Annotated in this window: 44 protein-coding genes (2 of these 44 only partly in view); 26 read left to right on the top strand and 18 right to left on the bottom strand. The window is 71.3% G+C overall.

All coding sequences use genetic code 11. From position 1 onward, the window contains the following. A protein-coding gene (locus WMF11_RS31500) for a type VI secretion system Vgr family protein (protein ID WP_437973374.1) crosses the window boundary here: on the bottom strand, nucleotides 1-742 show its 5' end (the start). The gene continues 1,169 nt to the left of window position 1, outside the view; the window shows 742 of its 1,911 coding nt (coding positions 1-742); its start codon is at nucleotides 740-742; its stop codon lies beyond the left edge, outside the window. Between the two features lie 256 nt (nucleotides 743-998). Here WMF11_RS31500 and WMF11_RS31495 point away from each other — a divergent pair, with 256 nt between their 5' ends. Beyond that, nucleotides 999-3,152, top strand: coding sequence for a DUF2169 family type VI secretion system accessory protein (locus tag WMF11_RS31495; RefSeq protein WP_437973373.1), 2,154 nt, complete (start codon nucleotides 999-1,001; stop codon nucleotides 3,150-3,152). Between the two features lie 401 nt (nucleotides 3,153-3,553). Here WMF11_RS31495 and WMF11_RS31490 read toward each other — a convergent pair whose 3' ends face one another. Both WMF11_RS31490 and WMF11_RS31485 read right to left on the bottom strand, forming a co-directional pair. Beyond that, nucleotides 3,554-4,933: a cytochrome P450 gene (locus tag WMF11_RS31490; RefSeq protein WP_437973372.1), complete on the bottom strand. Its 1,380-nt coding sequence runs from the start codon at nucleotides 4,931-4,933 to the stop codon at nucleotides 3,554-3,556. A 67-nt stretch (nucleotides 4,934-5,000) separates the two neighbouring features. Then, nucleotides 5,001-6,458 carry a hypothetical protein gene (locus WMF11_RS31485; protein ID WP_437973371.1) on the bottom strand — a complete coding sequence of 486 codons (1,458 nt, stop codon included), beginning with the start codon at nucleotides 6,456-6,458 and terminating at the stop codon, nucleotides 5,001-5,003. Nucleotides 6,459-6,506: 48 nt separating this feature from the next. On the opposite strand from WMF11_RS31485, the gene WMF11_RS31480 reads away from it, so the two are divergent. Further along, complete coding sequence (locus WMF11_RS31480) at nucleotides 6,507-7,094, top strand: hypothetical protein (RefSeq protein WP_437973370.1); 588 nt, start codon at nucleotides 6,507-6,509, stop codon at nucleotides 7,092-7,094. Nucleotides 7,095-7,193: 99 nt separating this feature from the next. Then, nucleotides 7,194-7,385, top strand: coding sequence for a hypothetical protein (locus WMF11_RS31475; RefSeq protein ID WP_437973369.1), 192 nt, complete (start codon nucleotides 7,194-7,196; stop codon nucleotides 7,383-7,385). A gap of 27 nt (nucleotides 7,386-7,412) precedes the next feature. On the opposite strand, the gene WMF11_RS31470 is transcribed toward WMF11_RS31475, so the two are convergent. Beyond that, the gene (locus WMF11_RS31470; RefSeq protein WP_437973368.1) at nucleotides 7,413-7,967 is read right to left on the bottom strand and encodes a hypothetical protein; all 555 of its coding nucleotides are present in this window, start codon (nucleotides 7,965-7,967) and stop codon (nucleotides 7,413-7,415) included. Nucleotides 7,968-8,248: 281 nt separating this feature from the next. Here WMF11_RS31470 and WMF11_RS31465 point away from each other — a divergent pair, with 281 nt between their 5' ends. Next, nucleotides 8,249-8,866: a hypothetical protein gene (locus tag WMF11_RS31465; protein WP_437902917.1), complete on the top strand. Its 618-nt coding sequence runs from the start codon at nucleotides 8,249-8,251 to the stop codon at nucleotides 8,864-8,866. Between the two features lie 266 nt (nucleotides 8,867-9,132). Beyond that, nucleotides 9,133-13,209 carry a protein kinase domain-containing protein gene (locus tag WMF11_RS31460; protein WP_437973367.1) on the top strand — a complete coding sequence of 1,359 codons (4,077 nt, stop codon included), beginning with the start codon at nucleotides 9,133-9,135 and terminating at the stop codon, nucleotides 13,207-13,209. An 18-nt stretch (nucleotides 13,210-13,227) separates the two neighbouring features. Here WMF11_RS31460 and WMF11_RS31455 read toward each other — a convergent pair whose 3' ends face one another. The 4 genes from WMF11_RS31455 to WMF11_RS31440 all read right to left on the bottom strand — a co-directional run bounded on the left by WMF11_RS31455 (nucleotide 13,228) and on the right by WMF11_RS31440 (nucleotide 19,826). After that, nucleotides 13,228-14,658, bottom strand: coding sequence for a B12-binding domain-containing radical SAM protein (locus tag WMF11_RS31455; protein ID WP_437973366.1), 1,431 nt, complete (start codon nucleotides 14,656-14,658; stop codon nucleotides 13,228-13,230). A 234-nt stretch (nucleotides 14,659-14,892) separates the two neighbouring features. Continuing rightward, nucleotides 14,893-16,917 carry a CocE/NonD family hydrolase gene (locus WMF11_RS31450; RefSeq protein ID WP_437973365.1) on the bottom strand — a complete coding sequence of 675 codons (2,025 nt, stop codon included), beginning with the start codon at nucleotides 16,915-16,917 and terminating at the stop codon, nucleotides 14,893-14,895. 126 nt (nucleotides 16,918-17,043) lie between these two features. Then, nucleotides 17,044-18,366 (bottom strand): restriction endonuclease subunit S, encoded by a 1,323-nt coding sequence (locus WMF11_RS31445; protein WP_437973364.1) that lies wholly within the window; start codon nucleotides 18,364-18,366, stop codon nucleotides 17,044-17,046. Further along, the gene (locus tag WMF11_RS31440; protein ID WP_437973363.1) at nucleotides 18,363-19,826 is read right to left on the bottom strand and encodes an N-6 DNA methylase; all 1,464 of its coding nucleotides are present in this window, start codon (nucleotides 19,824-19,826) and stop codon (nucleotides 18,363-18,365) included. Before WMF11_RS31440 ends, WMF11_RS31445 begins: the two co-directional genes overlap by 4 nt. Before the next feature lie 143 nt (nucleotides 19,827-19,969). On the opposite strand from WMF11_RS31440, the gene WMF11_RS31435 reads away from it, so the two are divergent. From WMF11_RS31435 to WMF11_RS31425, 3 genes are read left to right on the top strand one after another with little or no spacing between them, the layout of a single operon-like run. Next, a complete protein-coding gene (locus WMF11_RS31435; protein WP_437973362.1) occupies nucleotides 19,970-20,710 on the top strand; it encodes a hypothetical protein in 741 nt (246 codons plus the stop codon). Then, nucleotides 20,707-21,621, top strand: a complete 915-nt coding sequence (locus tag WMF11_RS31430) for a DUF4159 domain-containing protein (RefSeq protein WP_437973361.1) — start codon at nucleotides 20,707-20,709, stop codon at nucleotides 21,619-21,621. The genes WMF11_RS31435 and WMF11_RS31430 overlap by 4 nt, the downstream gene beginning before the upstream one ends. Nucleotides 21,622-21,627: 6 nt before the next feature. After that, a complete protein-coding gene (locus WMF11_RS31425) occupies nucleotides 21,628-22,050 on the top strand; it encodes a hypothetical protein (protein ID WP_437973360.1) in 423 nt (140 codons plus the stop codon). Between the two features lie 34 nt (nucleotides 22,051-22,084). Here the strand turns inward: WMF11_RS31425 and WMF11_RS31420 are convergent, their stop codons facing one another. Beyond that, the gene (locus tag WMF11_RS31420) at nucleotides 22,085-23,398 is read right to left on the bottom strand and encodes a PAS domain-containing protein (RefSeq protein ID WP_437979362.1); all 1,314 of its coding nucleotides are present in this window, start codon (nucleotides 23,396-23,398) and stop codon (nucleotides 22,085-22,087) included. A gap of 247 nt (nucleotides 23,399-23,645) precedes the next feature. On the opposite strand from WMF11_RS31420, the gene WMF11_RS31415 reads away from it, so the two are divergent. Further along, nucleotides 23,646-26,030, top strand: a complete 2,385-nt coding sequence (locus tag WMF11_RS31415; RefSeq protein WP_437973359.1) for a glutamine amidotransferase — start codon at nucleotides 23,646-23,648, stop codon at nucleotides 26,028-26,030. Nucleotides 26,031-26,063: 33 nt separating this feature from the next. Here the strand turns inward: WMF11_RS31415 and WMF11_RS31410 are convergent, their stop codons facing one another. From WMF11_RS31410 to WMF11_RS31390, 5 genes are all read right to left on the bottom strand, one after another. Beyond that, nucleotides 26,064-27,197 (bottom strand): SMP-30/gluconolactonase/LRE family protein, encoded by a 1,134-nt coding sequence (locus WMF11_RS31410; RefSeq protein ID WP_437973358.1) that lies wholly within the window; start codon nucleotides 27,195-27,197, stop codon nucleotides 26,064-26,066. Nucleotides 27,198-27,842: 645 nt separating this feature from the next. Next, a complete protein-coding gene (locus WMF11_RS31405) occupies nucleotides 27,843-29,393 on the bottom strand; it encodes a hypothetical protein (RefSeq protein ID WP_437973357.1) in 1,551 nt (516 codons plus the stop codon). Nucleotides 29,394-29,516: 123 nt separating this feature from the next. Next, nucleotides 29,517-30,599 (bottom strand): ABC transporter substrate-binding protein, encoded by a 1,083-nt coding sequence (locus tag WMF11_RS31400; RefSeq protein ID WP_437902906.1) that lies wholly within the window; start codon nucleotides 30,597-30,599, stop codon nucleotides 29,517-29,519. Further along, nucleotides 30,599-31,381, bottom strand: a complete 783-nt coding sequence (locus WMF11_RS31395; RefSeq protein WP_437973356.1) for an ABC transporter permease — start codon at nucleotides 31,379-31,381, stop codon at nucleotides 30,599-30,601. The genes WMF11_RS31400 and WMF11_RS31395 overlap by 1 nt, the downstream gene beginning before the upstream one ends. A gap of 173 nt (nucleotides 31,382-31,554) precedes the next feature. Continuing rightward, nucleotides 31,555-31,686, bottom strand: coding sequence for a hypothetical protein (locus tag WMF11_RS31390; RefSeq protein ID WP_269454198.1), 132 nt, complete (start codon nucleotides 31,684-31,686; stop codon nucleotides 31,555-31,557). Nucleotides 31,687-32,165: 479 nt separating this feature from the next. On the opposite strand from WMF11_RS31390, the gene WMF11_RS31385 reads away from it, so the two are divergent. The 6 genes from WMF11_RS31385 to WMF11_RS31360 all read left to right on the top strand — a co-directional run bounded on the left by WMF11_RS31385 (nucleotide 32,166) and on the right by WMF11_RS31360 (nucleotide 38,339). Then, nucleotides 32,166-32,807: an HAD family hydrolase gene (locus tag WMF11_RS31385; RefSeq protein WP_437542424.1), complete on the top strand. Its 642-nt coding sequence runs from the start codon at nucleotides 32,166-32,168 to the stop codon at nucleotides 32,805-32,807. Between the two features lie 158 nt (nucleotides 32,808-32,965). After that, the gene (locus WMF11_RS31380; protein WP_437973355.1) at nucleotides 32,966-33,934 is read left to right on the top strand and encodes a hypothetical protein; all 969 of its coding nucleotides are present in this window, start codon (nucleotides 32,966-32,968) and stop codon (nucleotides 33,932-33,934) included. A 258-nt stretch (nucleotides 33,935-34,192) separates the two neighbouring features. Further along, the gene (locus WMF11_RS31375; RefSeq protein ID WP_437708658.1) at nucleotides 34,193-34,720 is read left to right on the top strand and encodes an RNA polymerase sigma factor; all 528 of its coding nucleotides are present in this window, start codon (nucleotides 34,193-34,195) and stop codon (nucleotides 34,718-34,720) included. Next, entirely contained in the window at nucleotides 34,717-35,490 is a 774-nt protein-coding gene (locus WMF11_RS31370; RefSeq protein WP_437973354.1) for a hypothetical protein, read from the top strand. Before WMF11_RS31375 ends, WMF11_RS31370 begins: the two co-directional genes overlap by 4 nt. Before the next feature lie 10 nt (nucleotides 35,491-35,500). After that, nucleotides 35,501-36,772, top strand: a complete 1,272-nt coding sequence (locus WMF11_RS31365) for a glycosyl hydrolase family 8 (protein WP_437542420.1) — start codon at nucleotides 35,501-35,503, stop codon at nucleotides 36,770-36,772. Nucleotides 36,773-37,196: 424 nt separating this feature from the next. Further along, the gene (locus tag WMF11_RS31360) at nucleotides 37,197-38,339 is read left to right on the top strand and encodes a purple acid phosphatase family protein (RefSeq protein ID WP_437973353.1); all 1,143 of its coding nucleotides are present in this window, start codon (nucleotides 37,197-37,199) and stop codon (nucleotides 38,337-38,339) included. Nucleotides 38,340-38,378: 39 nt separating this feature from the next. On the opposite strand, the gene plsY is transcribed toward WMF11_RS31360, so the two are convergent. After that, nucleotides 38,379-39,026, bottom strand: a complete 648-nt coding sequence (plsY, locus tag WMF11_RS31355) for a glycerol-3-phosphate 1-O-acyltransferase PlsY (RefSeq protein ID WP_437902901.1) — start codon at nucleotides 39,024-39,026, stop codon at nucleotides 38,379-38,381. Nucleotides 39,027-39,206: 180 nt separating this feature from the next. Here plsY and WMF11_RS31350 point away from each other — a divergent pair, with 180 nt between their 5' ends. The 10 genes from WMF11_RS31350 to WMF11_RS31305 all read left to right on the top strand — a co-directional run bounded on the left by WMF11_RS31350 (nucleotide 39,207) and on the right by WMF11_RS31305 (nucleotide 52,783). Next, nucleotides 39,207-40,484, top strand: coding sequence for a patatin-like phospholipase family protein (locus WMF11_RS31350; protein ID WP_437542416.1), 1,278 nt, complete (start codon nucleotides 39,207-39,209; stop codon nucleotides 40,482-40,484). 141 nt (nucleotides 40,485-40,625) lie between these two features. After that, nucleotides 40,626-42,803, top strand: a complete 2,178-nt coding sequence (locus WMF11_RS31345; RefSeq protein WP_437973352.1) for an SUMF1/EgtB/PvdO family nonheme iron enzyme — start codon at nucleotides 40,626-40,628, stop codon at nucleotides 42,801-42,803. Between the two features lie 283 nt (nucleotides 42,804-43,086). After that, nucleotides 43,087-43,752 (top strand): STAS domain-containing protein, encoded by a 666-nt coding sequence (locus WMF11_RS31340; protein WP_437973351.1) that lies wholly within the window; start codon nucleotides 43,087-43,089, stop codon nucleotides 43,750-43,752. A 77-nt stretch (nucleotides 43,753-43,829) separates the two neighbouring features. Then, nucleotides 43,830-45,017 (top strand): oxygenase MpaB family protein, encoded by a 1,188-nt coding sequence (locus tag WMF11_RS31335; protein WP_437979361.1) that lies wholly within the window; start codon nucleotides 43,830-43,832, stop codon nucleotides 45,015-45,017. A 122-nt stretch (nucleotides 45,018-45,139) separates the two neighbouring features. Further along, nucleotides 45,140-46,042 carry a hypothetical protein gene (locus tag WMF11_RS31330; RefSeq protein WP_437973350.1) on the top strand — a complete coding sequence of 301 codons (903 nt, stop codon included), beginning with the start codon at nucleotides 45,140-45,142 and terminating at the stop codon, nucleotides 46,040-46,042. Nucleotides 46,043-46,232: 190 nt separating this feature from the next. Next, nucleotides 46,233-46,742 carry a hypothetical protein gene (locus WMF11_RS31325; protein WP_437973349.1) on the top strand — a complete coding sequence of 170 codons (510 nt, stop codon included), beginning with the start codon at nucleotides 46,233-46,235 and terminating at the stop codon, nucleotides 46,740-46,742. Between the two features lie 452 nt (nucleotides 46,743-47,194). Further along, the gene (locus WMF11_RS31320) at nucleotides 47,195-47,635 is read left to right on the top strand and encodes a hypothetical protein (protein ID WP_437973348.1); all 441 of its coding nucleotides are present in this window, start codon (nucleotides 47,195-47,197) and stop codon (nucleotides 47,633-47,635) included. A gap of 270 nt (nucleotides 47,636-47,905) precedes the next feature. Continuing rightward, nucleotides 47,906-49,771, top strand: coding sequence for a TonB-dependent receptor domain-containing protein (locus tag WMF11_RS31315; protein ID WP_437973347.1), 1,866 nt, complete (start codon nucleotides 47,906-47,908; stop codon nucleotides 49,769-49,771). Nucleotides 49,772-49,787: 16 nt separating this feature from the next. Continuing rightward, nucleotides 49,788-51,053 (top strand): hypothetical protein, encoded by a 1,266-nt coding sequence (locus WMF11_RS31310; protein ID WP_437973346.1) that lies wholly within the window; start codon nucleotides 49,788-49,790, stop codon nucleotides 51,051-51,053. Between the two features lie 353 nt (nucleotides 51,054-51,406). After that, on the top strand, nucleotides 51,407-52,783 hold the full coding sequence (locus WMF11_RS31305) for a hypothetical protein (RefSeq protein ID WP_437973345.1): 1,377 nt from the start codon (nucleotides 51,407-51,409) through the stop codon (nucleotides 52,781-52,783). A gap of 59 nt (nucleotides 52,784-52,842) precedes the next feature. On the opposite strand, the gene WMF11_RS31300 is transcribed toward WMF11_RS31305, so the two are convergent. Both WMF11_RS31300 and WMF11_RS31295 read right to left on the bottom strand, forming a co-directional pair. Continuing rightward, the gene (locus tag WMF11_RS31300; RefSeq protein WP_437973344.1) at nucleotides 52,843-53,574 is read right to left on the bottom strand and encodes an alpha/beta fold hydrolase; all 732 of its coding nucleotides are present in this window, start codon (nucleotides 53,572-53,574) and stop codon (nucleotides 52,843-52,845) included. A 6-nt stretch (nucleotides 53,575-53,580) separates the two neighbouring features. Beyond that, nucleotides 53,581-54,612, bottom strand: coding sequence for an alpha/beta hydrolase fold domain-containing protein (locus WMF11_RS31295; RefSeq protein WP_437973343.1), 1,032 nt, complete (start codon nucleotides 54,610-54,612; stop codon nucleotides 53,581-53,583). A gap of 211 nt (nucleotides 54,613-54,823) precedes the next feature. On the opposite strand from WMF11_RS31295, the gene pgm reads away from it, so the two are divergent. After that, nucleotides 54,824-56,470: a phosphoglucomutase (alpha-D-glucose-1,6-bisphosphate-dependent) gene (gene pgm / locus WMF11_RS31290; RefSeq protein WP_437973342.1), complete on the top strand. Its 1,647-nt coding sequence runs from the start codon at nucleotides 54,824-54,826 to the stop codon at nucleotides 56,468-56,470. A 109-nt stretch (nucleotides 56,471-56,579) separates the two neighbouring features. On the opposite strand, the gene WMF11_RS31285 is transcribed toward pgm, so the two are convergent. After that, nucleotides 56,580-57,671, bottom strand: partial view of a DNA polymerase II gene (locus WMF11_RS31285; RefSeq protein WP_437973341.1) — the 3' portion only. The gene runs 1,245 nt beyond the window's last position; 1,092 of the gene's 2,337 nt are visible here — the last part of the coding sequence; its start codon lies off the right edge, out of view — the gene reads right to left on this strand; its stop codon occupies nucleotides 56,580-56,582.

Raw genomic sequence — 57,671 nt, 5'->3', positions numbered from 1 at the left:
CCAGGAGCTTGTAGTTCGCGGGCCTCCGGTGGTCGTGGTCGCGCACCGTGTACTTGCCGGGTCGCAGGCGGCGGCCGACGACGACCTTGGTGACGTGCTCGCGGTCGGCGTCGGTCGGGTGATCGCGGTAAGTGATGGGCACGCGGGCGACGTTCGCCTGGGGGCGGTCGTCGAGGACGAGCTGGCTCTCTCCGCCGTTGTCGAAGTAGAAGCTCACCCCGGCGTCCTCCAGCATGCGGCTGATGAAGGTGTAGTCGCTCTCGCCGTACTGGACGCGGTACTTGCGCTTCTTGTACTCGCCGGCAAGCCGCCGCGTGGGGGAGATGCCCCACTCGCCGAGGAGCTGCAGCACGATGTCGACCTCCGACTTGTGCTGGAACATGCGGTAGTTGCGGCGCTGGGTGGCGAGCCAGAGCCGCGGGACCAGGGTCAGCTCGTAGGTGGAGAGGTAGCGCTCCTCGACGGCCACCTGCTGGAGGTGACTGCACAGTCCGGACCAGACGCGGGTCTGATTCCCGTGCGCGGTGAAGGTCATGGGCTGGCCGATGACGGCTTCGAAGTCGATATCGGGGTCGTCCGATACGGCGACGATCTGGACCTCGAAGAGCGAGGAAATCCGCTCGGTGACCTGGAAGCGACGCACATCGAGCATGTCGCCCGACGCGATCTGCGCCTCGACTCGGTAGACCCCCGAGCTCAGTCCGGTTCCCTTGTTTCGCATGCTCGGGTGCGTGTCGGCCATGGGCATTCCTAGCCCGGTCTACCCTGCGCTTGTAGAGCGGACAGCCGATGCTATCCGGCAGCCATCCCTGTCCGCAAGTGGGGCCCGCGCGCATTGTACGCTCAGGGCTCCGCCGGTGCGGCCGTTCAGACGGTCGAACGCCCACACATTGACGCCTCGTGTTGATGGTTGCAGTATCGCCGGCGGAGTGAAGGTCGTCTCCCTTTCGCAGCTCCCCGTTGGCCTGGTCGTGTGGCAACCCCATCCAGGCGCCTGGATGCAGACGTTCGTCTGTAAAAGCACGTTCAAGCTGTACCCCGGTGTGTGTGCCCTCGCGGCCGAGCAGGAGCCGCTCCACCTATCCGACCGCCACTGGCGCGACGACGCGTGCTGGAGTCTCTATGCGGCCTCCGACGTCGTCCCCCACCGCGCCCGGGCGGACGTCGTCCTCGTTGGCCACGCCTTCTCGCCCAACGGCACGGCAGTCCGATCCCTCACTGCCCGCGTGATCGTGAATGACATCGACAAGGCCATCGAGGTCTACGGAGCTCGCAGCTTCACGCAGCACGGCGTCCTGAATCAGAGCTCGCGCTTCACCAGGATGCCGCTGCTCTGGGAGTACGCGGGCGGCGGCCCCGGCACCTCCAACCCCGTCGGCATGCCCCCCCATGCTCGCGACATCCACGGGCGACGCAACCTCCCCAACCTCCAGCGTCCGGGCGTTGTCGTCATCGGGCCGGACGACGTCATCGAGCCGGTGGGATTTGGACCCGTTGCCTCCGGATGGCCCACCCGCCGGCAGAAGCTGGGGCGCTACGCGGCCACGTTCCCCGGCAACGACTGGCACCGCCAGCCCCTGCCCCCGGACCTCGACGTCAGCTACTTCAACGCCGCGCCGGTCGACCAGCAGACCACCGCGCTCCGCAATGACGAGCGGCTCGTCCTCGAGCATCTCCACCCCGAGCACCCGCACCTCGTCACGAGCCTCCCGGGGCTCCACCCCCGCGCCTACGTCGACCGCCCCGGCGAGCCCTTGCAGGGCGTCGCCATGTGGCCCGATCTGCTCTGGATCAACACCGACCGCTGCATCTGCACGGTGACCTGGCGCGGCCAGGTCCCGCTCCGAGAGCCGGAAGAGGCCGGGCAGATCCTGGTCGCGCTGGAGGAGCCTTATCAGACCCTCGTAAGTAACGACAGCGAGGGCGTGCCCAGCAGTTCTGGAGTGGGGCTCGCGAGCGGCCGGGCCGGCGGCGGCGCGATGAGCGAGATCGGGCTCCAAGCGCCCTACGACAAGGCGCACGATGGCGATAGCGCCGTGCACAACGAGGATGACCCTGAGGCCTGCACCCTGCCGTTGGACGTGAATCAGGATCTCGCCGTCTCCCGGCTGGCCCTACCGTTCGCCACAGTGCCCGCGGGCCAACCTGCTCCCCCGTCGAGCCCGGCGCAGCGCCTCGCAGTCCCCCCCTTCGTGCAGTCCGCGCCGCCGGCGGCCGCGGTACCCCCGTCGAGTCGGGCACAGCACCTCGAGGCCGCGGCCGCTGCGTTCGTTCAGGCCGCGCCACGAGCAGCCGCGGTACCCACTCCGGCAGCCGCGGCGCAGCCGCCCGCCGATGCGCCCGCTGCCACCAGCGCGGCTTCACTGGTCGCCGCGAAACCCGCGTTGCCATTCGTGCAGGGCGAGCGAGCTGAGACTGCGCTACGTCACCAAGCAGAGTCTTCGCCGCGAGGGGCGGAGCCAGCAAAGGCTCCTGACGAGGTGCTGCGTCCGCCGCTTGTCGCGATCCCTCCAGCGCTGCCGCCTGCGCTGCACGCGCCGCCTGCGCCTGAGCGCGATGCGAGGTCTCCACCCCTGACGGCAAAGGAGCCTGCCCCTCCTGCCATGCTCGGCCCACTGGCGAGGCCAGACATGGGGGCGATGGAGCCCTCGGCAGAGGAGGCGCCCGAGCCTGACACCCAGGCGAAAAAGCCTGATCCGCTCCCCGCGCCGGAGGAGCCCGCACCGCCTCTCGCGGCCTACCCCATCGAGCGTTGCGCAGTCATTGCGGCCAAGCTCGCGCAGCGGCCGGCGGACTGCGACGCCATCCTCAAAGCGGAGAAGCTCACGCCGAAGAATTGGCAGTCGCTGCACGAACAGTGGCTTGACGAGATCCAGGACGAGATCGCGCGCCGGAAGAAGAAGCTCCTGTCAGCGTACGACGCGGCCTACGTGGCGGCACTCGAGAAGGAGCGCGGGCCGATCACAGCGGGCGAGTACGCACAGCTTGTGATCTCGGCCGAGCAGGGGCAGGGCCAGGCGGCACTGGCCGATCTGGGCCTGCCGGATGAGTCGATGATGCGGATCCGGCGGGTGTGGCTGGAGAGGATCGTGAAAGACAAGAAGGCGGCGGCAGCGGTGCGGGCTGCAATGCGGAAGGCGGACGAAGCTTGAAGGCGGGCGCGCTGAGCGGCGGGAACTTCTAAGATAGGCACAACCGCATGGGCCTGGGCCCTCCGGCTCGACCGGAGCCCATCGTACCCATCAAGAGCACGTTATGCCTCTCCGCGGAGGGGCTGCGATCCGTCGTCACGCTCCCCCGAAATCTCGACGAAAGTGACGGAACGCGACGGTTCGCCACCGCAAATTGCGCTTGGCCGTCTCGACCAGGAGCACGCGATGGTCTACTTTCAGGTCATCTGGAGCGGGTTGCGTGAGCCCATGCGGCCGGCTCTGGAGGCGTTGGTCATGGAACGGCAGATCGAAGGGCGAAACGGCCCGATGAGCGCTGCTATACAATCGCGCCATCGACCGCGCGACAGACCGCTTGTCACGATGTCGCACGACGCGGCGCTTCAGCCGTCGAATCGGACGCGCGTGCTCCCCGAGGGGCGGAGCACCGGGAGGTAGCGCGAGGCGGGGAATCCGCCTTGGAGCCTGGGGCCCGAGGCCGGGAGCTCCCGCCCGAGCGCGACGAGGAACTGGACGATCTCCATCCAGGCGAGGTGATAGCCGAGGCAGAAGTGCGCGCCGCCGCCGAACTGGGCGATCTCGAGCGGCGAGAGCGCCTCCTTGCGGCCGAGCCAGCGCTCGGGGCGGTAGCTGTCCGGATCGGGGTAGAGCTCCGGATCGCGGGAGAGCAGGACCAGCGGGATCGCCACGTGGGTCCCCGCGGGGACGGCGCGGCCGTCGAGCTCGAAATCGGCGACGGCGCGGCGGGCGTCGTGCGCCACCGGCGGATGGAGGCGGAGCGCCTCGCGGAACACGGCCTCGGCGTAGGGGAAGCGGCGGAGATCCGCGGGCGAGCGCGGGAGATCCGCCGCGCTCGACGCCTCCTCGCGGAGCGCGCGCCAGGCCGCGGGGCTCTCGGCGAGGTGGGCGACGCACCAGGCCATGACCGAGGCCGAGGTCTCGTGGCCGGCGAGGAGGAGCAGGCGGAGGTTGCCCACGAGATCCTGCTCCGAGAGCGGCTCGCCCTGCTCGTCGCGGGCCGTGAGCAGCGCCGGCAGGAGGCCCTTCGCGTCGCCGCGGGCGCGCACGCCGGCGAGGATCCGGCCGATGCGCTCGTCGAGCCAGGCGCGGGCGCGGAGCCCGCGGCGCCGCGGCGAGCCCGGCACGTCGAAGGGCAGGCCGAGGATCACGAGCATCAGATCCTCGTAATAGTGGCGCCACTCGGGCAGCTCGTCGTCCTCGACGCCGGTGATCTTGAACATCACCTCCAGGGCCAGCTCGCGGGTCTCGCGCAGCAGCTGGACGTCGCGACGGCCGAGCCACGAGCGGACCTTGCGCTCGACGCTGGTCGCGACGATCGCGCCCACCTCCGCGGCGTCGAGGCCCTTTGGCGAGAAGGGCCCGTTCATCGCGGTCCGGAGGCGGCGGTGCGAGGCGCCGTCGTGGGCCATCAGCGTCTGACCGAAGAGGTAGCCGACGCCGCCCTCGGTCAGGTACGAGGAGTCGACGGCCTTGCTCTTGAAGAGCGAGAAGGCCTCGTTCGATGCGTAGACGAGCTGCCAGGCGTCGACGCCGGGAGCCCAGAAGAAGAGGGAGCCGAAGCGGCGCTGGCCCTCGCGGAGCAGGCCGAGCTCGTCGACGGCGATCGCCGGCATGTGGCCCACGACCGGGAAGCGGCCGGGGAGGATGGGGAATCCGTGCCGGGTCTCGATGCGGCGGGCGAGGGGGTTGCGGCCCTGAAGGAGCGGGAGATCGGCGAAGGAAGCGGGGAGGGCGGTGGTCATGGCGCGTGCGACCTCCACTTGTATCATCACGCCGGCGCGACCTGGGCGCCCGGCGAGAGGCCCGCTGTCATCTCCGGATCTCGGACACGAGGACGAGCCGCCCGCCGTCGTATCGGGCGCACACATGGTAGTCGGGGTCGGTGCCGGGGCCCTGCTCGAGCACGCCCGCGATCACGCCGAGCAGGTTCAGCCATGGGCCGCCGGCGGCGATCAGATAGGCAGACCAGCCTGCCTCCTGGAACGCGGTGACGACCTTCTTCGGGTCGTCGAAGCCCTTCCCCGGACCGCCGACCGCAGCGCGGAGCGCCGGCAAGAGCTCCGTGACCGCCGCATCGCCGGCGGCGCATCGCTCGGCGGCGAACGCCCTCTCGACGCCGGCGCGCGAGGCGTCCGTCAGGGCCCACGACGCGACGAAGCGGCTCCGCTTGCCCTGCACGGTGACCCCGAGGGTGCCATCGCTGGCGAGCCTGCGCGCCGGCGCGGCGAGCCAGAGGTTCTGCCGGGCCTCGGCGAAGCTCTGGGCGGCGATCCCCGGGATCACCCTTGGATCGACGTGGCCTCCGGAGAGCGCCCTCGCGATCTTGCCGTAGCCGTCCGTCGCGCCCAGCTCGCCCATCCGCTCGGGATCGAGGCACACCGACACCACGGGGCTCGCGTCGAACCTGGAGCACCGGCCCTCCGGGCCCCCGACCTCTTCGCCGAACGCGACGAGCTCCTTCAGGGCGGCCGGATCGCCGCCGGACCCGAAGAGCGACATCACGACGTCGAGCCGGAGGTCGGCGCCGTCCGCGTAGATCGCGACGGCGGCGATCCCGCCCTGCGCCACGCCGAGCGGCGCCCGGGCGCCGAAGCCGGCGCAGCGCGCTGCGCCCGGGCACGCGTCCAGCGGGGCGCCGCCCGCGAGGACGTCCACCACGCCCGCCAGGGCGCGCCGCGGGTCCGCCCCGCTCACGAGCGGAACGAGGAGCCGCACCCGCGTCACGTCCCCCGCGTGCCCGAGGACGACCTTCTCGAGCGCCTTGCCCGAGGCCCCCTTGGCCATGGCGTCGACGACGGCGCGCGCGCTCTTCTCGGACGCGGGCACCACGGCGCCCAGGATCGGCCTTCGCGGATCGACGCCGGCCTTCGCGAGCGTCACGTCCGGCGGATCCTGGCTGCCGAGCGCGCGGTTCGCCTCGATCAGGAGCTCGGCGATCTGGGGCACGTACTGGACGGCGACGTCGAGGGCGTCGTTGCGAAGCGAGGCGTAGATCGCGGCGCCCGGCGGAAGGCGCGCGATCTGCTCGGCCGACGCGGGCGGCGGCTCGGGCGCGGCTCCCCCGGGCGCGGCCGGGTCGCTCGCCGCCGCTTGCGCCGGCGCCGCTGCGGAGGCGCTCGCCGCTGCGCCAGGCCGCGCCGGCTGCGCGGCGGCGCTCGACGGGCTCGCGCCGGTCGAGCCTTGTCGCGCGGCGCAGGCCGCGCTCCCCGCCCCGAGCGCGATCCCTGCGCCGAGGAGGACGATGGGGAGGAGCTCTCGAAAGGGCATGAGCGGGCTTCATGCCCTCGTGGTCGCCGCGCCACAAGCCATGAGGTCATGCGCCCGGCGCGAGGACGACTGGAGCTCGTCGCTCGTCGTCCGCCGGAGCCGATGGATCCCGAGGTCGCGGACCTCTCCGGAGAGGACACCGCCAGCGCCGAGGCGGCGATGCTCTCCAGCTCGTCCACCCAGGGCTTCGGCTGGGTATGGTCGACCCTGCTCGGCGCGGGCACCGTCAACGCGAACGGCTCGTATTCCTACAATTCGGCCGGCGGTACCAACACGATCACCAACACGAGCACGGGCGTCTATTCCGTCGATTTCCCGAACCTCGCCGGCGCGGGCGGCAACGTGCAAGTCACGAGCTACGGCAGCGGCAGCGACCGCTGCAAGGTGGCGTCGTGGGGCACCGGCGCCCTCGCCACCACGCTCCGCGTGCACGTCCGCTGCCACACGGCGGGCGGCGCCCCGGTGAACACGTATTTCGTCGCCCTCTCTTCGCGCGAGAACAACAGCTATTGTGGCGCGTACCTCTGGAACGTCAGCCTCAGCTATCACCTCGGCATGCCGAGCACCGGCCGCGTGGGCGGCTTCGCGTGGGCGAGCGACCCGGTGTCGTCGTCGTACACCCCGCCCGCGAGCTAAACGGGTCTGTACAGCACGCTGCATCCTTGCTACTTCGGCCCGGGCATCAGCGCGGGGCACAACGCGCCCGTCGGCTCGCATTTCGTCCGGTATCCGAACATGCTGTCGTACAACTCGACCGCGATGGTGACGGCCTACGGCTACGGCAATCAGTATTGCAAGGTCTCGTACTGGACCGGCGTCGGCTCGGACACCCAGGTGAACGTGCAGTGCTACGACTATCTCGGCAACCCGGTCGACAGCCAGTTCACGAATACGTATCTCGGCGCCGAGATGTTCACGCCCTGCTGAGCGAGCGCTGAACCCGGGGGGCCGAGATCACTCGCCCGTGTCGAACTCGCACGCGGCGACCTCGGGCGCACACTCGCCCTCCACCTCGGCGGCCACAGAGGCGAGGCAGTCGTTGCACTCGGCGCTCCGCCCCTCGCCGGCGCCGCACGCGCCATAGCAGGGCAACTCCTCCACCAGGCCGCAGGCAGCGCAGAGACAGTCCATGAGCACCTCGTAAATCTCGGCCGACGCCTCGCACAGGTCCGCCGGATCGTCGGTGTCGTAAGGGGGCAACGAGCAGGTCGCGCACTCGGCGCCGCCACCGGCTCCGACCTCGCTGCCCGCGCCAGCGCCCGCCTCGCCTCCCGTCGAGCTGCCGCCTGCGCTGCCGCCGGCCTCGCCTCCCGTCGAGCCGCCGACGGTCCCGCCTCCCGTCGAGCCGCCGACGGTCCCGCTACCCGTCGAGTCGCCGACGGTCCCGCCGCCTCCGCCCGCCAGATGGTAGCTTTCGTCCAGCCCCGCCAGCGCGGTACACCCGCCGGCCGCCGCAAGCCCGAACAGCGCCATCGCCAGGGACGCATTCACACGCTTCGAGCCCGCCATGGCGCCGGAGCATCACTCGCTTACGCCTCCGGCGTCAAGTGACCGTACGGCTGGTTCGACCTGGGGCCGTGGTTCGATGCACGCACGACACACGAGCTCTTCAAGTCTGTTACAATCGTAGTAATCGCATGTTCATGGACGCCGGCACGAAGGACCGCCGCGCCCGAACTCGGCCTGATCGCCCTGCCGCGCGCTGCCACGTCGTGGCTCGCCATGGCACAGAAAACCAGCGTGTTTCTCTCGTGCCGGAGCGGGCATGTCCCGTGCTCGACGCGGCGGCCATGACACCCAAGTGCTTTCTCTGGTTGGCTCGTGGTTCCTTCCTCGCGTGGGCGACGCTGGGCGGCGCGGCGTGCGGCGAAGAGGACCATGGACCTGCGAGCGCGGAATCCACCAGCACCAGCGGAGCGGGCGCGAGCGGCAGCGCCGGCGCTGGCGGCTCCGGGGGTGGGGGCGGCAGCGCCGCGAGCGCCGGCGGCTCCGGGGGCGGCGGCGGCAGCGCCGCGAGCGGCGGGGCCGGCGGCTCCGGGGGTGGCGGCGGCAGCGCCGCCAGCGGCGGGGCCGGCGGCTCCGGGGGCGGGAGCAGCCATGGCCTGGCGTGCCGCGAGTCGAGCTTTCCGGCGTTCAGCAAGGCCTGCGAACAGGCGAGCGACTGCGTCGTGCTGCCGCACGTCACGACCTGCTGCGGAGATATCCTGTTCGTGGGCGTGGACGCGGACGACAAGGAAGCGTTCGAGGCCGCCGAGGCGGTGTGCCTCGCAGGCTGGCCGCTGTGCGATTGCGCGCCGCGTCCTCCGCTCGCGGAGGACGGCCGGCGGCTCGAGAGAGAGAGCGAGCAGGCGGTTGCGGCGCGCTGCGACGAGGGCGCCTGCACGTCGGAGATCAGAGATTTGCCCTAGCTCGACCTTCGTTCGCGGCGACACGGTGTCAGAGACAGGCCTCATGGACCCTGGCCCGGTCGGCAGAACCGACGGCCCGGTCGCGAGCCGAAGGGGCGGCCCCTGAAACACGCGCTCTCCGCCTGGAACGCGGCGCACATCCCCCAAGCTTCGCTCGCGTTCCCTGGCGCTCGCCTGGAGTCAGCTAGAATCGAGGGCGCTCGCCCCCACCCATCTGCCTCTATCCCAGGCTCGGCCATGATACGCTCGGCGCCGGGAGCCGTGGAGTGAGCGTTCGCGCGGGGGAGATCGTCGATGGCCGGTTCGAGATCGGCCGTGTGCTCGGCGCGGGCGGCATGGGCCAAGTCTACCTGGCGCGCGACCTGACGAGCGGCGAGCCGGTCGCGGTGAAGGTGCTCCTCGGCGCGAGCGCGAGCGATCTCTCTCGCTTCGACCGCGAGGCGGAGGTGCTGGCGTCACTCCAGATCCCGGGGGTCGTGCGGTACATCGCGAACGGCGCGACGGCCGCGGGGTGCCCCTACCTCGCGATGGAGTGGCTCGACGGCGAGACGCTCGCTGACCGGCTCGATCGCGGGCCGCTCGGCATCGCCGAGAGCGTGACGCTCGCGCGGCGCGTGGCCGATGCCCTCGCCGCCGTCCATCGGCGCGGCGTCGTGCACCGCGACCTCAAGCCGGGCAACCTGCTGCTCGTCGGCGGCGAGGTCACGCGCGTGACGCTGCTCGACTTCGGGATCGCGCGCGCCGCGGGGCTCGCGCCAAGGCAGCTGACGATCACCGGGGCGATCGTCGGAACCCCCGCGTACATGGCGCCGGAGCAGGCGCGCGGGCTGCGGTCGATCGACGCGCGCGCCGACGTCTTCGCGCTGGGGTGCGTGCTCTACGAGTGCATCGCGGGCCGCCCGGCGTTCTTCGCCACCGATGTGCTCTCGCTGCTGATGAAGGTCCTCCTTGAGGAGCCGCCTCGGCTCCAGGAGGTCCGTGCCGGGGTTCCCGGCTGGATCGACGGCCTCGTCGCCCATCTGCTCGCGAAGGAGCCCGACGAGCGCCCGCCGGATGCAGGCGCCGTCGCCGCGGCGCTCGCAGCGCAGGAGGATCTCGCGCTCTCGCGAAGCCTGAGGGGTGTGGGGATGCCGGCGATGGCCGCTGCAGCGCCCGGGAGCGCCACGCTCACAATGGACGCCGGTCCGCCGGGCGCTCGGTCGCGCCGATCCACGAATCCTGTCCCGGAGAACGCCACGCTCGCGCTGGACACGGGCTCCGCGGCGCCTGACCAGGGTCTCGACGCGCGCGTTGGTGCCGACGCGCACCTCACGGACAGCGAGCGAGCTGTCCTGTGCCTCATCGTCGCAGAGGTGACCGGCTCCGGCGAGGTCACCGCCGCCCGAGCCGATGAGGCGCACAGGGCGCGCGCGCTCCGCGAGATGGCGGCGCGGTACGGCGCAGCGCTCGACGTCCTGCAGGGGCGCTGGCTGCTCGTCGAGCTCTCCGGCGCCGCCGCGCCGACCGAGCAGGCCGTGCGCGCGGCCCACTGCGCGCTCGCCATGCGGGGGCTCCTCGTCGGGTCGCCCATCGCGATCGCCACCGGGCGCGCCGTGGCGGGAGCGCCGCTCCGCGCCGGCGAGCTCATCGCGCGCGCGGTCCACCTGCTCGCGGCCGGCCGCGCGCAGGCCGACGGCGCGGCGCTCCCCATCGACGACGTGACCGCGCCGCTGCTGGAGCAGCGATTCGACGTCCTGCGGGACGCTGCAGGCCATTGGCTCGTCGGCACCCGGGACGATCTGAGCCCCATGCGGCGCCTCCTCGGCAAGCCCACCGCGTTCGTCGGGCGCGACAGGGAGCTCGCGATGCTCCTAGAGGAGATCCGCTGCTGCCTCGACGACGGGACGGCGAGCGCCCTGCTCATCACGGGTCCGGCGGGCTCAGGTAAATCGCGGTTGCGCCACGAGCTCCTGAGCCGCCTCCAGGCGAGCGACGAGGGCGTGGCGGTCTGGACCGGGCACGCCGATCCGATGAGCGCCGGCTCGGCGTTCGCGCTGCTGGGGAGCGCGCTCCGGCGCGTGCTCGACCTCCGTGAGGGCGAGCCCGTCGAGCTGCGCCGTCGCAAGGTGCTCGCTCGGGTGGAGCGCCACCGGGATCTCGACGGGCCGCGCGTCGCGGCGTTCCTGGGCGAGCTCATCGGCGTCCCGTTCCCGGACGACGGCGTGGAGCTCCGGGCGGCGCGGCGCGATCCGATCCTGATGGGCGATCAGCTGCGGCTGGCCTGGGAGGAGTTCCTCCGCGCGGAATGCGCTGTGCGGCCGATCCTGCTCGTGCTGGAGGACCTGCACTGGGGGGACTTGCCGACCGTCGATTTCATCGACGCCGCGCTCCGGCAGCCGAGGGAGCTGCCCTTCATCGCGCTGGCGCTGGCGAGGCCCGAGGTGCACGAGGTCTTCCCCGGGTTGTGGAAGAGCCGACGCGGCCAGGAGCTGCGGCTCAACCCGTTGCCGCGCAAGGCCGGCGAGCGGATCGTGCGGCAGGTCCTCGGCGACGCCGCGAGCGACGTGCTGGTCACGAAGCTGGTCGAGCGGGCCGAGGGCAACGCCTTTTTCCTCGAGGAGCTCATTCGCGCCGCCCTCCTGGACCAGGGCGCCGCGTTTCCCGAGACGGTGCTCGCGACCGTTCAGGCCCGGCTCGCCACGCTGGAGCCCGATGCGCGGCGGGTGTTGCGCGCGGCGAGCATCTTCGGCCAGTCCTTCTCGCCCCGTGGGGTAGCGGCGCTCGTCGGCGCCACGGACATCGCCGCGCGGCTCGCCGAGCTGGAAGGTCGCGAGATCCTCACCCGGCGGATCACGGGGGATCCGACGGGAGATGTGGAGTACAGGTTCCAGCACGCGCTGCTGCGCGAGGCCGCCTATGGCATGTTGACCGAGCGCGACCGGCGAACGGGGCACGCGCTCGCGGGGCTGTTCCTGGAGCAGATCGGCGACGCCGACCCCATGGCGACGGCCGAGCACTTCCACCTCGGCGGCGAGCCCGCGCGGGCCGCTCGGGCCTATTTGCAGGCCGCCGAGCAGGCGCTCCGCGGCAACGACCTCGCCACGGCCATCGAGCGCGCGGAGCGCGGCATGGCGTGCGAGCCGGAGCCGGCTGTGGCGGGCGCCCTGCGGCTCGTCCAGGTCGAGGCGCACCTCTGGCGCGGAGAGATCGCCGTCGCGGAGGAGCGTGGAGGCGAAGCCGTCGCGCTCCAGCAGCCCGGCTCCGCGCGCTGGTTCTCCGCGATCGACCAGGTCGTCCTCGCGGCGTTCAAGGCAGGCGGCCTCGAGCGCGTGGAGCGGTGGAGTGAAATGGCGCGCGACGCCGATGTGCTCCCGGGCGCGCGGGACGAATGGATCCAGTGCCTCGGCACGTGCGCTGTCACGCTCGTCTTCGGAGGCCGCTACGCGCTGGCCGACTCGCTGATCGAGATCGTCGGGCGCGACCTGCGCGCGTCCGACGCGACCGACCCCGAGGTGCTGGCGCGGTACCACCAGGCGCGCGCGCTCCGCTCCTTGTTGACGGGGGACTCCGAGTCTTCGCTGCGAAGCATCGAGGCTGCCCTCGCGGCGTTCGAGCAGGCCGGCGACCGGCGCAACGCCTGCTCGACGCGCAACGACCTGGCGCTCCTGCGTCGAGAGCTGGGGGACTTCGCCGGGGCGGAGGCGCAGCTGCGGATCGCGCTCAGCGCGGCAGAGCAGATGGAGCTGCACGACGCGGTCGCGACGACGCAGCAGAACATCGGCTATGTGCTGACCTGCGTCGGCAAGCTCGACGAGGCAAAGGCGGTCCAGCGAGCCTCCCTGGAGTCCTTCCAGCGGATGGGTCTGCGTCGAATGGTGGGTGCTGCGTGGCTCTACCTGGCCAGGAGCGAGCTGCTCGACGGCGATCCCGCGGCGGCCGAGCTCGCCGCCCGCGCCGCCGCGGAGGCGCTGGAGGTCGGGCCGCCGCTCCGTCCCTTCGCGCTCGCGGTGCTGGCGCAGGCGCTGCTCGGCCAGGGCCGCGCCGGCGAGGCGCTCGCGGCCGCCCGCGAGGCCCATGCTGCCCTGGAGGCGCTCGGCGGGGTCGAGGAAGGCGAGTCGATCATCCGCCTCACCTTCGCCGAGGCGCTCGCTGCGGCCGGCCACGAGGCCGATGCCGCCCAGGCCATCGCGGCTGCCGAGGCGGCGCTCCTCGCCCGCGCCGACAAGGTCCGTGACCCGCGGTGGCGCGAGAGCTTCCTCAACAACGTCCCCGAGCACGCCCGTACGCGGGAGCTCGCGCGAGGGTGGTTGGGCGGCCGTGTCTTCGTGTGGGGTCGCGACGAAGCTGCTGCCATCGTCGAGTGAGCGTTCGCCCCAGCGCCGCTACGCCAAGCGTTCCACCGAGCTGTCGGCCGCGCTCGCGGACCGCTTCAGGCCGAGGCGCGAGAGCCGGGCCGGGGCGTCCCCGGGCGCGGGGTGCCGGATCGTCCCCTTCGGCTCGAGCGGCGGCGCGGCCGGCTCGTTGCCGGTGATCTGCTTGAGGCCGTAAAAGCCGTTCATCGCCGCCGACAGCATCATGGCGCCGCGGCTCAGCGACCGCGCGCCGCGCGCGAGGCGCTCGAGCACCGCCGCTGGGCCGAAGGCGCGATTCCACATCTGGCGGTGGGCGGCGAGGAGCTGCTCGGGGGACATGCGCGCCGGCCGGAAGGCGACGCCGTAGCCGCTGTAATGGGGCCAGTCACGCTCTTCCAGGATGCGCCCGTCTCGCCGGTGCTCGTCGTACAGCGGCGTGCCCCGGAACGGCGTGAGGATGCTCAGGAACGGGACGTCGACGCCGATCTCGTTCAGCCGATCGGCCGTGGAGGCGATGACCTGCGGCGTCTGATCGTCGAAGCCCGAGATGAAGCCCGCCATCACGCAGATCCCGCGATCGTGCAGCTTGCGGATGGCCTCGCGGTACTCGCGCGCGCGGTTCTGGCGCTTGTCGACGCTCTTGAGATCGGCCTCGTCGAGGCTCTCGATGCCGAGGAAGATGCCGATACAGCCGGACCGCTCCATCGCGTCGAGGAGCTCCCGGTCCTTGACGATATCGATGGATGCCTGCGTGAGCCACCAGCGATCGAGCCCGGCGAGCTCGCGCAGGAGCTCCTTGGCCCAGCGGCGCTGGACGAGCAGGTTGTCGTCCCAGAACCACGCGACCTTCTCCTGCCAGAAGCGGGGGAAATGCGTGGTGGCGATGTCGCGGATCACCTCGTCGACGGGGCGCACGCGGAAGCCGGGGTTGAGGTCGGGCACCGTGCAGAAGCTGCACGTGAACGGGCAGCCGCGCGTCGCCTGGAGCACGCGGGGGACGAGGAAGCGCTCTTCGAGCAGATCGTAGCGAGGGGTCGGCAACCCGGCGAGCGACGCCGGTTCGCCGTGATAGACGCGGCGCTGCGTGCCTCGCGCGAGATCGCGCAGGACCGAGGGCCAGACCGCCTCGGCCTCCCCGGTGACCACCACGTCCACGTGCTGGAGCGCCTCCTCGATCCAGTACGACACATGCGGACCGCCGGCGACGACGCGCACGCCGAGGGCGCGGTAGCGATCGGCGAGCGCGTAGGCGCGGCGCGCGAAGCCGGAGAAGAACGAGAGCGCGACGACGTCCGGCGAGGCGTCGACGGGGACGGGGCGCACCTGCTCGTGGAAGAGCTCGACCTCGTGCTCCGGCGGGGTGATCGCCGCGAGGTGGATCCCGGTGACCGGCGGGACGAAATGGAAGCGGTGGCCCCGGCGATAGCGGGGGACGTAACTCACGACGATCCTCACCTTCATCAACGCCTCCTCGGGATCATGGGTCTCATCGGATCGGACCCGCGATGACGGCGTGGATCCGAGGGCGGAAGGCGATCCGATGAGAGACGCCGAGAATAACGGAAGGCGGCCGGTGTCGATTCCAGAAGGGAGAGGAGCTACCGTGGAGGGACGGTGGTGGATGCGTGCGGGGGCGGAGGAAGCGAGAGCCTCATGGGGCCCGCTGCCGGCCGCGCCTCCGCTCCCGGTTGAGCCTCAGATCAGATCCCGCTTGATCTTCTCCCTCCATTCACGGCTGGCGAAGCGGATGTCGTCCTCGAAGGCGTCGAGCTCGCCGCTGATATAGAAATGGTCGCGGTCGGCGTGGAGCCTGGTCGTCACCTCGATGCGGATGTCCCAGCCCGGGCGCGACTGCACATACGTCTGCCGGCAGGTGAAGGAAGCGTGAAGCGGATCGTCCGGCGCGATGCGGAGCTCGCGGCGGAGTTGGTGCAGCACCTCGGTGCCGATCTCGTCGAGGCGCTGACGCCCTTCTCCGAAGACGCCCACTGTATCCGTCACGGTCGTGACCGCGCCCGAGGTGATGTCGAAGGTCACCGAGCGCGTGACGCTGCCCGTGTTCACCTGGGTGATCGACGTCGCTCGCGCCGCTTCCGGCTTCAGGAAGGGTTCGCCGCCGTCGGCCGCTCGCGGCCTTCGATGCGGCAGCATGAGGCGGCTGGCGCCGGTGACGATGCCGAGCGTCGCCCGCTCGGGCGCCGGCCAGATCAGCGGCCAGTAGGCGCTGGAAAGCGATATCCGCAGGCGATGACCGGCTGCAAAGCGATGCGCGCAGGCATTCAATACCAGCTTCACTTTGTAGCGCTTGCCGGGTTCGAGCGGGGTCGGCTCCGCGTGGCTGTCGCGGTGGGTGAGGTTGATGACCTGGAAGCTGACCCGCAGCGCCTCGCCGTCGGGCGCCACGTCGCACAGCCTGGCACAGAGCTGCGCCACCGGCTTATCGCTGGTGAACCCCAGCTCGAGCTCCGGGGCGCCGACGACCTGCATCGCCTCCTCGAGCGGCGCGGTATCGAAGGTGAGCGAGCCGAAATCGTCGATCCGCTGGTCGCCCGGCAGCTCCCCGACGCAGCCGGCCGCCATCCACTCCCCGCCCTGAAGGCCGACATGCTGGGGCGAGCGCAGCGCCAGGACCTCCTCGGCGCCGCTCACCGGGGCGAGGCCGTCCTTGTTGAGATAGAGAGCACAGGGTTGGATGTCCGGCGACGGCCAGCTCTGCTCGGCCACCCAGCGTCCCGGATGGTGACTTCGTGTCGCCTCCGGCGCCGTGTAGTCCTGCAGCCAGGCGCGCAGCATCGGCTCCTCGTCGGCGCCGTTCTCGATGCCCTTCAGCCAGCGATCCCACCAGGCGATGGCATCCTGCAGAAAGCCGATCGCCGGGCCCGGCGTTCCGTCGTGCGGGTAGACGTGCGCCCACGGCCCGATGATGCCCTTCCGCGGCACCTTGAGGTGCTCCAGCATCCTCGGCACCGTGTTGGTATAGGCATCGACCCAGCCGCCGATCAGGCAGACGGGCACCTGGATAGCGTTCCAATCCTCGCAGATCGACCCGTGCCGCCAGTAATCGTCGCGCCGCTGATGGGCCATCGCGAGCGCCGGCCAGAACGGCATCCGCTCCAGCCGTTCCCGCCAGTTGTCGCGCCAGCTTTCGCCGAAGAGCTCCGGGTCGGCGGGGCGGGCCTGATAGACCAGCATGATGGTGCCCCACCACAGGTTGTCGTTGAGCAGGCACCCGCCCATGTAATGGATGTCGTCGACGTAGCGGTCGTCGGTCGAGCAAACCGAGAGCACCGCCTTCAAGGCCGGCGGTCTGAGCGCCGCCACCTGCAGGCAGTTGAACCCGCCCCAGGATTTGCCCATCATGCCGACATGGCCGTTGCACCAGGGCTGCGCCGCCATCCAGGCGATCACCTCGAGGGCATCGTCCTGCTCCTGCTTCAGGTACTCGTCCCACATCAGCCCGTCGCTCTCGCCGGATCCGCGCATGTCGACCCGCAGCACGGCATAACCGTGGCCGGCGAAATAGCCATGCATCGGCTCGTCACGGGCGCGGGTTCCGTCCCGCTTGCGATAGGGGATGTATTCCAGGATGGCCGGCGCCGGCTTTCTTTGCGCTCCTTCTGGCAGCCATAGGCGCGCCGCGAGACGGCAGCCATCCTCCAGGGTGATCCAGAGATGCTCGGTCGTCTCGACCTTCAGGGGCGTTTCAACCGCGGCCGCCATGGGACACTCACTGGTTCGCGACCTTCCTCTTGGCAAGGAGGTTCGTCCGCCAGTCGGGATCCAACGCCGGGACCGACAACAACAGGAGTTCAGTGGAGGCGGGGGTTGGGGGGCGCAGCTAGCCGCTCACCCCATCCCCCGGACGCGGCGCAGCAGCGCCTCCGCCGGCTCGTAGCCCCGCCCCTCCGCGCGAGCCAGCGCCGCCTCGGTGGGGACGAGCTCTCCGGAGAACGCCCTGGCGAGGATCGTGTGCGGGAGCCTGTCGGCCCGGGCCGCGGCGCGGGCCACGCGCTCCTCGACCTCGCTGGCGAGCGCGAAGAGCGCCTGTGCGCGGCGGACGATCGCCGCCTGCTCCTCCGCCGGCGGCACCGGCACGGGGATGCCGTTGAGCGCCGCCTGCGTGAGCTTCGGCTGGGCCGAGCCGGTCACGTGGTGCTGCAGGTCGATCGAGTTCAGGAGCAGCTCGAGGTACCCGAGGACCACGCCGGCCTTCGGCTGGACCACATGAGCATGGTTGTTCACCCAGAACCTCCCGCTCGCGGCGAACGCCACCCGGGTGTTCCTCGACAGGAGGTTCGCGCCGTCCTCGGCGATCAGCAGGTAATCCCCGTCGAACAGGTAGCCATCGATCGCGTCGATGACCCCCGACGCGCCGTAATACGGATACGGCCCCCGGCGCCTCGCTCGAACCGCGGAGCTCACGGGGACGCGCCGGCCATCGTGGTTGTCCACCAGGGCGCCGAACGGGCAGCGGACCCAGGACGGCGGCAGGGAACGCTCCGGACCGTCGCAGCTCGCCCCGGGCGCGGCCGGCGCCGACGTAGAGCAACGCGGCGGGGGCTCCGCCGGTCCCGCGGCCGGCGGGGCGGCGGCCGGCGCGCGCAGGTCCTCGGTGAGCCTCCCCGAGCACGCCGCCCCCAGCACGGCCTGCCGGAGCCGCCGGAGGAGCAGCGACGACCTCGCCAGCCGGGCCTTCGCCGCGTCCACCTCGCCGAGCAGGGCCTCGGCCTTCGCCACGATGCGGCGCTGCTCGGGGAGGGGAGGCAGAGCGAACGGCCGCTCGAGCGTCTCGCGCACCTTCACGAACGGCTGCGCGGAGCCGCCCTTCACCCAGAATCCCTCGTCGTTGAGGTGGAGGAACAGGTAGCCGACGTCGATGGCCCGCTCGTCCGGCCAGACCACATGGGTGTTCGCGATCGCCGACCACCGCCCGCGCGCCTTGAACGCCTTCCCGCACCGCGTCCCCACGGCGGAGACGACGATCGCCTCGCCCTCGTGCTCCCAGCCGTCGCACCACACGTCGGGGCCGGCGGCGCTGAACCCCTGGTAACGCCCTGGCCGCTGCTCGGCGTGGAGCTTCCCCTTGATGAGCTTCGAGCTCCCGCTCCGGTGCGAGCAGATCGACGCGAGCGTCGTCTCGGCCCACCCCTCGGGCAGCGGCCTGCTCACCCCTCCGCCGCCTTCGCCCCGCCCTCGAGCAGCGCGAGCACGCGGTTCAGCGCGGCGACCGCCTCCGTCAGCTCCTGGAGGGCGTCGGTCGCCAGCTCCTCCGGCTCGGGCATCTCGCCGGCCTCGTCGAGCGACTCCTCCCTGAGCCACCTCAGCCCGTCGAGCTTGAACTCTCGCTCCTTCACCTCGCGGAGCTCGAAGCTGCGGAATCGACCCTCGCTGGAGCTCGTCGCCTCGCGCGCGCCGCGCCCGTCGGGGTCGCCGCCGTAGCACCGCTCGAACTCCGCGAAGTGCGCCGGGGAGAGCGGCCGCCCCTTCTTGGTGATCGACGGGACGCCCGTCCGGGCGTCGTAGATCCAGACCCTCTCCGTCGCGCGGCCCTTCGTGAAGAAGACGACGTTGGCCTTCACCCCGGCGCTGTACGGCGTGAAGGTCCCGTGCGGCAGGCGGAGCACCGTGTGCAGGTCGCAGCCCCTGGCGAGGATCTCCAGCACCGCGCCTGCCTGGTCGGCGAACAGGCAATGGTCCGGCAGGACCATCGCCGCCCGGCCGCCCGGCCTCAGGATCGTCAGCACATGCTGGATGAAGTTGAGCTGCTTGTTCGCGGTCGCGATCGCGAAATCCTCGCGGCGCGGCGTCTCGTAGGCCCCCTTCGTGCCGAACGGCGGGTTCGTCAGGATCACGTCGAACCGATCGTCCGGCGGCGGGGCGTCGAGCGAGTCGCCGAGGGTGATCCTCGGCTCGATCCCGTGGAGATACAGGTTCATCAGGGCGAGCCGACGGGGGCGCGCGACGAGCTCCTGGCCGAAGAACGCTCCGGCCTTGATCCGGCGCGCCGCCTCCCGGTCGAGCGCTCCCCGCGCCTCGGCCTCGATCCACTCCCAGGCGGCGACAAGGAAGCCCCCGGTGCCGCACGCCGGGTCGCAGAGGGCGAAGCCCGGCTTCCCCTGGGGATCGGGCCTGATGCACCGCACGATCGACTGGATCAGGGCGCGGGGCGTGAAGTACTGCCCCGCGCCCTTCTTGCCCTCGGCGGCGGCCTTCTCCAGGAGGCCCTCGTACGCCGCGGCCTGGATGTCCACGCCGAGGCGCGTCCACGCGATCTCGTCGATGAGGTCGACGAGCTTCCCGAGGCTCGCGGGGCTCTTGAAGCGCGGCTGCGAGCCCGCGTAGATCTCCCCGAGGACGCCGGGGGCCCCGTCGAGGGATCGGAGGACGTCGGCGTAGCGGTCGAGCAGCGCTTGCCCGCTGCGCGCGCGCAGCGCGGGCCAGGAGCAGTCGGTCGCGTCGACCTCGCCGCGGGGCGTCCGGTGCTCGACGCGCGAGAGATCGATGCCTCGCTCGGCGGCCATCTTCAGGAAGAGCAGGTAGGTGATCTGCTCGATGTAGTCCCCGTGATCGATGCCGTCGTGGCGGAGCGTGTGGCAGAACCCCCAGAGCTTTCCAACAACGTCGATCATGCGGCGGCGGCTTCGTTCGGGTCGTGGCGCGGGAAGGCGAGGCGCGGGAGGAGCCGGCTTACCACGGCCGGGCGCCTCACGGCGGCCGCCGCGCTCGTCCATGGCGCTGGGACGCGCCGCCGCCGATGTACTAGGCTCGTCCCGTGCCGCGCGCCCTCACCTCGCTGCTCGCGCTGTTCTTGCCGCGATCGCTCCGATCGTCGCTGCCGTCGCTGCCGTCGCTGCCGTCGCTGCCGTCGCTGCCGTCGCTGCCGCCGCGGCTGCCGCTGCCGCTCCTGTCGCTCTTGCCGCTGTCCGGCCTCGCCTGCGCGTCGTCCTCGCTGCCCGATCCCAAGGAGGCGGTGCAGGTCTACGCCGACGCGGCGGCGCGCGGCGACGCCGACGCCATCTACGGCATGCTGAGCGACAAGAGCCGCACCGCGATGTCGCGCGACGAGGTGCGGCGGCGCGTCGCCGAGGCGCGCGCCGAGCTCGCGGAGCAGGCGCGGAGCGTCACGGCGCCCGGGGTCGTGGTCAAGACCCGCGCCCGCGTCCGCTACCCGGACGGCGAGATCGCGACGCTCGAGCTCGACGAGCGCGAGCGCGCCTTCCGGATCTCGGCCGCCGACGCGCTGCCCGCGGGCGGCCGCACCCCCGAGCAGGCCCTCGAGCAGCTCCGCCGCGTCCTCGCGCGCCGCAGCTATGCCGGCCTGCTGCGCGTCCTCACGCCGGCCACGCGCGCCGCCATCGAGAGCGACCTCCGCTCGCTCGTCGAGGGGCTCGCTCAGCCCGAGGGGCTCGAGGTCCGGATTGCCGGCGACTCCGCGACGGTGCAGATCCCGGGTGGGCACGAGGTGAAGCTCCGGCGCGAGGCGGGCGTATGGCGGGTCGAGGACTTCGATTGAGACGATGGCTCGGCCGGCTCGGCGCTCGCCGGCCGCGCGGCCGGGGCGGTGAGGCGGCGCCGCCGCCCTCGCGCCCCGCCGCTTCGGCAAAGCCGCCGCGCCTCGCCGCGGCGCGGCCGCGGCGCCTCGCGGTCCTGGCGCTGGTGCTCGTCTCCGCGCTGCTCCTCCTCGCGGTGCCGCGCCCCGTGCGCGCCTTCGGCGAGGAGGGGGCGTGGAACCCGCGGCCGCTGCTGACGGGCGACGCGCGATGGGAGGGGGTGCGCGCCACCGCCCCCGCGCGCTGGTCGTTCGAGCTGGAGCGGCGGACGAGCGCGCCGGCGCGCCGCAACCCGACCACGGTCCGCGCCGACGACCCGGCGCTGCTCGCCGAGCCGTTCGCGCTCTGGGGCGGCGAGGCCGACCTCCCGCCGCTCACCGAGCGCGAGGTCTTCGGCCTGCGCCGCTTCCTCGCGCTCGGCGGCGTGCTCCTCGTCGACGACTTCGCCCCGGGCAGCGGCGCGTTCGGCCGCGCCGCGCGGCGCGAGCTCGCCCGCGTCCTGCCGGAGGGCTCGCCCATCCCGATCGGCACGGAGAACGTCGTCTTCCGCTCCTTCTATCTCCTCCCGCGCGCCGTCGGCCGCGTCGAGGGCCCGCCGAAGCTCTCCGCGATCGTGCGCGGCGGCATGCCGCAGGTGATCTTCTCCGACCACGACCTCGCCGGCGCCCTGGCGCGCTCGGAGGGCGGGGGGCCGAGCGTCGAGGTCACGCCCGGGGGCGAGGCGCAGCGGGAGCGCGCGTTCCGCCTGGCCGTGAACATCGCGATGTACGTGCTCTGCTCGAACTACAAGGACGACCAGGTGCACGCGCCGTTCCTGATGCGCCGCCGCGCCGTCGACGACAACCGACCCCGCTCCGCGCCTGCGCGGCCGTGACGCGCCATGACCTCTGATCGCCTCGCCGCTGCGCCGAAGCTGGTCTGGCAGGACGACCACTTCACCGTGCTCTTCGACGCGTCCCTGCGCGTCGTCTGGAACGTCCGCAGCAGCAAGCCGTTCGCCTCGCTGGAGGAGATCGAGGCCGTGATGGGAGAGCTCATCCGCGTCCTCGACAGGCTGGGCCGCTCCCATCACGCCCTCTTCATCGATGTCCGCGCCGTTCCCGGCAGGAACGATCCGTCGTTCGAGGCGACGATGAAGCGCTTCCGGCCGCGCTGGATGCGGGGCTTCCGGAGGATTGGCGTGCTCGTGCAGAGCGTCGTCGGCGCGCTCCAGGTCCAGCGCATCGCGAGGGATGACGGCATCGAGCGGCTGATCACGAGCGATGAGGCCGCGCTCCTCCAGTACCTCACGCAGGAGGGCTGAGCGGCCAGGAGCTCCGGTGTCTGGCCGCTCGCCGCTACCGTCTGGCGTGGCGGAGGGCGTGCGCGATGCCGCTCTGCAGCGTGCTCAGCGTCGTGATCCCGGAGAGATCCACGCCGAGCGTGACGAGCGTCTGCGCCACCTCGGGGCGGACGCCGGTGAGCACCACGCGGGTGCCGAGCAGCTGGGCGGCGCGCGCGGTGCGCGTCAGCGCGTCCGCGACGTGCGTGTCGACGGCGCGCACGCCCGTGATGTCCAGGATCGCCGTGTGGGCGCCCTGGCTGCTGATGCCGGAGAGCAACGTCTCCATGATCTGCTCCGCGCGCCCGCTGTCGATCGTCCCGACGAGCGGCATCGCGACCACCCGGTCGGCGAGCGGGATGAGCGGCGTGGACAGCTCCCGGAGGGCGGCCTGCTGCGCGAAGATGATCTCCTCCTGCAGCGCGGCCCGCTCCGCCTCCGCGCGCTTCAGCGACGTGATCTCGGTCACGATGCCGCCCATGCCTATCGGCGTCCCGCGCTCATCGTGGATCGGGAATTTGACCGTGAAGAAATGGTGTTGAGCGCCGCCTATCGGCACCACCTCCTCGAACTGCATGACCTGCCCGCCGTTCATCACCTCGCGCTCCTTCGCCACGATCATCGCGGAGGCCGCGGGGTCCACGACGGCCAGCTCGAACTCATCCCGGCCGATGACCTCGAGGACGTGCCTCTCCATCAGCTGCGCATGCAACCGGTTGGCGAGGACGTAGCGCCCCGCGGTGTCCTTGACGAAGATGGAGCTGCGCGCGTTGTCCACCAGCTGCAGGAGCAGCTGGTACCGCCCCTGCACCGTCTTCTCCCTCCGCTGCCGGTCGCTGATGTCATCGACGAGCGCCGCGATCTCGTGCGCGTCGCCTTGGCCGTCGCGCAGCACGGCGTAGGTCCACCGGCAGAGGAGCGCGTGACCTCCCTTCGTCCTGCACTCGCTCGTGGTCGCGGCGAAGCGGCTCTCCTCCCGGGCGAAGTTGAACGCCTGCGCCGCGGCGGCGGACACGGGGGCCACGCCCACGAGGTCGGTCAGCCGGCGGCCGACGGCCTCGCTCGCGCTCCAGCCGAAGAGGCGCTCGGCGCTGTCGTTCCAGTGCGTCACCGCGCCGTCCAGGCGCCAGTGGATCACCGCCGGCACCGCCGTGGGCAGCCCCTCGAGCGCGTCGAGGGCCTCCACGTCTGCCGTGCCTTCCCGCGCGGCTCCGTTCTGTGCGTGACCGTTGGAGCGCTCCGCCAGCGCCTTCTCCAGCGCCTCGACCCGCGCGCGCAGCGCTGTGTTCTCTGCCCTGAGCCGCCCGGCCTCGTCCAGCTCTTCGCGAATCGTCACAAGGGTTCGAGCCTACGCGCGGCGTACCCGGCGTTTCAAGGTGGCTCAGTGTTGTTCGAGGTCGCCCGAGAGGTCGCAGCAACGGCGCCGGGCTGGGACACTCCGCCCCGATGTACTAGGCTCCGCGCGTGCCACGCGCCCTCGACTCGCTGCCCGCGCTGTCGCTCTCCCACGCCGGCGCAGCGAGCGGGGCTCCCTCTTCTCGCGCGCTTCCCGCGCTCCTCTCGCTCCCGGAGCGGCCGTGACCCGGAGCTTCGCGCCCTCGGGCGACCTCTCGTCGCCGATCGTCGCCGTCGCCTGCGTCGTCGCGGCCCTGAGCTTCGGCCTGCTCGTGCTCGAGCTCGTCCGCGCGCGCGGCCGCGCCGCCGGGGCGGTGGGCGCCGCGCCCGCGCGCGCGGCGCTCGGCACGGCGCTCACGGGCGCGCTCGCCGTGCTCGGCCTGCTCGCCGCCATCCTCCGCCCGGTCGCGGTCACGTCGCGCGGGAGCCTCGTCGGCCCCAAGGTCGTGGTGCTTGTCGACGGCTCCCGATCCATGGACCTGCCGGGCGTCTCGGGGACCCGCCGCCAGAGCGCCGAGCGCGCGGTCGAGGAGCTCGGGAAGCGCGCCGACGTCCGGCTCTCCCGCTACGTGTTCGGCGAAGGGGCGCCGCTGCCGGCCGACGGGCAGGCAGGCGAAGGCGGCGGCGCCGCGCCGGCGCCGGGCGGGAGCGCTGGCGCCGCGACGGCGCCCGACAGGGACGCGGGGGCGCCGGCCGTCGCCTCCGGGGCGGCCGCGGCGCCCGCGTCGCCCGCGCGAGGCCGGCCGCAGCGCCGCTCGGATCTCAGCGCCGCGCTCGAGGCGCTCGCCCGCGCCGCCGACGAGCGGCCGTCGGCGTTCGTCGTCGTCTCCGATGGCCGGCTCGACCGCCCGGGCCCCGACGACACCGCCGCGGCGACGCGGGCCGCGCTGGAGGGGCTCGACGTCCCGGTGCACACGGTCGCGGTGGCGACCGAGTCCGTGCGCGACGCCGGCGTCCGCGCGGTCCGGACCTCCGGCGCCGCGGTCGCCCACCAGCCGCTCTCGCTCCGCATCGACATCGGCTGCAGCGGCGGCCTCGCGTGCGACGCCGTCCCTGTCGTGGCCCGCGAGCTGCGCGAGCAGGGCGCGCCCACGACGCTCGCCACGGGCACGGCGCACGTCGAGGGCGGCGTCGGCACGGTCGAGCTCGGCGTGACGCTCGACCGCGCCGGCACCCGCATCCTGGAGGTGTCGATCAAGGCGCCGGACGGCGACGAGCTCCCCGAGAACGACGTCCGGTACATCACGCTCGACGTCGCGCGCGACCGCATCCGGGTGCTCCACGTCGCGGGCCGGCCGACGTACGACGTGCGCGCGCTCCGGATGTGGCTCAAGGCCGACGCCTCGGTCGACGTCGTGGCCTTCTTCATCCTGCGCACGCCCGGCGACGAGGTGAACGCGTCGTCGGACGAGCTCGCGCTGATCCCGTTCCCGGTCGACGAGCTCTTCAGCGTCCACCTCTCGAGCTTCGATGCGGTCGTCCTGCAGGACTTCGACGCCGCGCCGTACGGCCTGACCAAGCACCTCCCGGCGCTGGCCCAGTATGTCGACAAGGGCGGCGGGCTCATCATGGTGGGCGGACCGAACGCCTTCGTGTCGGGCAACTATGCGCGCACGCGGCTCGCCCGCGTCCTGCCGGTGGATCTCGACATCGGCCGCGCGCCCAAGGTGGATCTCGGCGCCTTCGTGCCGCGCATCACCGCCGCCGGCCGCGCGGCGCCGGTGCTCGCGCCGCTGCTCGCGCTGATCGGCGACGAGATGCCGGAGATGCCGGGGACCAACGTCGTCGGCGATCCGCTCCCCGGGGCGACGGTGCTGATGACGCACCCGACCCGCACGACGGCCTCGGGCGCGCCGATGCCGGTGCTCTCGCTGGGCGAGCACGAGAGCGGCCGGACGATCGCGCTGACGCTCGACGGCAGCCACCGCCTGCTCTTCAGCGCGTTCGCCTCGAGCTCCGCGGGCCGCGCGCACGGCGCGTTCTGGGACGCCCTGCTCGGCTGGCTCATGCGCGATCCGCGCTTCGAGCCTGCCGCGATCGAGCCGCGCGGCGGATGCCTCGCGGGCGAGGAGACGGCGCTCGTGCTGCGCCCCCTCGCCGGGCAGCGCGGCGAGGCCAGGGTGACCATCGCGCGCCTCGGCAGCGGCGCGGTCGTGAAGACGTTGACCGCGCCGATCGGCGAGGGCGGCGAGCCGGTCGAGCTCGCCGCCGGTCGCCTCGAGCCCGGGGGTTATTCGGCCACGGTGGAGATCGTCCCGGAAGGCGCCGTCGGCGACGGAGGCGACCAGAAGCGGGCGACGACGCGGCGCGACTTCGCGTGCGAGCGCGGCGGCGACGAGTGGGCCGATCCCCGCCCCGACGTCGCCCGCCTGGAGGAGATCGCCCGCGCGACGGGCGGCGCGTCGGTGCTCCCGTCGGGCGCCGGCTCGCTGTCGCTGCCTGCCGCGACGCAGGTGGCGGCCGAGCGCCACGTCGCGCCGCTCCTGCCCCCCTGGGCCTGGACGCTGGCGGCGGCCGCGGCGCTCGGCGCGCACTGGATCGTGCGCCGGCGCGGGGGCCTCGCCTGAGGCGAGGGCGCCGGCCGGAGCCCTGGTCTCATCTCAAGGGAGCGACGGCTTCTCGAGCGGATCGGCCTTGTCGCCGACCCAGACCCTCAGCACCCCGAAGTGCGCGGGGTTCGCGGTGAAGCTCGCGTGATTCACGATGAGCAGCGTCTGCGCCGGGTCGTTGAACGCCACGTTGGCGGGGGCGTCGAGGGGGATCTCGTCCCCTGGTGCGCTCTCGATGCGCGATTCCTCGACCCCGTCCTCGTCGAGCACCGAGATCGCGTTGGCCGCCGCGAGCGTGACATAGAGCTTCCCCGACTTGCCGAACGCGAACCCGTCGGGCGCCTCGCCAGCATCGTAGTCGTGGACGAGCTCCAGATCGGCCTCCTCGGGGGCGTCGACGAGGGGGAGCCGGTAGATGGACCCCAGGCTCGTGTCCGAAGGGGAGAACGACACCGAGAAATAGACGTGCTCCCGCTCCGGATCGAGCCGGATCCCGTTCACGCCGATCGGCACGTCGCCGCTGCCGACGAGGGCGGCGCTCTGGAACCAGATCTCCGGCGCGCCGCCCCCGGGCGGGTAGCGGAAGATCGTCGCCTGCAGCGAGTCGGTCACATACGCGTAACCCTCCTCGTCGAAGGCGATATCGTTCGGCAGCGGCGGCGTCGGGAAGAGCGCCGGCGAGCACGCCTCTCCCGGCGCGGCCGTCACGCACGGCGGCAGATCCGGCAGCGGATCGCCGTAGCTCTCCTGGACATATCCGTGTCCAGTCTTCGTGAAGCGCAGAAGGCCGAGCTGCGTGCTGAGCGCGTAGACCCGGCCGTCGTCGTCGACGGCGATGCAGCTCAGCGCATGCTCGTCGGCGAGCGTCTCGCCCGCCAAGACGATCGTGTTCTTCTGGATTTTGGTGTCCCTGTCGAATACGACGATCTTCGACGGGCCTTGACCTGCGGTGCCGAACATCGCTGGGCCGGAGACGTAGACCCGATTCCCATGGACCGCGATGCCTTCGGGGAACCCCGGAGCCGCCGGGACCGTCGCGAACGTCTTGATCTCGCCGTAGCATCCCCCCTGCGCCAGCGCCGGACCCGGGATCAGCGGCGACACCGCGGCGAGGAGCGCCAGCGCGCCGCAAGCCAACCATTTTCCGTTGGAGTGCGATGATTTTGACGTGACGGAATGCGGCATGTTCCCTCCATGGGTCCATGGTTGCTGGACCGGAGTTGTCGGAATAGGCCGCGTCGAGAAGACAAAGTGCAAAGTGCCTGGCTTCGTCAGGCTGACGATGCGGCCATGATAGCTGGAGTATATGCGGTTGAGCGGATTGGCTGTCGAGTCGAAATTCTTCGGTTCATGAAATATCAGGGAGGCCGCTGACATGCTGACCTGCGTCGCGTCATCCGCGTCATATCCGCGTCGCCCGCGTCGCCCGCGTCGCCCGCGTCATGTTTCATATGTGTGTCCGCGTGGTTGCGTGCTTGCGCCCTGACTGCACAGCGCGGTCACGTCAATCCACGTCAGTCCACGTCAGTCCACGTCAGTCCACGTCAGTCCACGTCAGTCCACGTTGATTACGTAGTGTACGTGGCGACGAATGTGTGCAACGGGCGGAGAACGCGTCCTGGTGGCGTGTTGGTGAATGCTGCCGAATGTTCCCGAAGGCCAGATGCGCGTCGGGCGATGCCCTGCCGGCCCGCCGCGCGTGAGCCGACGGGAACGCGCGCGTCGGTTCGTCCGCGAGACGGCGGCGCGAGGGCGTCGCCGTCGACTCGACGGCTCGGCGGGACTGCGCAGCATCTGGCGCGCGGCGGTCCCCGCGGTCGAGGCGTCGCGCTAAGGCTGCGTCGGCCAGGCGACGCGCGTCGGCACCAGCCGGGGCTCGACGGTCCCGTCGCCCAGCTCCCCGTTCCTGTTGTCACCCCAGCAGAGCATCTCGCCCGTGCGCTTGAGCGCGCAGCTGTGGTCATCTCCGAGGGCCAGCTCGACCACGTCGGTCAGCCCGATCGTCTCCGGAAGGAGCCCCGGATCCTGCGTGCCGTTGCCGAGCTGCCCCTTCGCGTTGTCGCCCCACAGGAGCACCTCGCCGCCCGCCAGCACCGCGCCGGAGTGCCTCGCGCCGAGCGAAATCCGGGTCACGTCCACGAGGTCCGGGATCTTCCGCGGAATCGCCTCAGGGTTCACAAGGCCAGTCCCGAGGCGGAACTGCTCTCCCTTGCCCCAGCAGGAGGCCACGCCGCCCGCCGGCGCGGCGCACGTGTGCAAGGCGCCCGCGGCCGTGAGCGCGACGCTGGTGAGGCCCGCCACGGGCTGCGGGGTGTTCTGCTGGTTGAAGTTGCCGAGGCCGAGCTGGCCGCTCTCGTTGTGGCCCCAGCAGTTCATCCTGCGCTCGCCCATCTGCTCGGTCATGCCGGCGCAGGTGTGCGAGAGGCCGGCGCTCACCGAGTCCACGCCGTCCAGCATCACGGTGGGCTCGACCCGATCGACCTCGTCGCCGTAGCCCAGCTGGCCGGAGCTGCCCTCGCCCCAGCAATAGAGCTCGTGCGACGCCGTCACCGCGCAGGTATGGGTCCCGCCGACGGCGACCTGGGTCGCGCCCGCGAGCTCCTTGGCGCGCACGGGGGAAGGGGAGTTCGTCGCCTCGCCGTCGCCGAGCTGACCGCTGTTGCCCGCGCCCCAGCACGCCACAGCGCCGTCGGTCAGCACCGCGCAGGTGTGCGCGCGCCCGGACGAGATGCTCGCCGCGACCCTGGCGGCGCCGCTGAGGCCCGTGACCGGCCTCGGGAACGGTCGATCCTGCTGCAGCGTCCCGTCGCCGAGGTTGCCCCAGGTGTTCCTGCCCCAGCACCAGACCGAGCCGTCGCTGAGCACCGCGCACGTGTAATCCGTGCCGGCGGCGATGTGCGTGGGCACGACGCAGGCGCCCCGCACGCACTGGCCGCCGCAGGGCTTGTCGCACCTGCCGCAGTGCGCGGTGCTCGTGAGCAGGTCCACCTCGCAGGCGTTCTCGGGGTCCTTGTCGCAGTTGCCGCGGTTCTCCTCGCACGCCGGCGACTGGCAGACCCCGTCCTGGCAGGTCGGCTCGCCGCCGATGGTCGGGCAGGCGACGTCGCAGGCGCCGCAGTGCCGCGTGTCCGTCATCGGGTCGACGCATGCGTCGCCGCAGACCATGCCGCCTCCAGGACACCCGCCGCCGCCCCCGCCGCTCCCGCCGCTCCCGCCGCCGGTGCTCGAGCTCGTCGACGCGTCGGGCGGGCGCACCGTGAACTCGTCGCCGCACGCGGCAAAGGCGATGGCGACGGCGACGGCGGCAGGCACGTACGCCGCCGCGAGGGGCAGCGAGGCGAACGGGAGCCGGCTGGCCCGAGGTCGATGCGTGGAAGCCATGGAGGGCGTTCTTCCCTTGCGTTGAGGCGCGGCTGCGCCACGAGGCGCGGCGTGCGACATTCTAGACGAAGTCGCGGGCCGAGATCTCTCGCCGCGCGTCGCGCCGCGCGCCTGTCGCGCCGCTCAGCGCGTCGCGACGAGCACCTCGTCGATCGGCGGCGCCTTCTCGAGCACGCCGAGGTCCACGAGCTGCTTCGCGAGCGTCTCCCAGCGCTCGCTGGTCATCACGCCGAGGCCCTTCTCCTTGGTCTCGGTGGTCTCGATCAGCGGCCGCTGCGCCTCGGCCGCGGCGACGAAGGTCTCCGCGTCCATCGAGGTGTTGAGCTTGGCCATGATCTCGTTGGACCGCGTCGGATCCTGGAGGTATGTGCGCCAGCCCTCGCGCGTCGCGCGGACGAACGCGCGGACGCGCTCCGGGTTCTCCTTCCAGAGGGCTGCGCGCGTGATCACGACCACGACGTACGGGTTGAACCCCTCGCTGGCCACCAGGAACGCGGCGGGATCGCTCCCCTTGCGCTTGGCCGCGATCGGCTCGGCGGTGATGAAGCACTGCTGGGAGAAGTCCTTGTCGGCGACGAAGCGGGCGACGCCGCCGTCGTACGGCACGACCTTCACCTTGTTGAATCCGTACTTCTTCTTGAGGTACGCGGCGTAAGGCAGCCCCGGCTCGATCGCGAGCGTGCCCGACTTGAGGATGTCGGCGATGCTCTTCGCGCCGCGGCTCTCGTGGGTCATGATGGCCTGCGGCGAGGTCTGGAACACGGCGAAGAGGGGGAGCACGTCCGCGCCGCGGGCGCGGGCGGTGAGCACCTCGTCGGCGCCGGAGATGCCGAAATCCACCTGCCCGCCGGCCACCATCTGGACGACCGGCACGCCGGCGCCGCCGCCGAGGATCTCGACATCGAGCCCCTCCTTGGCGAACGCGCCCGACTCGCGCGCGGCGTAGAACCCCCCGAACTCGGGCTCCGGGACCCAGTTGAGGGCGAGCTTCACCTTCGCGGCCGGCGCGTTCTGGGCGGGCGCGGCCGGCGCGCTCTGCGAAGGCGCGGCCGGCGCGCTGCCTTGCGGGGACGCGGACGAGGCGCGCCCGTCGCCCTCCGGCGCCTGCGAGCGCGAGCAGGCGGGGGCGAGGAGGGGGACGGCGGCGAGGGAGGCGAGGCGTGCGAGCTGTCGGAGGAACAACCGGCGGCTGTCGGGGAAGTGCATCAGCGATTGATCTCCGAAGGATGCCAGCGCCGCAAGAGCCGCCTGCCGGCGAGGTCGACGGCGCCGAACAGCGCGAGGCCGAGCCCGGAGGCGAGCAGCACGGCGGCGAAGAGCAGATCCGTGCGCAGCTGGCGGTAGGCGGAGAGGACCAGGATGCCCAGGCCGGCGGCGTCCTCCGAGAAGCCGGCGACGAACTCTCCGACGATCGCGCCGATGACGGCGAGGCCCGCCGCGATCCGGAGCCCCGTCACGAGGTGGGGGAGCGCCGAGGGCAGCTCGAGCTTGCGGAGCGTGGCGAAGCGGCCCGCCCCGTAGAGCCGGAAGAGATCCCGCAGCGCGGGCTCGACGGAGCGCAGGCCCGCGAGCGTGTTCGCGATGACAGGGAACACGGAGACGATGAACGCCGAGACCGCGACCGCGCGCAGGCCGGGGCCGCACCAGAGCACGAGCAGCGGGGCGATGGCGACGATCGGGACGGTCTGCAGGAAGACGGTATAGGGGTAGAGCGCCCTCTCGAGCGGGCGCGACGAGGCGAGCGCGATGGCGGCGAGCACGCCGACCGCGGCGCTGAGGAAGAAGCCCGCGAGCGCGGCCTTCGCCGTCGTGACGGCGCCAGCGAGCAGGGCGGCGGCGTTCACCGCGCCCGCCCGCGCCACGTCCGAGGGGGGCGGCAGGAGGTAGGCAGGGACGCTGAGCGCTCGGGCGAGCGCCTCCCAGAGCGCCAGCAGGATCACGAGCGCGGCGAGCGGCGGCGCGACGGCTTGGAGCGGGGTGGGTCGCACGGCTCGGCCCTCTCTAGCGCGAGGCCGCCGCGCCAGGAAGATGCTGCGGTGGAAGAAATCAGGCTCGTCCGTGGCCCGGCGCCGAGCGACGCGCGCGCCGAGCCACGGGAGAGGTGAGGAGCTCTGTCGAAGCGGGGTGTGAGCCGCGCCGAGCGCGGCCCCGCTCGGTCCGGCTACTTGCCCTTCTTGGCGGGCGCGGCCGGAGCAGGCGACGCCTTGGCGGTCGCGGCTGCCTTCTTCTGGTTCTTCTCCGCCGTGTCCTGCTTCTTCTGTCGCTCTTTGGCCTTCGGAGATTTGTCACCCATGGGAGCACCGCCTCGGTGGATGCGTTGGTGTTATCCGCCTTGACCGAGGCTAGCACCATCCCTGGTGGCGCAGTCACGAACTTTGTCCCTCGCGAGCGCTTATGTCTCCGCTTCTCCGCGTCTGGTCTCGCCTCGCCTCGCCTCGCCTCGCCTCGCCTCGCCTCGCCTCGCCTCGCCTCGCCTCGCCTCGCCTCGCCTCGCCTCGCCTCGCCTCGCCTCGTCTCGCCGCCTCGTCGGTTTGTCTCCGGGTTGCGTCTCCCACCGACAGGCAGGGCGGCAGGGAAACCGTCGATGCGCTCGGCTGGGACCCTTGCTGGTTCCGGCGGATGGGTGGCCGTCGCGGGCGTCCACGACGTGAATCGCGCCGGCGTGGCGCTCGCGTGCGCGCGTCCTTCCGATCGGTGAGAGGCCGAAGCGTGGCGCCCGCTTCCGCCGGGCTCGCTTGCCGGCATCGAGGGGCGGCGCTACGAAGGCCCGGCGTGTTCAAGGCCATCCTCTGGGACAACGATGGAGTCCTCGTCGACACCGAAGGGCTTTACTTCCAGGCAACGCGCGAGACGATTGCGTCGGTCGGCGTCGATCTCACCATCGACGACTATCGCCAGCTGTTCCTCGTCGAGGCGCGCGGCGCCTGGCACCTCGCCAGCGCTCGCGGGGTCGACGAGGCGGGCGTGCGGCGGCTGGCCGACGAGCGGGATCGCCGGTACCTCGAGCTCGTGGCGGGCGGAGACACGCTGTTGCCGGGCGTGCGAGAGGTCGTCACGGAGCTCGCCGCGCGCTTTCGCATGGCGATCGTCACGAGCAGCAAGCCCGAGCCGTTCCACCGAGCGCACGCGGCGACGGGCCTCCTGCGGTGGTTCGAGTTCGCGCTCACGCGCGATCAGTACGCGCGCGCCAAGCCGGATCCCGAGCCGTACCGGATCGCCTGCGAGCGGCTGGGGCTCGCGGCGCGCGATGTCCTCGTGATCGAGGACTCCGAGCGCGGGCTCCGGTCGGCCAAGGCCGCGGGCCTGACGTGCTGGGTCGTCCCGTCGCCGCTGACGGCGCCGTCGGACTTCACCGGCGCGGACGCGGAGCTCGGATCGCTGCGCGCGGTGCTCGCGCGCCTCCGAGGAGCGTGAGCGCGACCTCGCGTTCGCGCGATGAGGCAGCTCACAGCGCCTGTGTGTGTGCGCGCCGCCACCCCGCCGCGTCGCCCCCTGGATTTTTGCACGCAGCACATCTGCTGGGTGCATGACCATCTGGCGGTTTGCGAACAGTTCGTGGCACCTTCGGGCCCGTGGCTTCCGGTGACGGCATCTCGCTCATCGAGCTCGTCGTCCTCGGTTGGTCCTCGGCCACCGCGGCGCCGGCGCCGATCCCTATTCGCATCGACTTCGATGCCCCGGCGGACTGCTCGACCGCCGACCAGTTCTACGAGGGCCTCCGTGCGCGGTCGGACCGCGTGCGCCTCGCGGCGGACGGAGAGGACGGCTGGGGTGTCCGCGTCCGGCTGAGCCGCGGCGGGGCTGGGGTCCACGGCGAGCTGCGCGTCGTTCACGCGGGCGGCGAGACCGACACGCGCACCGTCGATGCCACGTCGTGCGACGTCGTGGTCCAGGCGCTCTCGCTCACCGCGGCGCTCTCGCTCGACGAGGTGGTCGAGGTGACCGCGCCCCTCGCTCCCCCTGCGCCGCCGCCGCCCGCTGCCCCCCCTGCGCCGCCGGTCGCCCCGCGAGAGGCGCCGCCGCTCAAGTTCGCGCTCGGCGCGCACGCCGTGGTGACCCACGTCGTCGCACCTCATGTGAGCCTGGGCGGCGCCCTCGGCGCCCGGGTGACCCCGCACGTCGAGGGCCCGTTGAGCCCTTCGTTCGGCCTCTCGCTGATGTACGCCCGGAACGACCTGCTGTCGGGCGGCGACAGCGTCCTCATCCAGTGGGCGGCTGCGGCCCTCTCCGCGTGCCCGGTGCGCTGGCAGCTCGGCCCTGTCGTCAGCGCAGAGCCGTGCGTCGTCGCCGCCGGCGGCTGGCTCGCGGCGGCGGGACGAGGTATCTCGAACCCGGAGTCCGTCGTGCGATCGTGGTGGAGCGCGGGAGGCTTCGCGCGCGCCGCTGCGCTCCTCGGCGGGGGGACCGCCCTCGAGCTCGAGGCCGGCGTCCTCGTGCCGCTCGTTCACCGGCGGTTCACGATGGGGTGGTCTGCAGAAACCGTCGGCGAGACGCCGGCGATCTCGCCGCTCGTTGGCGTTGGAATCGTGCACAACTTCTAAGCCAGGATTCTGTGATCACTCCGACTCGCGCTGGGAATTATGACCCATGCACGGCATCCGGAAGCTGGGCCGCAGGCGCGCTGCCCCCCCCGACCCGAGGACAATGTTCCGCTCTGGCTGTCGCCCATTGCTTCCGGGTAGAGTCCGTTCTTCACTGGTCTCATGCCTCGCCTCGCGGTGAGCATGGTTGCCGACGTCATGACATCGCCTGCTTTGCCTGACAGCGAGCCGGCGAGCGTTGCTCCATCGGCGGCAAACGTGAAGCAGCGGGACGCGCGCCTGCGACGGATGGTGGACGCTCATCTTGACTTCATCGGGCGGGTGCTCCGCAACGCGGGGACCCCTGCTGCCGAGATCGACGATGCGGTGCAGCGCACCTTCATCGCCGCCGCGCAGCGGCTGGACGACGTCCGGCCGGGCGCCGAGAAGAGTTTTCTTCTCCAGACCGCGCTTCACGTAGCCGCCCACGCGCGCCGCAGCGCCGCGCGCCGGCGAGAGTTCCCCGCGGCCGAGCCGCCGGAGGTTGTGGACGCTGCGACACCCGAGCAGCTCACCAGCCAGAAACACGCGCGACAGATGCTCGATCAGGTCCTCGACCAGATGGAGTCCGATCTGCGGACCGTGTTCGTGCTGTACGAGTTCGAGGAGATGAGCATGGTGGAGATCGCCGGCGTGCTGGGGATCCCGCAGGGCACCGTGGCCTCTCGGCTGCGAAGGGCCAGGGCCGATTTTCGTGAGCGCGTCCGCGCGCTGGAGCTCGTTTCGACGAGCGAGGTGAGACGATGATGGAACCACGTCGCCTACTGGAGGAGAGCGACAACCCGCTCGAACGCGCGCTGCTGAGCGCAGGCGCGTCGTATCCCACGTCACCGGAGACGCGCGCGAAGACGCTGGCCGCGCTGGGGCTCGCCGGCGCTGCCGCCCTCTCGGCCAGCGTGGCGGCGCCTGCGGCGCTCTCCGCTGCAGGGGTGTCCGCGACGTCCTCGTCGCTCGCCATGAAGCTCGGCTGGACCAAGATCCTCGTCGCGCTCTCGACGGTGGGCATGCTCGCCGGCATCCCGGCGGGCTACCTCGCCTGGCGCGGGCAAGACGCGCCGGACGTCACCGCGGCGCACCGCTTCGGCCCCGCGCTCGCCGACCCGGTCGCGCAGACGGCGGCGCAGCCAGTGCAGGCGCCTGCCTCGGCGCCAGCGCCGGAGGAGGCTCTCGCGGAGGAGACGATGGCCCCGGCGCTCGCGGGGGGCAGCAGCGCTGCGGCCACGAGGCTCGATCCGAAGCCGTCCGGTCCCCGCGCCCTGGAGGCGGAGCTCGGCGCGCTGGACGCGGCGCGCACGATGCTCGCGAGCGGGAACGCGCGAGGCGCGCTCTCGCTCCTGGACGCCTACTCCAGGGCGCATCCGCGCGGGCGGCTGAGCCTCGAGGCCGAGGTCCTGCGGATCGACGCGCTCGCGAAGAGCGGCCGCGCCGATGCTGCCTCGCAGCGCGCCGCGGCATTTCTTCGCCGGCATCCGAACAGCGTGCTTGCTTCCCGGGTACGGCGCTATGTAAACAACTAAACTCTGGGTCATGCGTCGCCCTGCCCTCCTCCGTTCGTTCCGCGCAGCTTCCGGCGTCGCCGGTGCCTGGATGGCGGTGTGTGTGCTGCCTGGGTGTGTGACCACGGTGGATTCGCTCGGCTACGACCGGATGAGCAGCGATGAGCTCGGCCCGCTGACGGGCCCCTCCGAGTACCCCAACGCGTTCCGTGACGTGCTCGGCAAGACGGACGAGGAGATCGCGGCCAAGATCGCGGACAGCTTCGATCAGCTCTTCTACGGCGATCGCGACGAAGAGACCGTCTACTACCAGGTGCCCGGCACCGAACAGGCCTACATCTGGGACGACTACCACAATAACGTGCGCTCCGAGGGCATCGGCCTCGGGATGATCATCACCGTCGAGCTCGACAAGCGAGACGAGTTCGACCGGATCTGGAGATACGCCAAGTCCACACTCCAGCTCAAGTCCGGTCCCGGCCAGGGATATCTCGTGTCATGGTGCGACGTCCCGGGGGGCATGCCGATGGCGTGCTTCGATCCCTTTGGCCTCCAGCAGGTCGCGATGGCGCTGTTCTTCGCCCACGGCCGCTGGGGGAGCGACACCGGGACCATCGACTACGGGCGGGACGCGATCGCCCTGCTCGAGGTGATGCGCCACAAGGAGGCCCTGAACGGGGGGGTCGTCTCGGGGTTTACCAACACGTTCGATTCGACGACGAAGCTCGTCTACGACTACCCGCACGTCTCGGTGGCGGACGTCACCCGTCCCTCCATCGAGATGCCCGCCTATTACGAGCTCTGGGCGCAGGCCATGCGCGACCCCTTCTGGTCCGAGGCCGCCGCCAGCGCGCGCATCCACTGGCAGGGGGCCGCGCACCCGAGCACCGGGCTCATCCCGGTGCGCGCCCACTTCGACGGCACGCCGGTGCTCAACTGGGACTACTTCGGCTCCGAGGCCTACCGCACGCAGCTGAGCCTCGCGCTCGACCACGTCTGGTTCGGCGTCGACCCGTGGCAAGTGGAGGAGGCGGACCGGCTGCTCGGGTTCTTCTCGAAGCTGGGCATCGACAAGTACGGCGCGGTCTTCAAGATCAACGGCGCGATGCTCAGCGCCACGCCCGAGTCGGCGCTCATCTTCATGAACGGGGTCACCGGGCTGATCGCGACGAACGACGATCGCGCCGACTACATCGAGGCCGTGTGGACGACGCCGCCGGCGACCGGGGAGACCCGCTACTTCTCGAGGTTGCTCCACATGCTCTCGCTGCTGGTGCTGAGCGGGCAGTTTCGCGTGTACTGAGCCGGCGCGCGGGATCCCCTCTCGATGGAGCGGGCGGACGACAGCGAGCGGCGTGCGAGAGCTCACGAGGCTTCTCCCTGGCGAACGTCGAACCAGAGGAAAGCGGCGAGCGCTGCGCATCGGTACAGGCTCGGGGCAGGAGGCGTCGCTCGGATCAGGTTGGCTCCGTTGTCAACATTGAAAGTGATATTCAAATTCGGTAGGTGGTCTGTCGGAAGGGGAGGGGGATCCGGGGGGCGGATCGGGGATCAGCGCGCGCGTCGCGGCGATGGCTCCGGCCGGTCCGCGGCGCGGATACCGTGTTGACGCCTGTGTCCGGTCTGGGTGGAAGAGCTGGTGTGCTCTGGGCTGCCGGCGCGCCGGGGCGAACAAAGCTTTGGGCGGGTGATCATCGGAGACCGGCGTTGGTTACAATGAGCGCCAGATGAAGCCTCTCCGCGCAGCTCGTCCTCTCGCGATCTCCACGAAGTCCGTTGTTGCCCTCGTCCTCTCCGCGTCGCCGGCCGTCGCGTTCGGCGCGGGCTGCGGCGTGGCGGACAGCGTGCCGATCCCGATCGCGGGAGCGCACGATGGGACAGGCGATGAGCTGACCAGCACGGGCGCGGCGAGCATCGGCGCCGGGCCGAGCGGCGGGAGCGCCGCGGGCCCCGGAGCGGGCTCGGGCTCGGGCCGCGAAGAGGCCATCGGGGCCGTCGTCTCTCGCCATGATGTCGTCAGGATCCTCGCCATCGGCGACACCGGCGAGGGAAACCTCGCGCAGAACCAGGTCGCCGATCGGATGAGCGAGAAGTGCATCGAGGTCGGGGGCTGTCACGCCGTCATGATGAACGGCGACAATTTCTACGACCACGGCGTGGTCGACACGATCGATACGCAGTGGGGCCCCAAGTTCGAGCAGCCCTACGACAGGCCGGGGCTGAACGGCCTCCCGTTCTACGCGGTGCTGGGGAACCACGACTACGGCCCCAGCAGCAGCGGCGTGCGGCAAGCGCAGATCGACTATTCGCAGCTGCCCGTGGGCGACGGGCCCGGCATGCGGCTGACCGCCAAGTGGCACATGCCCGCCTCGTATTACGACGTTCGCGTCGGCGACGTCCATCTCTTCGGGATCGATACCGTCGACTTCACCTCCGATGACCAGGCGCGCGACATGAGCGCGCGGGTCGCCGCCTCGGACGCCACGTGGAAGATCGTCTTTGGCCATCACCCCCGCTACACGTCCGGAGTTCACGCCTCGGACAACCCGTCGCTCGGGATGAGCGGGATGTTCGCCCTGCAGCAGGCCGTCTACTGCAAGGCCGACATGTACATGGCCGGCCACGACCACAACCTCGAGTTCATCGACAAGGGGCGAGACGAGGGCTGCCCGAACACCTATTTCCCCATCAGCGGCGCCGGCTCGAAGACCCGCCCGGTCTCCTCCTCGGTCCCGACCGAGCGGGGGCAGCTCTTCTTCACGGACAAGACCGAGGGCTTCGCCTACCTGCGGTTCGAGGGGAGGAACCTGCTGTTCGAGTTCATCGACAAACAAGGCGCGGTGATCTTCACGAAGACCATGACCAAGTGAGCGAGCGCCGCGCTCGGCGGCCGAGCGACGCCGTGGCCGTCAGCGGCGCTCGCCGTCGCGCGGCGGGCCGTCGCGCTCGTCGTCGCGCCGCCTCCCGAACGAGATCGTGCTCTCGGTGCCCGCGAGCATCCGCCGGATGTTCGGGATGTGCTTGAGCCAGACGAGCGCTGCGAGGAGCAGCGAGAGGCAGAGGGCCGGGGCGCCCCGCTCGCCGAGGAGCCAGAGGAAGAGGGGCAGGGCGAGGGCGCCGGCGAGGGAGCCCGCCGAGACCATGCGGGTCGCCCGCACGACGACCGCGAAGACGGCCAGCGTGGCGAGCGTGGACCGCGGCGCCAGCACGAGCAGGACACCGCAGGACGTCGCGACGCCCTTGCCGCCCCGCATCCCGAGGAAGACCGTGTAGTCGTGGCCCAGCACCGCGGTGAGGCCGCCCGCCGCGGCGACCCACCCGCCCGGCGCGACGGAGAGCCACGACGCGAGGGGCCCGGCCACGAGCGCGCCCTTCGCCACATCCGCGGCGAGGACGGCCAGGCCAGGCCCCCAGCCGAAGGCGCGCAGGACGTTCGTCGCGCCGATGTTCCCCGAGCCGACCTCGCGGAGGTCGACCCCTTTGACGAACCGGCCGAAGAGGTAGCCTGTCGGGATCGCTCCGAGGAGGTAGGCAAGGGCCAGGTAGATTGCCGTCATTCGCCGTCAACGCGCGCCTCCATGCCCGCGCTCAGGGCGGGTGTAGCACGCGCGCGCCGGGTTGCGCGCGCGCCGGGTTGCGCGCGCGCCGGGTTGCGCGCGCGCCGGGTCGAGCGCGCTCCGGGTCGAGCGCGCGCCAAAGGGCCCATGTCGCGATGGCGATCATGGTACTCTGCGACGATGGCTGACCTGGCGCCCGTCTCGACCCGGAGTGGCCGCGCCCCCAAGATCGCGCTCGTCCTGGCCGGCGGAGCGGCGCGCGGCGCTTACGAGGTCGGCGTGGTGCAGCACATCCTCGAGGACGTCTCTCGCGATCTCGGCCGCGAGGCGCCGCTCGACATCCTGTGCGGCACCTCGGTCGGCGCCATCAACGTCTGCGGGCTCGCCGCGTTCGCGGACGAGGCGCGGAGCCGCGCGCGGCGGCTCGCCGGGGTGTGGACGCGCCTGCGCATCGACGATCTCGTGCGCCTCGACGTGCGCGGCGTGCTCGCGGTCGGGCACGACCTGCTCCGCGGGGGCGCCGCGAGCGCGCCCGCGAGCGGCGGCCGCGCCGCGCTCCTCGACACGTCGGGCCTCGAGCGGCAGATCGCGGAGGCCGTGCCCTTCGAGCGGATCGACGGCCACCTCGAGAGGGGGCTCCTGTCGGCGCTGACCGTGTCGACGACGCTGGTCAAGAGCGGCCGCACCGTCGTCTTCGTCCACCGCCGCGAGCCCGGCCTGCCGCCCTGGAGCCACGACCCGACGATCTCCCCGCGCGCCACCGCGATCCGCGCGCAGCACGCGCTCGCCTCGTCCGCGCTCCCCATCCTGTTCCGCCCGGTAAACATCGACGGAGAGCTCTACTGCGACGGCGGGCTGCGCCAGAACGTCCCGCTGTCGCCCGCGCGGCGCCTCGGGGCCGACGGCGTGATCGTGGTCAATCCGCGGTACATCGAGCCCGCGTCGAGCGCGGCCGAGCGCGACGCGCCGGGCTTCCCCGGGCCCCTCTTCCTGCTCGGCAAGACGCTGAACGCGCTGATGCTCGACCGGATCGACAACGACCTGGCGCGGCTCGAGAGCATCAACGGGATCCTGGAGGCGGGGCGGCGGCGCTATGGCGAGGGCTTCATCGGCGAGCTCAACGACGAGCTCGGGCTGCCGCCGGGGCGCGCGCTCCGGCCGATGCGGTCGCTGCTCATCCGCGCCTCCAAGGACATCGGCAGCCTGGCGGCGGAGTTCGTGCGATCCCCGGCGTTCCGCGCGCGGGCCACGAGCGTGCTCGGCCGCGTGATGCGGCGCCTCGCCGAGGGAGACGAGCAGCGCGAGGCCGACTTCCTGTCCTACCTGCTGTTCGACGGGGAGTTCGCGGGGCGGCTCATCGAGATAGGCCGCGCGGACGCGCGTGCGCGGCACGAGGAGCTGTGCGCGTTCTTCGAGCGGGCGCTGAGGCCGGGCGGGTTCGAGGAGCGGGCGCCCTGAGGGGGCCTGGAGACACAGGCACGCACTGGATCCGTCCGGATCCTCTCGGGCGCGGAGGCTCAGACGGCATGGGGCGCTCGGCGCCTGTCTCGGCGCGAGCTCCGCGCGGCCGGGGCGCCCGGTGTAGACTCGCGCCGCGAGATGGCACCTTCGGATCCCTTCGGCTGGGTGGGCGCGACGATCGGCGGCAAGTACCGGCTCGACGCCGTGGTCGGCGAGGGCGGGTTCGGCGTCGTCTACCGCGGCCAGCACCTCGGGTTCGACGAGCCGGTCGCGGTCAAGTGCCTGAAGCTGCTCGGATCGCTGGCCCCGGCGGAGCGCGCGTCGTTCCAGCGGATGCTCCTCGACGAGGGGCGGCTCCTCCACCGCCTCTCCCGGGCGAGCGCCGGCATCGTGCAGGCCCTCGACACCGGCGCCGCGGTCTCGCCGTCGGGCGAGTGGACGCCGTATCTCGTGCTCGAGTGGCTCCACGGCGTGCCGCTCGACCGCGAGATCGCCGAGCGGCGCGCCCGCGGCGAGGCGGCGCGCCCGCTCGCCGAGGCGGTCGCCCTCCTCGCGCCCGCGGCGTACGCGCTCGATGTCGCGCACGCGCAGGGCGTCGCCCACCGCGATGTCAAGCCGGCCAACCTGTTCCTCGCGGAGATCGGCGGCCGGCGCACGATGAAGGTGCTGGACTTCGGCATCGCCAAGGTGCTCGGCGAGCTCTCGAGCATGACGCAGGCGATGGCCGAGACAGGGAGCGCGCTCCGGGCCTTCACCGTCCATTACGGCGCGCCGGAGCAGTTTCACCACCGCTTCGGCGCGACCGGGCCGTGGACCGACGTCTTCGCGCTCGCCCTGGTGCTCATCGAGGTCGCCTCGGGCAACCGCGCCCTCCTCGGGAGCGACGTTACGCAGCTCTACATCGCCGCGACCGATCCGGCGTTCCGCCCGAGCCTGCGCGGCGCGGGCGTGAGCGCGCCCGACGCCGTCGAGGCGGTGGTGAGCCGGGCGCTCGCGATTGACCCGCGGGAGCGCTACCGCACGGCAGGCGAGCTCTGGGGAGCGCTCGAGGCCGCGATGGCGACGGCCGCGCCCGCCGGCGCGGTCGCGCTCGCAGCGGGCAGCCCGTCCGCGGGCGCGGCGCCCGGCGCTGCGGCGCTGGGCGTGTCGGGGACAGCGCGCGTGGCTGCCGGCCCTGCCGCGCTGGGCCTGGCGGACACGGCGCAACCGCCGGCCGCGCTCCCTGCGCATGAAGGCGGCGCGCTCGCGTCCACGTCCATGGACGGCGCGCCTGCGCCCGCCGGGACCGCGCTCGCCGGCGCGCCGCCCGCGCCATCCCTCACGACGATGCGTGGCCTGGCGACGAGCGCGCCGCCGCAGGCAGCCCCGCAACCGGCGTCGCCCCCTCCCACGCCCCAGGCCGCCAGGGCCGCCCCGCGGCGGCGCCTGTTGCCCGCGCTCGTCTCGGCGGCCGCGCTGGCCGCGGCCGGCGCAGGCGCCGTCGCGTTCGTCCGCCACCGCGCCCCCGACGATGCGCCGCCGGCGCGCGCGCTCGGCGGCCTGACCGCGCCCCCGGTGAAGGCGCCGTCCCCGCCCGACATGGTCCGGATGCCGGCGGGCCGCTTCACGATGGGCAGCGCGAAGGGCGGCAAATCCGAGCGCCCGCCCCACGAGGTGACGCTCACCCGCGCGTTCGACGTCGATCGCACCGAGGTGACGGTCGCCGCCTACCAGCGCTGCGTCGACGCGGGCCGGTGCACGCCGAGCGGCCTGCACGGCCCCCGCGCGACCGACGCCGACGTCGAGCAGCGCGGCGCGCTCTGCACGGCGGCGGATCCCGCGAAGTCGCAACACCCGATCTCGTGCGTCGACCAGGCGCAGGCGGCCGCGTACTGCGCCTTCGCCGGCAAGCGGCTCCCGACCGAGGCCGAGTGGGAATACGCCGCGCGCGGCGCCGACGGCCGCGAGTACCCGTGGGGCAACGAGCCGCCAGGGTGCGCGCACGCGGTCGTATCCCGGTCTCCTGGGCAGGGCTGCGGCGGGCGCGGCAGGGGCACCCAGGAGGTCGGCTCGGCCAAGGCCGGAGCGAGCCCGTCGGGCGCGCTCGACATGGCGGGCAACGTCTGGGAGTGGGTGGCCGACGGCTGGGACCCAGGCGTGTATGCCAGAGGCGCCCAGACAGATCCCCAGGTGCCGGCGACCGGCAGCAAGGGCGTGCTCCGGGGGGGATCGTGGGACTTCTCCGCCAGCACGGCGAAAGCGACGTTCCGCCTGGCGTATGATCGTGAGGCAGGTGACGTCTCGACCGGGTTTCGCTGCGTTCGCTCGGTCGATTGAACACGAGGTCCCGAGAGCGGGCAGCGGGGAAGCGCGCATCAGCCGGCCAGGCTCATTTCAGTGGCGCCGGGGATAGGCTATCCATCCCATCTTGGTCGAACGTCGATTCACACGCCCGAGCGCGAGGTAGGATGTTGGGACACGTAGAGCCGTGCGATCGGGCGCACAAGACCAGGTCATCGCGAGCACGTCCTCCCCTGCGGGCCGGCGAGGTCCACCCCGCGCAGGAGCGCGGTGACTCCGCTTCCTCACCGGTCAACCGCTGCTGCGCCCACAGGAGCCCATGCAAGAATCCGAGAACATGATCTCCATCGAGCAAGGCCGGATGCAACGCGTCATCGACGCGGTTGCGCTCGCGTCCACGGGAGAGGTCGAGCTCGCGCTGAAGCAGCTGGCGGCGGTCGAACACGACGCCTTCGGGGTGATCGAGGAGGCTCTGCGCGTCTTTCTCTCCGAGCTCTCCGCGACCACGCAGCAGAAGAGCCAGGCGCTCGCCGCGCTCGCCGCCTCGAAGCGCGAGCTCGAGCATCAGCTGGACACCATCCAGCGCCAGGAGTGCGCGATCCGGGAGCTCTCGGTGCCGATCATCGACATATGGCACGGCATCCTCACGCTCCCGCTCGTCGGGCTGTTCGACTCGGTGCGCGCCGTCGAGGTGACCGAGCGGCTCCTCGTGCGCGTGGCGGAAGACAGCGACGTCGAGTGGGTGATCCTCGATCTGACCGGCGTCACGCTCATCGACTCCATGACCGCCCAGCACCTCATCAAGCTGGCTCAGGCGGTGCAGCTCCTCGGCGCGCGCTGCGTCCTCACCGGCCTGGGCGGTCATGTCGCGGAGACGCTCGTCGCGATCGGCGTCGCGTTCGATGAGCTGAACCCGATGCGCAGCCTGCGGGAGGGGCTCAGGTTCTGCCTTGCGCAGCGGGGGCGCGCGATCTCACCGCGGTGATCCGCGGAGCTCCGCTTCGTGCGGCGTCGCCTTTGCGGAGCGCGGCCGGTGTGCCAAGGGATATCCTGTTGCAGCCCATGGAGAACGCGACGATCCCCGCTCGCTTCCAGGACACCGCAGACGCCCGACGTCGCTTCGGCGACCAGCTCGATCGCCTGGGGCCCTTCCTGCTCCGCGTCGATCCGGTCGCCGACGCCGTCGTGGACGCGTTCGCGTCGATGCCGCCGGGCCAGGGCTTCCGCCTCCTGGAGGCTGCCCTCGCGCGCGGCATGAACGATGACCGCACGGTGAAAGAGGCCCCGGCCGAGCTGCGGGCGCTCTTCGCGTCGGTCGATCACGTGCCCCTCTGGGTCGACTGGGAGGCGGTGAACCGCGGCGGGGCGGCGTTCCTGCGCACGGGCGTGCTCGGCGGGATCCTGCTCGCCATGCAGTCGCTCATCCTCGGGTACGCGTCGCCCGGCGGGAACAAGCCGCTCGTCTTCTCGGGGAGGCTCCGCGAGCAGGCCGAGCGCCGCCTCGCCGAGACGAGCCGGTTCGTCTATGCCGTGAGCCAGGCGAACGGAATGCGCCGCTCCGGCGAGGGCTTCGCGATCACCGTCAAGGTGCGCGTCATGCACGCGCAGGTGCGGCGCCTCATCCGAGCGAGCGGCCGGTGGCAGGCGGCCCTCTGGGGCGAGCCGATCAACCAGCACGACATGGTGGCGACGGCGCTGCTCTTCTCGGTCGCGGTCATCGACGGCCTCGACAAGCTCGCCTACCGCTTCGCGCCCGCCCAGAGGGAGGACCTCGTCCACCTCTGGCGCTACGTGGCCCACGTCATCGGCGTCGAGCCGGAGCTCATCCCCGGGTCCTACGCCGAGGCGCGACGGCTGGCCGAGATGATCTTCGCGACGCAGGGCGCGCCGGATCACGACTCGCGCATGCTCGTGGACGCGCTGCTCACCCGCAGGGTGCGCAGCGCGCGGACCGACGGCGAGCGCCGGAGCGCCGAGCGGTTCATGGCCGTCTCCTGCGGCCTCTCCCGGGCCGTGCTGGGCGACGAGCTCGCCGAGCAGCTCGGCGTGCCCCGGCAGCGCTCGCCCCTCGTCGTGCCGCTGCTCCGCGCGATCGCCGCCGCGTCGAGCCGCGCGCACGCGCTGCCGCACCTGCAGGATCTCGCGCTCGACCTCGGCGACCTCCGCTGGCGGCGCGTCATCTCGATGGGCCTGGGCGGCCGCCCGGCCGACTTCGCGCCCCCGGAGCGCCTCGCCGGCAGCGGCACCTGAGCGGCCGCGCCGCTCGCGGGGCGAGGCGGCTCCGGCGCCGGATGTCCAGGGCGATGGCGTGGGAGCGGGCGCGGCCGTCGGGGTTGAACCGCCCTCCGGTTCTGCGGTACGAGACCTCCGGCATGGAGATCATCCCTTACGGTGGTTGGAAGCGCGCCGCGCGCCTCGTCTGCGGTGACACGGAGCTCGTCGTCACGCTCGACATCGGCCCGCGCATCATCCGGTACGGCGTCATCGGCGGTCCGAACGAGTTCTCCGAGATCCCCGAGGACATGGGCGCGACAGGCGGGACCCACTACAGGTTCTACGGCGGTCACCGGCTCTGGATCGGCCCCGAGGACGAGCAGCGGACGTTGCAGCCCGACAACGATCCGGTCGACCACCGGGAGGAGAACGGCGCGCTCGTGCTCCGGACCGCGCCGGACAGGTACGGAATGCAGAAGGAGGTCCGCATCGCGGCGGACGCCGCGGCGGGCAGGTTCGTCATCGATCATGCGATCGAGAACCACAGCGCCTATGCCGTCGAGTTCGCCCCGTGGTCGCTCTCCGTGATGGCGGGCGGCGGCGAGTGCCTGTTCCCGCAGGCGCCGTTCTTCCCGCACCCCGATCGCGTCCTGCCGGCGCGGCCGCTCGTGCTGTGGTCGTACACCGACATGGCCGAGCCCCGGTGGACCTGGGGCAAGCGCGTGATCCGCCTGCGGCAGGTCGCGGGCAAGGGGCCGCAGAAAGTGGGTGCGCTCGTGACCCAGGGCTACGCGGCGTACGCGAACCACGGGAACGTGTTCCTGAAGCGGTTCCCGTTCATCGAGGGCGCCACGTACCCGGACATGGGGTGCAACTTCGAGACGTTCACGAACGCCGACATGCTCGAGATCGAGTCGCTCGGCGCGCTGCAGCGCGTCTCGCCCGGCGCCCGCGCGGAGCACCGGGAGGCGTGGTATCTCCTCAGGGGCGTTCAGCCGCCCGCCGAGGACGGCGCGTGCGCGGACTGGCTCGAGGCGGCGGCGAAGGACAGGCCGCTGTGAACCGCGAGAGGTGAGCCCGCCCGAGGGGGCTCACCTCGGCTCGATGCCGGGCGGCGATCGTCACGTCGCCGAACATCACGCTCCGGGTCAGCGACCACCAGGAAATCGTGCGGGAACGCGAGCTCGACGGCGCTGGCCTGTCGAGTCGGGCGCGCTGGCCGTCCGTCAGCCGCACGTCGAGGGCGCCAGGTTGTCCTCGACCTGCTTCGGCCTCCGCACGCCCACGCTCCGCGCGGTTACGGCCGGGTGGAGCAGCGTCCAGGCGAGCGCGATCTACGCCGGCGTCCTGCCGATCTCGGCCGCGGCCTCGTTCACCATGCCGGCAATGCCGAGGCCCCGCTCCGTCAGCGATCCGTTGGCGGCGGCGACGTTCTCGCGCGCGCTGAAGGGCGTCGGCAGCGCCGCCGTCGGCGTCCATGTGCTTGTGGGTGGTGTCGATGAAGTTTCCTCCGCGATCGAGGTGAGCATGGAAGATGCCCCTCGCCTCATCGCGATCGCTGCCCCACCGCCAGCCGATGCCGAACGCCGGCATCGCTGCATCAAGACGCGCCGGCCGACGGACGGCAGCCTGTATCGATCGGAGTTCGAGAAGGGGAAGCAGTGCCTGGAGGTCGCGGTCGGCGGCCCGCTCATCGTCAACGACGTGGAGCCGAGCTCTATCGCCCGGCAGCCGAACGGCCCCCACCATGACTCCAACTAAACCCGCGGTCCGCCGCTTGCTTCTCTCGCTTGTTCAAGATCAACGAGCAGGCCGTTCACGGGGCGATTTCGTGCTGTGACGTCTGCCGACATGCTCGCGATGGAGAGAACATGGGCCTTGACTGGAGGGTGCTGCTGCTCGTATCTGCGGGACTGACGTCGTGCGCGGCTCCTGACGAGTCAACGTCGCCGGACAGTACCGCTGAGAGCGCAGGAACGCGTGCATCGCGGCAGACGACGCGCGAGGATGGAAGCAGTGGAAATATCGGTGTCCGCGGAGAGGGACGGTCCGATGATGGAGGCGCAGATCAGGTCGATCCGGTAGCCGTGTGCAATCGGCCAGGATCCCGGTTCGTCACAGGGGTAGTCGCGCACCGCTTTGGTTCCGGGCAGAATTTTGGGCAGAATCGATTTCCTTCGAACATTTACGGTCCTCCCAGAGGCGGCGGAGCATTGGCCGGTTCGCTGGACGTTGTTTCCCTGGGGGATGGCGGCACGGTTACCGTGGAATTTGCAGGCAACAAGATCGTCGATGGTCCAGGCGCCGACTTCATCGTCTTCGAGAATCCGTTCCTTATCGGCGGAGCTCCAGACAATCCATACGCCGAGCTCGGCACCATCGAGGTGAGCGATGACGGCGTGCATTGGTCCGCGTTCCCTTGCGCCGCGACCGTTTACCCTTATGGAAGCTGCGCTGGATGGCACCCCGTGTACGCCAATGCCGATTCCGGCAACATCGATCCCACCGATCCCGATGTGGCAGGAGGAGACTCCTTCGATCTGGCGGACATTGGCGTCCGTGTGGCGCGTTACGTACGGATCACCGATCGGCCCGATGTAAACACCGTATTTGATCTGGATGCCGTCGCGATCGTCAATGCGCTCTGCCCCTGAGGTCCAAAGCACCGTTTCAGTGAAAATCCCGTGATCATGAGCACGCCCCGTACTCGGAGGCAGATTGCGAGCATCACCACGACGATGGCCGGCTGCCTGGTTGCGCCGGCCGTGTACGGGCAGAGCGCCGACGCCCGGTCGACGTCCGCGCCGATCGAGGAGAGAGCGATCCCTGTCGGAGCGCGATTCCAGCCGATCCGGGAGGTGATCGTCCGTGGACGTAAGCGTCCGTGGCCTCCAGCCTCCTCCAGGGATCCTACCCCAGCGTCTATGGTGATCTCCGAGGAGCGACTCCGTGCCCCCGGCGCCACGTCCGCCGACGTGCTGGCACAGGTCCCTGGCGTGCAGACCTCCCGGGCTGGGAGCTCGTCTGATCATGCGACCGCATCGATCCGTGGTGCCACGAGCGCACAGACACCCGTCTACCTGGCCGGGATTCGACTGAATGACGATCTCACCGGAACGGCGGATCTGTCCACGCTGCCACTATGGATGCTGGCTCGCGTCGACGTTTTTCGAGGGAACGCCCCGGAGCACGCAGACCACCTCGGAATTGGAGGGGCCATCTTCTTCGAGCCCAAGTTGCCGGACAGGACCCGCGTCGGCGTCGGATCGTCGATGGGAAGCTTCGGCCAATGGTCCGCATGGACAGGGGGGGCGCTCGCCGCGGGAGCCGCGTCTGCGCTCTTCGCCGTGCGCCGGGAACAAGCGGACAATCGGTACGGATTCACGGATGATCGAGGTACACGTTTCGACCCTACAGACGACCGGGAGGTGTGGCGCAGCAACGCGGATTTCGAAGCTTACGACGCGTGGGTGATAGGACGACACGAAATCGGTCGAGGCGCGCGCACCCTCTTCGTGGCCAACGCGTTTTATCGTGAGCAAGGCATCCCAGGGCTGGCCGTCATCCCCGCGAGGGCGGCCAGGTCTCGGACGCAGCGGATGCTGGGCGCTGTATCGAGCCGGGTGCCATGCTCGACGTGGCGCGTCGGCGAAGCGGAAGGATCTTGCATCTTCGAAGTGTCTAGCACGTGGGTCGTTACCCGGAGCACCGTGTCCGATCCGTGGCGCGAGCTGTCGATGCAGGCCACGGACGTGGCCATCTCGGGGACTCGCCTCGCGCAGCAAGCGCGGCTCGGCTACATGGTCAGCGACGACCTTCGCTTCGGGGCGAGCGCTCTGGAAGCAGTTGAACAGGTCGGCGTCGACACCGTGGCGAGCCCGCCACTGCGCGCGCGTCGGGAGTCGACCCGCCTTGCCGGCACGATGACCTGGCAGCCGCTCCCGTGGCTTGGTTTACACGCGCTCTCGGTGCTGCAGCGGCAGTCTACCTCGGGCGTGGAGCACGCCCAGGGCTCCCGCGCGATCGCGGTCGATCCGGTCGGGCGGTTCGGTATCGAGGTGCGGCCTTTTGAACGCATGCAAATCCTCATGAATATAGGGCGTTACGTGCGTGTCCCGACCCTCGGGGAGCTCCACGGCCTCTCGTACTTCGTCCGCGGCAACTCCGGGCTGGTCCCCGAGCAGGGACTGACCGCGGACCTGGGCACACGCCTGTGGCGCGAAGGCACGCCCTGCGCGTCCTGCGCATTATACGTGGACGCGTTCCTCTTCGGTCGTTCTGCCCAAGATCTCATCGCGTTCAAACGATCGAGCTTCGGGGTCATCCGTCCATTCAACGTGGGCGCCGCGCGCGTGCTGGGCGCGGAGCTCGCCGCAGGCGCTGACGTGCTCGACGCGATACGCGTCGAGCTGAGCATGACGGCGCTCGATCCACGAGATGTATCGCCGAGCCGGCGAGTCAAGAACGACTTTCTGCCGTTTCAGTCCCGCCTGGTCGTGTCGCCGTCCGTCGAGGTATACGCCGACCCTGCGCTTCCGCAGATCGCGATGGACCGGGCTGCCGTCGGCGTCCGGCTCCTGTACCGCTCCTCACGGTTCGCCGATCCCGCAGGTCTCGTCGTACTCCGGAGCCAGGCCGTGACTGATCTGGACGCGTCTGCGCACTTTTTCCATCGGAGCATGGCTGTGCGTTTCGCGATGAGAAACATCTTCGATACCCAGCAATTCGACGCCATCGGCTTTCCGCTCCCGGGGCGGAGCGTGCATGGTAACCTGGAGGTGTGGTGGTGAACGAAGTGATTCGTACATGCGGGAGATGCTGGTGATGGAGCGGAGTAGGCTGTGCGCAATCCTCCTGCTCTCCGTCGGCTGCAACGTGCCCGAGGTGTCGAATGGCGGAGAAGGAGCGGGCACCGAGGAGGGAGCGTGTGGGCGGGGCGTCGTGGTGGTGAGCTCGGATTACCAGTCCACGCAGGTGTCTCTGCTCGCTCTCGATGGAACGGTGCTGTCGTCGTCGTTCATCTCCTCCGCGAGCGCACCGGTCGGGATCTCCGCGCCGCTTGGCGGAGACGTGGTGGTCCCAACCATGCCGGTCTCCTCCGGGGAAGTGGTGCTCATCGATCGCTACCCCGCTTCGGTGATCACGTGGGTCAGGGCGGATTCCGCCCAGGTTCGCGCCCAGCTTTCGGTCTCGACCGGCTTCGCGGCGAACCCGCACGATTACGTGGAACTCTCGCAGAGCAAGGCTTATGTGACCCGGTACGAGCCGAACTTCGCAGCCGGATCCCAGCCGTTCGATCAGGGCAGCGACATCCTCGTGGTCGATCCCTCCACTTCAGCCATCGCTGGCCGTGTCGACCTGGCCCCCGCCATGAAAGGAGAAGATCCGAGGTTCTTCCCGCGACCAGGACGGGCAGTGCGCATTGCCGATCGCGTCTACGCCGTGCTGGAAGGGTACTCTGCAGATTTCAGGAAGTCCGCCGAGTCGCGCGTGATCGCCGTCGACACCCGCAAGGATACCATCGAGGACGTATTCGTTCTGCGTGGGATGCACGGCTGCGGCGGGCTCGCCGTGTCGCCGCAGGAGGACGCGCTGGCAGTCTCGTGCTCTGGCGAGTTCGGCGGTGATTCGGTGCCGACGCTCGCCGGGTCGGGCGTCGTGCTGCTCGACGTGAGGCAGGTCCTCACGGAGCGCCGCCGGTATGCCGCCAAGGATTTCGACCAGGGTTCCATGGGATTCTCGGTCTCGTTCAGCGACGCCGACCATCTGGTCTTCACGACGCTCGGTCGACGCGCCGTGGCCGGTGAACCCGCGGTGCCCGACAGCCTCATCCAACTCGATCTGGGGACGGATGCGTTCGAGGTGCTGCGCCGATCCGCTGAAGAGCCGTTCACGATTGGAGAGGTTCGGTGTGTCAGCGCCTGCAGCGTGTGCTTCATCGCTGACGCGGAAACCGGAGGCGGTGTCGTACACAGGTTCGACGTGGCCGGGGCGGGACGGCTCGTGAACCCGAAGCAGCTCAGGGTAGAGAGCAGGGTCGGGCTGCCCCCGCGGCACCTGGGATTGTTCTGATATTCCGCCCCGGACGCTGGTGAATCGTCTCCCCGCCTCCGTGTGTTTCTTGTTATGCCGCAGACGCTGGGTGTTGTCGGTGTGTTGACATGTGCGGTATCGCCGTCCGGCGTTGCGCGCGCCGCCCGTGGTCTTGGCGCCGCGGGGAGCCCCGGGAGCCCCGGTCAGTTCTCACGCAAGTCATCACGGTGTCCTCCAAGCCGTAGGCGCCGTGGGCGCTCGACTGAGCGCTGGCTGTGCAGGCAACGAGCTGGTGTCGATCGCCGTCTCGCAGCACCATATGATGCATGGGGGTCTGTGCGCAGGGAATCACATCGCGGGCTCTCACGATTTATGAAAGCGAGGAGACAGCCATGGCAGATCTTGATTTCGGAGATTACATGTTCGAGGCGTCTTTCCGTCCGCCTGGGGCGAACTCGCAGCCCTCCATGTTCGACGTGTTGCCCGACGGTCGGCTGATCGTGTGCGACGGGGTGGAGATCTACGAAGAAGAGTCGCGCGCTTCTCGCAGCTTCCGTCTGCTCCGCCCCGCAGGTCTGGGCTCGCGGTTCGTCTCGTTCGTCCGTGTCGCTCCCGCCGGAAACAGGGCCGCGATCGGCGACGGCGATCAGGTCGTCGTCTTCGAGCTGACGGCTCCGACGAATGAGAGAAGGTATCAGGTGCCGAACTACGACGCCGAATGGTACGACAAGGACATCATCCTCATCAGCAGCGCAGGGGGCGTCTCGGCGCTGAGCATTTCGACGGGCATTGTAACCCCCGTGGTCAGAGTGGCAGGCGGCGCGCCGGCAGGGGTCACCGTCGACAGGGATCGTACCCTATTCACCGGTAACGGGCTCGATACGGATCCGTCGGCGGGATCGAGCAGAACCGGAACGGTCAAGGCCTTTGATCATGCGATATGGAGCCCGTCTCTCACCGGCGGTCCGCCTGTCGACTTCGAGAGCAACGGGACGGTCATCGCAGAGCTCTTGTCGGCGGGCTATCTCGGAGTTGATGCCAGTGGAAACATGATGGTGGGCGGTGGAGAAATGTTCCCGGACGCCGGGGGCCCCAGGCCGTACGACCAGAACTACGCGGCGCTCATCAGCGCCTCGGCGATCAGGGATGCGCTTCGAGGCGGCCAGCCGGTGACGATAGGGGCCCCTCGAAGGAAGCTTCACCTCGTGGATCCGGATCCCGCGCCGGGCAGCTTCTATTTCATGAACAGTAATCCTGATACTGGCGAGCTCTACATCAGCGAACATCGCGAGGCCGCCGTTCACGTCTTCCGACGCATCAAGGAGAGCGATCGGATCCTGGTCATGGCCTGCAACCTCCATTTTGGTGACAATCCGGGGATCTTTCAAGGTAGCACGTATGCCGGCGCGAGCATGACGATACCTATGCACCTTGAATGGATCGACGACCGCCCCGAGGTGAAGAATATTCGCTTCGTGTTCAGAACGCACGATATGGAGACCTGGGGGGGCTCTGAAGGACACCAGATATTTGTCAATGACGCGCTGATTGGTCGCCTGGCCGACCTCGGCGATCTTCAGCCTGAAGGACGCGAAGCGCACGTTCTCCCCTACCCGAGGGAGAAATTCCTCAACCTCGTGGGAGCCAGCAGGAATTTCAACCTGATGATCAGCCTGGAGCGAAGCGCTGCCGCGCCCGGTCGAGCAGACGATTTCGTACTCTCGCGGATAGAGACCGTCGACTTCACCGCACGGCTCGGCTGGAAGTGACGGCGGACGCGCTCACGCGGCGGTCTCGGGCGAACGCCGCCTGTTCGCGTTTGGTGGGCTCACGTTCTGCGAGGTGCTCGCGCTCGGCGCCTCAAGAAATCCTCGATCGCGCGCGCCGACGCCTCCGGCGCGAGCTGCAGCACGAGGTGCGGAGCGTCGACCGTGACGCACTCCAGGTCGGGCCGCATGCGGCGGAGCTGGCGCAGCACGCGCGGCGGCACCAGCGCGTCGCCCGCGGCGCCCAGGTAGAGCAGCGGCGCGGCGCAGCCCTGGAGCGCCGCGCGCGCGTCCACCGAGAGCACCTCGCGCACGCGCGCCGCCATCACCGCGGGATCGACGGTCTCGACGTTCGCGGCCACGCGCTCCAGCCACGCCGCGGAGGCGCGCGCGCCGACGAGGTAGCGGCGTGAGACGAGCTCCGGGGCGCGGCGGCGGAAGAGCCACGGGCCGACGAGGTGTCGCGCCAGTGAGGGGACGGGCCACACCGGGTTCGTGACGAAGGTGGCCACGAGCACCACGCCGACGAGCTGCCCGGCGCTCCGGCAGGCCAGGCGGAGCGCGAGCGGCCCCGAGAACGACTCGCCGAGCAGCGCATACGGCCCGTCCGCGGGCAGGCGCGCCGCGACCAGCTCCTCGAGCGCGCCGTAATCGAGCTCCGTGTCCGCGGGGTAGGAGACGACCTCCGGCGCGATGTCGGCGGACAGCGTCGAGAGGAACGGCTTGAAGAGCGCGCCGGTGCCGTCGAGGCCGGGGAGGAGCAGCAGGCGGAGCGGTTCGTCGAAGGGCGCCATGGGTCGTCAGTCGGGGGTCCGCTCGGCGCGCACCGGCTCGCTGGAGACGGCGACGGGCGCACGCCAGAGATACCTGTCGAGGAACGCCAGCACGCGCCGGTCGATCTCGGCGCCACGGAAGCCGTGCCCCCACGCCGCGACAGGGACGAGCACGCTCGGCGCGCCCGCGCGCAGGAGCGCCCTGTGCATCGCCTCCGAGAGGGCGAACGGGATCAATTCGTCGCGCGCGCCGTGCATCAACAGGAACGGCGGATCCCGCGCGTCGACATGGTGGATCGCGGAGGCCGAGCGCACGAGGTCCGCGCGCTCCGGCGGAGGGCCGTCGAAGAGCGGATCGAGCCGGCCGTGCATCTCGGCGATCGCGTCGGGCGTCGTCGCCGAGGCGAAGAACGCCGCCATGTCCGTCGGTCCGCAGAAGTTGATGACGGCCTGGACACGGCTCGTGGGCGGCCAGAGGCCGCCCGGAGGCGGCGGGTCTCCCTCGAGCGCGGCGTCGCCGGCCGTCGTGCCGAGGACGCTCGCGATCTGGCCGCCGGAGGACTCTCCCCAGACGGCGATTCGCTCCGGATCGATGCCATAGCGGTCCGCCGCGGCGCGCGCCCAGCGGACGGCGGCCTCCGCGTCGCGGAGCTGCGCGGGCCAGGGGAAGGTCGGCGTGAAGCGGTACTCGATGGTGATCCCGACGTAGCGGCCCGTCGCGACGAGCTGCGGGAGGAGCTCGTGGCCTTGCTCCCGCGTGCCCCGCCTCCAGCTCCCGCCGTGGATGTACACGACGGCCGGCAGGCGGGCTGCGCTCGGCGGATCGGGCCGGAGGACGTCGGCCAAGAGCCGCTGGCCGCCAGCGAGGCTGTACTCGACGCCGCGCTCGACGACGACGGAGCTCCGGCGCGCAGCGGTCGAGGCGGCCTTCCGCGGGGCCGGCGCGCCGGCGGCGGCCTGCGCGCCAGCGCAGCCGGAGAGCGACGCGAGGAGCACCAGCGCGGCAGCGCCAGCGCGGCAGCGCTGGCGAATCGTGCGGTCTCGGTTGCCCCGTGTCATCGGCTGTCCCCCGTCATCTGCCAGGCGAGCATACCGTGGCACAGGAGGCGCAGCAGCAGGAAGGAAGGCGCTCCCAGGCGCCACGCGCTCGGCCTGCGGCGTGCGCTCGCGCGGGATCGAGCGCGGCGGCCGCTCGCGCGGACAGGCGGAGCACCCGCTGCGCGCTGCGGAGGGCTTTGTTCGTCCCGCGCGCTCGGCTATGCGGGGGCTCATGCCGCTCCACCCCCTCGCAGGCCGCAAGGCCCCTCCCGATGTGCTGATCGATCCCGACACGCTGCGCGCGCAGTACTACAGCGAGCGCCCCGACATGAGCGATCCGCAGCAGCGCGTCGCCTTCGGCACCTCCGGCCACCGCGGCTCGGCCGCGCGGCGCAGCTTCAACGAGGCGCACGTCCTCGCGGTCGCGCAGGCCATCTGCGACTACCGCGCGAAGGAGGGCACGACGGGCTCGCTCTACCTCGGCATGGACACGCACGCGCTCTCGGAGCCGGCGCAGCGCAGCGTGATAGAGGTCTTCGCGGCCAACGGCGTCGACGTCCTCATCGCCGAGCGGAACGGCGTCACGCCGACGCCGGCCATCTCGCACGCGATCCTCACGGCCAACCGCGGGCGCACCTCGGGGCTCGCGGACGGCGTGGTGATCACGCCGTCGCACAACCCGCCCGACGACGGCGGCATCAAGTACAACCCGCCGAACGGCGGGCCGGCCGACACCGCCGTCACCGGCTGGATCGAGGCGCGCGCCAACGAGCTGCTCCGCGCCGACAACGCGGGCGTGAAGCGCACGCCCTACGAGGCCGCGCTGCGCGCGCCGACCACCCACCCGTACGATTTCATCGGCCCCTACGTCGCCGATCTCGGCAACGTCGTCGATCTCGAGGCCGTCCGCGGCGCGAAGCTGCGCATCGGCGTCGATCCGCTCGGCGGCTCGAACATCGCGTACTGGGCGCCGATCGCCGAGAAATTCGGGCTGGATATCACGGTGGTGAACCAGGCCGTCGACCCCACCTTCAGCTTCATGCCCCTCGATCACGACGGCAAGATCCGCATGGACTGCTCGTCGCCGCACGCGATGGCGAACCTCATCGCGCTCAAGGACGACTACGATCTCGCGTTCGGCAACGACGCCGACTCGGATCGCCACGGCATCGTCACCCGCAGCGCCGGGCTGATGAACCCGAACCATTACCTCGCCGTGGCGGTGTCCTACCTCTTCCGGAACCGCCCGCTCTGGCGGTCCGACGCGGCCGTGGGCAAGACGCTCGTCTCGAGCAGCATGATCGATCGGGTGGCGAAGGACCTCGGCCGCCCGCTCCGCGAGGTGCCGGTCGGCTTCAAGTGGTTCGTCGACGGGCTGCTCGACGGCTCGCTCGGCTTCGGCGGCGAGGAGAGCGCGGGCGCCTCGTTCCTGCGAAAGAACGGGCAGGTGTGGTCGACGGACAAGGACGGTATCCTCCTCGACCTGCTCGCCGCCGAGATCCTCGCCCGCACCGGGCGCGACCCGGCCGAGCACTACCGCGACCTCACCGCGCGGTTCGGCGCGCCGATCTACACGCGCATCGACGCGCCGGCCACGCCGAGCCAGAAGAGCGTGCTCAAGAAGCTCTCCCCCGACGCGGTGCGCGCCGAGACCCTCGCGGGCGAGCCGATCACCGCGAAGCTCACGCGCGCGCCCGGCAACGGCGGCGAGATCGGCGGGCTCAAGGTCGTCGCGGAGAACGGCTGGTTCGCCGCGCGGCCCTCGGGGACCGAGGACGTCTACAAGATCTACGCGGAGAGCTTCAAGGACCAGGCGCACCTCGATCGCGTGCTCGACGAGGCGCGCGCGATGGTCTCCGACGCGCTGTCGGCCACGTGAGCTCTCCGGGCGCGCCCGTGAGCTCTCGATCCTCCCGGCGCGCCTCCGGAGACTCCGCCACGCGCCCGCCCGCCCGCCCCCGGGTTCGCCTCGCGCGACCAGCGCCGGGTCAGAACAGCGAGAGCTGCCGCCGCGCGCCCGTCATCTCATCGAAATCGGCCCCGCCCAGCCACCGCAGCACCGAGTCCGCGATCGGCTTGAGCTGCTGCGACACGTAATGATCGTAGTCCGGCGGCGCGGTCGTCTGGCCCGCCGGCTCGGGGCCAGCGCGCGTGATCACATAGGCCACGATCCGCCCCGCGTCGCCGCCCAGCTTGCGGGCCGCCTTCACGTGCGGCGGCGTCGTCTTCGTGTAAGCGCCGAGCGGCTTCCTCAGCGCCTTCTTGTAGACGAGCTCCGCGTCGAACCGCCCCGCGCGGAGCTCCGTCACGAAGCTCCGCACGAAGCCCTCCACCGGGCGATCGTGGAAGACCAGGTCGAGCAGCTCCCGCTGGAAGCGCCGCGCGACCGCGCTCGCGTCCCGCCGGACCGCCTCGAGCCCGACGATCTCGAGCTTGTCGCCGCCCTCCCCGGCGACGAGGCCCGCATAGCGCTTCTTGCTGCCCTGCGCGGCGCCGCGAAGCTCGGGCAGGAGGAAGCGCGCATAGACCTTCTCGAACTCGAGCTCCAGCCGGCTCTCGCAGCCGAACGTCCTCGCGATCTCGGCGGCGACCGACCCGGAGATGGCGTCGCGGAGCTCCTCTGCCCGGGCGACGGCGCGCGCCGCGTCCGGCTCGCCTATATCGACGAAGAGAGAGTCGGTGTCCCCGTAAAGCACCCGGTGCCCGGCCCTCCGCACCGCCTCGGCCGTGAGCCTGATGACGTGCTGCCCGGCGCGCGTGATGGCGTTCGCGACCTCGGGGGAGAACAGGCGCGACGCGGGGGAGCCGAGCACGCCGAAGAGCGAGTTCATGAGGATCTTGATGGCCATCGCGCCCCGCTCGTCGCCCGCCCGCCGCGCCTCGGCCCGCTCGTCCCAGAGGCGCGCGACGAGCTCGGGCAAGATGCCCGGCTCGCCGCGCCGGAAGGCCGCGCCGCCCGGCGTCACGATGAGCGCCTCGGGCGGCCCCGCGCCCCCGGCGACGAACGTCAGCGGGTCGATGTTGAACGTGCGAATGAGGCTCGGATAGAGGCTCTTGTAATCGTACACAACGATGTTGCG

The sequence above is a fragment of the Sorangium sp. So ce295 genome (assembly GCF_051527405.1).
Taxonomy (GTDB): domain Bacteria; phylum Myxococcota_A; class Polyangia; order Polyangiales; family Polyangiaceae; genus Sorangium; species Sorangium cellulosum_B.
The sequence above is the reverse complement of the archived record's forward strand: the minus strand, read 5'-3'. Positions and strand labels throughout refer to the sequence as shown.

Bases quoted from the DNA above. Each gene is read 5' to 3' on its own strand.
- plsY (WP_437902901.1), bottom strand. From the start codon at position 39,026: ATGACGGCAATCTACCTGGCCCTTGCCTACCTCCTCGGAGCGATCCCG.
- WMF11_RS31400 (WP_437902906.1), bottom strand. From the start codon at position 30,599: ATGCACTTCCCCGACAGCCGCCGGTTGTTCCTCCGACAGCTCGCACGC.
- WMF11_RS31360 (WP_437973353.1), top strand. From the start codon at position 37,197: ATGAAGCCTCTCCGCGCAGCTCGTCCTCTCGCGATCTCCACGAAGTCC.
- WMF11_RS31455 (WP_437973366.1), bottom strand. From the start codon at position 14,658: ATGAAGGTGAGGATCGTCGTGAGTTACGTCCCCCGCTATCGCCGGGGC.
- WMF11_RS31330 (WP_437973350.1), top strand. From the start codon at position 45,140: ATGGAGATCATCCCTTACGGTGGTTGGAAGCGCGCCGCGCGCCTCGTC.
- WMF11_RS31315 (WP_437973347.1), top strand. From the start codon at position 47,906: ATGGTGATCTCCGAGGAGCGACTCCGTGCCCCCGGCGCCACGTCCGCC.
- WMF11_RS31295 (WP_437973343.1), bottom strand. From the start codon at position 54,612: ATGACACGGGGCAACCGAGACCGCACGATTCGCCAGCGCTGCCGCGCT.
- WMF11_RS31410 (WP_437973358.1), bottom strand. From the start codon at position 27,197: ATGCCGCATTCCGTCACGTCAAAATCATCGCACTCCAACGGAAAATGG.
- WMF11_RS31390 (WP_269454198.1), bottom strand. From the start codon at position 31,686: ATGGGTGACAAATCTCCGAAGGCCAAAGAGCGACAGAAGAAGCAGGAC.
- WMF11_RS31480 (WP_437973370.1), top strand. From the start codon at position 6,507: ATGCGCCCGGCGCGAGGACGACTGGAGCTCGTCGCTCGTCGTCCGCCG.
- WMF11_RS31370 (WP_437973354.1), top strand. From the start codon at position 34,717: ATGATGGAACCACGTCGCCTACTGGAGGAGAGCGACAACCCGCTCGAA.
- WMF11_RS31440 (WP_437973363.1), bottom strand. From the start codon at position 19,826: ATGATCGACGTTGTTGGAAAGCTCTGGGGGTTCTGCCACACGCTCCGC.
- WMF11_RS31470 (WP_437973368.1), bottom strand. From the start codon at position 7,967: ATGGCGGGCTCGAAGCGTGTGAATGCGTCCCTGGCGATGGCGCTGTTC.
- WMF11_RS31310 (WP_437973346.1), top strand. From the start codon at position 49,788: ATGCGGGAGATGCTGGTGATGGAGCGGAGTAGGCTGTGCGCAATCCTC.
- pgm (WP_437973342.1), top strand. From the start codon at position 54,824: ATGCCGCTCCACCCCCTCGCAGGCCGCAAGGCCCCTCCCGATGTGCTG.
- WMF11_RS31405 (WP_437973357.1), bottom strand. From the start codon at position 29,393: ATGGCTTCCACGCATCGACCTCGGGCCAGCCGGCTCCCGTTCGCCTCG.
- WMF11_RS31490 (WP_437973372.1), bottom strand. From the start codon at position 4,933: ATGACCACCGCCCTCCCCGCTTCCTTCGCCGATCTCCCGCTCCTTCAG.
- WMF11_RS31465 (WP_437902917.1), top strand. From the start codon at position 8,249: ATGACACCCAAGTGCTTTCTCTGGTTGGCTCGTGGTTCCTTCCTCGCG.
- WMF11_RS31475 (WP_437973369.1), top strand. From the start codon at position 7,194: ATGCTGTCGTACAACTCGACCGCGATGGTGACGGCCTACGGCTACGGC.
- WMF11_RS31365 (WP_437542420.1), top strand. From the start codon at position 35,501: ATGCGTCGCCCTGCCCTCCTCCGTTCGTTCCGCGCAGCTTCCGGCGTC.
- WMF11_RS31350 (WP_437542416.1), top strand. From the start codon at position 39,207: ATGGCTGACCTGGCGCCCGTCTCGACCCGGAGTGGCCGCGCCCCCAAG.
- WMF11_RS31450 (WP_437973365.1), bottom strand. From the start codon at position 16,917: ATGGCGGCCGCGGTTGAAACGCCCCTGAAGGTCGAGACGACCGAGCAT.
- WMF11_RS31495 (WP_437973373.1), top strand. From the start codon at position 999: ATGCAGACGTTCGTCTGTAAAAGCACGTTCAAGCTGTACCCCGGTGTG.
- WMF11_RS31300 (WP_437973344.1), bottom strand. From the start codon at position 53,574: ATGGCGCCCTTCGACGAACCGCTCCGCCTGCTGCTCCTCCCCGGCCTC.
- WMF11_RS31425 (WP_437973360.1), top strand. From the start codon at position 21,628: ATGACCTCTGATCGCCTCGCCGCTGCGCCGAAGCTGGTCTGGCAGGAC.
- WMF11_RS31345 (WP_437973352.1), top strand. From the start codon at position 40,626: ATGGCACCTTCGGATCCCTTCGGCTGGGTGGGCGCGACGATCGGCGGC.
- WMF11_RS31340 (WP_437973351.1), top strand. From the start codon at position 43,087: ATGCAAGAATCCGAGAACATGATCTCCATCGAGCAAGGCCGGATGCAA.
- WMF11_RS31485 (WP_437973371.1), bottom strand. From the start codon at position 6,458: ATGCCCTTTCGAGAGCTCCTCCCCATCGTCCTCCTCGGCGCAGGGATC.
- WMF11_RS31335 (WP_437979361.1), top strand. From the start codon at position 43,830: ATGGAGAACGCGACGATCCCCGCTCGCTTCCAGGACACCGCAGACGCC.
- WMF11_RS31305 (WP_437973345.1), top strand. From the start codon at position 51,407: ATGGCAGATCTTGATTTCGGAGATTACATGTTCGAGGCGTCTTTCCGT.